We start from the raw sequence: 56,397 nt of genomic DNA on the forward strand, positions 1-56,397 counted from the left end.
CATTTATACCGATAATTTAACGGATAAAACCCGTGAACAATTGGCCTTGATGCACTCAGTAGCGACTTTACGCAAACTGGTTGGGCAAGATACTTTTGGCAGTTATGTTATCTCCATGACCAATAACGCCAGTCAATTATTAGAAGTTTTGCTACTCATGCGCTTTGCAGGCTTATGTAGAGTGGATGACGAAGGGCGACTGTCTGCCGACTTGCCAGTAGCACCGTTATTTGAGACGATAGAAGATCTTAAAAACATCGATAAAATTCTACCTGAAGTTTTAGACAATCCATTATATCGAGGGTTGTTGCAGCATTCAGATAATACCCAAGAAATCATGCTGGGCTATTCGGACTCTTCAAAAGACGGAGGCATCATTACTTCTGCATGGCAGCTTTATAGCGCACAGCAGACCATTAACCGTATCGCAGAAGAATATGGCATCAAAACCCGCTTATTTCATGGTCGCGGTGGCTCTGTGAGTCGTGGTGGCGGCTCAACGCATAAAGCGATTGCTGCTCAGCCCGCTGGTACACTGCATGGGCAAATTAAAGTGACCGAACAAGGCGAAGTCCTTTATGCCAAATATGCCAACACCGATACCGCTGTATTTGAGCTAACCATGGGCATCACTGGCACGCTTAAAGCTTGCTCCTCAAGATTCGTGGTGCAACCGCCTGAATTGCCACATTATGAAGCGCTCTTTGCACGTTTAGCAGACGCCGGTGAGCAACGTTATCGCAAGCTAACGGATCATACCGAAGGGTTTTATCAGTTCTACTCCCAAGCGACGCCAGTGGCAGAAATCTCCTTATTAAATATTGGCTCACGCCCAGCACATCGTAATAAAGGTCTACCAAGCAAAACAACCTTGCGCGCAATTCCTTGGGTATTTGGCTGGTCATTAGCGCGCTTTACACTGCCCGCTTGGTATGGTGTCGGCAGTGCGTTGCATAGCGTCATCGATGATGAAGCACTGATGAAAGAAATGATTGACTGCTGGCCATTTTTTAACGTGTTTATTAGCAATATTGAAATGGCGTTTACCAAGTCTGATATGAGTATTGCTCATGCTTATAGCCAATTATGTGACGATGAGATATTACGTGAACAGATTATGACAGCGGTGACGGATGAGCACGAGCTGACCCATTCAGGTTTAAACTCTTTGCTTAACCAAGAGTCGTTATTGGAGCATCAGCAGAATCTTGCCGCTTCCCTTGAATGGCGTAATGCGTATTTAGATCCAACCAACTATATCCAAATTGAGCTATTAAAGCGTGCCAGACAAAAAGACGCTACAAGCGATACCAATCATGGTGACCTCGACGTTGAAGACCCATTAATCCGTAGTATTAATGCCTTGGCAGCAGGTCTACGCAATACAGGGTAATGGATAACACAGAAAAATATATGCAAAAAAGACAGTACTTTTAGTATTTCCTAAAGGTACTGTTTTTTAATCTGTTTATCTCAAACGGTCACTTAATTATCGATATAGGTTTAATAAACGCCTAAATAATATTAATCTCATAGCTGAACTTCTCTGCCAGCCCATAGGATTCTCTATATTCGATAGGATCGCCTTCTAGATTCTTCGCAATGCGGCATACCTTAACTAAGTTTTCTTGCTTAGTATTGCCCAAATAATCGTCGCTGTGATCGGTTATAAAATACAGCGTCTCTACAGCAGACGACACAAATTGACCACACTTAGTATAGTAAAACGGATAGAGAAGATTCTCGAAACCTTCAGGATTTAAGGTTGCAAAAGCTTGGAAGCGACTCTTAGGTAACCAAATTTTTTCACTTAACAAGACTCTGTCTTCAACCATACGCGTACGCTCTATATAAATGAGCGCTTTGTTTTTACCTATATTTAGTTTTTTATTAATGTCATCAATACCGTCTATAACCATGATTTTTTTAATTATGCCTGTCGGTGTGACATAGCGAGCATCTTTATCACGAAACTTAAAAAACCTCAGTAATGAGCTTGCAAAATCTGGACGTTTTAAGAAGGTGCCTTTGCCTTGCTGCTTTATTAACACCCCATCTTCTACCAATTTTTCGACAGCTTTTCGGACGGTTCCTACAGATACTTCATACTTATCTGCAAACTCCTGTTCCGTAGGTAAGGGTGTGTTTTCATCCCATTTACTCTCTGTCAGTAAGGTCTGTATATGCCATCGCACTTGCTCATAACGTGGCATTTTAAATTCTTTGAAATTATTTAGCATTTTTTTCACCACAGTGGAAAGGTTTTTATTAACTGTTTCAATCTCGTCAAGCACTGCTATTGCTGTAAAACTACGTTATCTCTGATCAACTTCTCTTAAGCTTTCAGCGCATTCGATCGGTATCACATTAATATTAAAGCATTATTATATTTTTATAATTAATCTTTCCTAATTAACGCCAACTTTTTTGCTATCATTCTATTCAAACAAGTGCACTTTGAAGATTTATAAGGTCTTCTAGTCCAGAAAACCCTGTGTCAATATTAGCGTAATACTCTTTACTCTGTAAAAACTGCTATGGTTTTTTATAGAATTCATACAGTTAAGGTCAAGGAGTAGTCGTGACTCTTTATATTCTAGCCGCCATCGTGATATGTATCATTTTGGGCTATACCACTAAAATTAATATTGGCCTATTTGCTATTGCATTTTCATATCTAATCGGTTGCTTCGGTATGGGAATGAAGGCACATGAAATTGTTGAGCTATGGCCTCTCAAAATTTTCTTTGTTATTTTTGCGGTGACTCTTTTCTATAACTTTCCCCTAGCTAACGGTGCTTTAGAAAAGCTATCCAATCATTTAATCTATAAGTGCCGTCACTTTCCCGCATTCCTACCTTTAGTCATTTTCCTTGTGGCCACGATTATTGCAGGCTTAGGGGCTGGTTATTATACGGTCTTAGCGACGATGGCACCGATGATCCTGCTGTTGTCTAAACGCACTAACTTGAATCTTGTCATTGCTACTTTATCAGTGAACTATGGTGCCTTAGCGGGTGCTAACTTTATCACCTCACAAAGCGGTGTTATTTTTAGAGAGCTGATGCGCGGCGCAGGTGTCGCAAATGACAATACCTTTACTTATGTGTTAGGGATATTCGCTGTCACTTTTATAATGCCTATGATTGTATTGGGTGCTTATAGCTTTATCAATGCCAAAAATAGCAAAATAGCGATTCAGACGACCATACCAGAACCCTTTGACAGTAAGCAAAAACAGTCTCTTATACTGATTTTTATCATGATGGCTATTGTACTTATCGTGCCCATTTTAAATCTACTCATGCCACAAGTATCAGCGATTCAGTTTTTGAACGCTCGGATTGACATTGGTTTTATCGCCATATTTTTTGCTTTAGTAAGCTTATTTTTAAAATTAGGCGATGAAAAAGCGGTGATTGCTTTAATACCTTGGAATACCCTCATTATGATTTGTGGTGTTGGTATGTTAATCAGCCTCGGAGTAGAAATAGGCGTTATTTACGAGCTGACAGAATGGCTAAGTACCAATGTACCTATCTGGATGATACCGATTTTAGTCTTCGTTATTAGCGCCATTATGTCGATATTTGCTAGTACCCTTGGGGTAGTCGCCCCTACTTTATTCCCTATGGTCCTGCCCCTAGCCGTTGCCTCTGGACTAAACCCTTTATTACTATTTACCTGTATTGTTGTGGGGGCGCAAAGCTCATCACTCTCGCCTTTCTCATCAGGAGGTAGTCTGATGTTAGGCGCTTCTCAAGTCGTTATAAACAAAGACAAGCTTTTTAATGCGCTACTATTCAAGGCAGTGCCCTTAGATATTGGTATTGGAATACTCGCAATTTTACTTATTCAGATGATATTTTAACTTCTCATAGGAAAAATATACCGTGATTTTTTAAAAATTTTACACCTGCTTGCTATATTTTGATCCCAATACATCTATTTTTCTCACTAAATTCATAACTTCTTAAATCGTTGTTTTAGCCTCGTAATGGTATTGATATCAACGTGATTTTTGATACATCTAAATCATCTCCGCCATCACTAAATTTTCCTATCTATCTGTTTTAGTTAAATTAAATATTTCCTTTCGAAGGTATTCATATCATTTATTCATCCTGCATATTGCTATAACAGGAGATATTATGTCGCCTTCAATTTAATATATTACTATAAAATTCATATATACATACATATGTTTCTTGTTATTTTTAAAATATTCTGTTACTTTTGGCAAGTGATAAATCTCTACTGTTACGAAGTTTAGTCATCTCGTTAATCGAGTCTTCACTTCACCTGTAATAACTTTATATTTTGGCCAAAATTCTATTGAATTTTTATTGTAAAAATACACACAAGGAGTGTCGTGTGAAAAAACTATCCTATCTGGCTCTTGGCCTGTCTATCCTATCTTTGACCGCTTGTAACAATGCAAACGAAACTGCAAGTACAGATGCGACTACCGCAGATGGCTCAACTGAGCTCACTGCCCCTTCACGTCCAGAATGTATTGCGCCTGCCAAACCAGGTGGCGGTTTTGACTTGACTTGTAAGCTTGCTCAAGCTGGCTTAAGAGATACTGGTATCTTAAAAGATCCTATGCGCGTCACCTATATGCCAGGCGGCGTCGGCGCTGTTGCTTATAACAAAATCGTTGCTAATGACCGGGACAATGGCGATGCTATTATTGCCTTCTCTACTGGCTCTATCCTTAATTTGTCGCAAGGTAAATTTGGTAAATTCACTGAAAAAGATGTGAAATGGCTAGCTGGTGTTGGTACTGATTATGGCGCTATTGCAGTCAATGCAGACTCTCCTATCAAAGATCTAGCTGGGTTAGTTGCTGAGCTCAAAAAAGATCCAAAAGCTATCAGCTTTGGTGCTGGCGGTAGTGTTGGTGGTCAAGATTGGATGCAAACCGCTATTTTAGCTAAAGCCGTTGGTGTTAAGCCTAGTGACATGACTTATGTTGCGATGGAAGGCGGCGGTGAAGCGATCACAGCGGTGATGGGCAATCATATTACTGTTGTCAGTGCTGGTATTGCTGAGATTATGCCGCAAGCCAATGCAGGTAAATTACGTGTATTAGCGGTATTTGCAGATGAAAGATTGGGCGGCACGATGACCGATATTCCTACTGCGAAAGAGCAAGGTTATGATGTGACGTGGCCAGTCGTTCGTGGTTACTACATGGGTCCAGACGTAAGCCCTAGTGCTTATAACTGGTGGAAAGAGGCTTTCGATAAGATGCTTGTTGATCCGAAATTCGCTGAAATACGTGAGCAACAAGAATTGCTACCTTTCTCTATGACTGGCGATGAGCTACAAGCCTATGTTTATAAACGTACGGGCGAACTACGCGAGTTATCTGCTGAATATGGTCTTGTTGAAGTAGCACCAACCAAATAGTTACGTTAAGATTTAATAACTTTTAGTAATTGAATATCAAATGTTTTGGTATTTCTCAAAGGGCTGGCAGGATGTCTATCTGTCAGCCTTTTGCTCCCAAAATTCAAGGAATGCTCCTTATGACAATGGAACGTTTGTTTTCCGGGCTGATGGCACTGGTCAGTATATTCTTAATATACTTAGCCATTGGTTATGTTGCCCCTATTGCTTATGACCCAATTGGTCCTCGTCCTTACCCTATTTTAATCTTTTCACTGCTTGCCTTTGGCTGCTTAGTCGTTGCTTTTCGTCCCGCCAGTTTTACTAAAGCGATTGAATTGGGTTTAAACAAAACGATCATCCGTAATCTTATTTTATGTGCGCTTGCCTTATTGGTCTATGGTCTCATTTTTGAAGTATTGGGCTTTATTCTTGCCACTATTCTGATGTCTTTCGCCGTAGGTTTACTGTTTGCAGGTAATCCTCTCAAGAGTTTTATCTTTTCAGTGTTAATCAGTATTGGCTTATATGTCTTATTTGACATATTTTTAGATGTCAAATTACCACTCGGATTGTTGTCAGGGATAATAGGATAGCCAATATGGATACTTTTGATTTTTTGATGCATGGCTTTGCTGTTGCATCTACCCCAAAAAACTTACTTCTTGCACTAATCGGAGCTTTTTTAGGTACGATTGTTGGCATGTTGCCGGGTCTTGGCCCGATTAACGGTGTAGCGATATTACTGCCTTTTGCTTTTGCCCTTGGTTTGCCGCCTGAGAGTGCGCTCATTCTGCTTGCAGCCGTGTATCTTGGTTGTGAATATGGTGGTCGTATTTCTGCCATTCTCATTAACGTACCCGGTGATGCCGGCGCCATTATGACAACTTTGGATGGCTATCCATTGGCAAAACAAGGCAAGGCTGGTATTGCACTGTCTTTATCTGCTGTCAGCTCTTTCGTTGGTGCCACTATCGCGACAATTGGCGTGGTGCTATTTGCGCCGTTATTAGCCAAATGGGCAATCTCATTTGGACCTGCTGAATACTTTGTACTGATGGTATTTGCGATTACCTGCCTCAGTGGTTTGGTAGGTGATCAACCAGTTAAGACGGGTATTGCCGCATTAATTGGTCTGGGTCTAGCAACTGTTGGGGTTGATGCCGTTACCGGTATTTACCGCTTTACCTTTGATTCCGTCAACCTATCTGATGGTATTCAATTTACTACCATTGTTATTGGTTTCTTTAGTGTGAGTGAAATTCTAATCTTGCTCGAAAAAACCACGACGGGACACAAGGTTATTGAACAAGGTAAACGCAGTCTCTTAAACTTTAAAGAGTTTACTTTTGCTTTTGGAGCCATGCTACGTAGTGGTCTAATGGGCTTTGTCGTTGGTATCTTACCAGGTGCAGGCGCAACGATTGCCAGTGCCATGACTTATGCTAGTGAACGCAAAATTGCTGGTGATACTGGTACTTTTGGTGATGGTGATCTTCGCGGTGTTGCTTCGCCAGAAGCGGCAAATAATGCCTCAGCTTGTGGCTCATTTGTGCCAATGTTGACGCTAGGTGTGCCGGGTTCTGGTACGACAGCAGTCATGATGGGCGCATTGACGTTATATAATATTACGCCGGGTCCGCAGTTATTTACTGAGCAGCCTGATATTGTCTGGGGTCTGATTGCCTCATTATTTATCTGTAACGTGATTTTATTGATCATGAACATCCCTTTGGTGGGTTTGTTCGCCAAACTGCTTGATGTGCCGAACTATATTTTGATACCAGCCATCGCTGCGGTCAGTTTCGTTGGCGTGTATTCCATCCATAGCACGACCTTTGACTTGGTATTTATGGTGGCACTTGGTGTATTTGGTTACTTCTTACGTAAACTAAACTTCCCCTTATCAGCGCTTATTTTGGGCTATGTATTGGGTGAGCTCATGGAGTCTAACTTAAGACGTGCCCTGTCTATCTCTCAAGGCGAGCTTAGTATCTTATGGAGCAGCCCTATCACAGTAGTGCTATGGTTGTTGGCTATTTTGATGGTATTCATGCCTGTAATACGTAGTATCTACCGTAGAAAATTTAAGCCAGCTATTTAGATTTTAGTTACTCTGTTCTCGAAATACTTCTCCGGTGGTGGTTATACTCTAGGTATGACCACCATTTTTTTAGGTCGTATCACTGAAATACCTCAACTTTTTCCAAAGTAGGTTTTATACCAATATAAAAGTAAGTAGCAGTAGCTCGCCAAGACTGAGTCATTCCCATTTATAGCTTATAATTATAGGAGATCTGTATGACTCAAATCATTATTATGGTCGGATATTATTCAAAGGTATCTGTAACTTGCCTTATCTCAAAAAGGATGAATGATGCAAAATAAATCTATACCAAGCCTGCCGAGTATGAATCGGCAACCTTTAGGGTTTTTCCCAACGCCGTTGATTGAGCTGACCAGATTAAGCAAAGCACTCAATGGTCCTAAAATTTATATGAAAAGAGACGACAATACGGGACTGGCATTAGGCGGTAATAAAACCAGAAAGCTTGAATTTATCATTGGGGACGCCCTTGCTCAAGGTGCGGATACAATCGTGACAGCAGGTGCCGCGCAGTCAAACCATTGTCGCCAGACCGCAGCTGCCGCAGCCAGTTTGGGACTTGAATGCCATCTGGTTTTGGGCGGACAAGAACCAGAACAGTTGCAAGGCAATCTTTTACTGGATAAGATTTTTGGCTGCCATATCCACTGGGCAGGCAGCAACCGTAAAGGGGAAGACATTCCTGATATCGTAGAACAACTCAAAAAAGAAGGTAAGAAACCCTACATTGTCCCTTATGGCGGCTCAAGCGAGCTCGGTGCTTTTGCCTTTGTTGAAGCGTTTAAAGAGCTTGAATTACAACGTCAAGAGAGGGATATCTCATTCACGCATATCGTTTTTGCCTCCAGCTCCGGCGGGACACAAGCGGGCTTGATGCTGGGTAATAAAATCTTTAACTCGCCCTATCAGATAGTAGGTATCAATATTGATAAAGGTGAAACCGATAAAGTGCCGTTTGATCAATATATTGTCTCCCTCGCCAATAGCACGTCGGCATTGATTGGGGCAGATTACACCTTTTCAGAGTCAGATTTAGTGCTTAATTCTGATTATGTGGGAGACGGTTATGGAGTGATTGGTGCACTAGAAAATGAAGCCATTGCCATGACCGCGCAAATGGAAGGGATATTATTAGATCCTGTTTATACAGGGCGTGCGATGGGCGGACTACTGGATATGATTCGTACCGGTAAAATCAAAAAAACGGACCGTGTGTTGTTTTGGCATACTGGCGGCGCGCCCGCTTTATTTGCTTACGCTAGTAATTTAGCGGTATCTCAAAGCGATAGTTAATCTGTCCAACACCACTAAAAGGGTCGGATACTCTTCATTAGCCGACCTTTTTAACAAGCTCTCAATCATTATAAAATCTAAATTTTAATTTCTAGATAACACTGCATTCTATTCGCTAAAGAATAGCTATCGCCAAGCATAAACCTTGTCAAAAACAACGGACATATTTCACTAATCTTCACTGCAAGCAAGATATTACCTTTCTAACGCCCCAAGCATCCAATTTCCGCTATACATCAGCGACTTAGAGCTGGACATTAAAAAAATATTAAGCTTTATGACTGCCTTCTACATCCTTCGTTTAACCAACTAACCATCACGCATTAAATATGAGTTTTAAGCATTATTTGAGTGTACAGTTGCACACATATTGTGTTACAATGTATATACAAATATCTGCATATAGTTTCATTTTATATAGTAAGTGTATATATATTGTGGTTATCAGGTAATTGCGCTGTGCCGATAGGTTCCAAATTATTAAAAGATGTGATTTTAGATCTTACTACGGTAAATTTTAGTATTCAGTTGAATCCTAAATTTTATATTCTTGAAAACGCTAAAAAAACCTAATCCTTTGGAGATTTACCATGTTATTTAAAAAATCGGTTATGACCGCGGCCGTATTTGCCGTTGGTAGTTTTGCGGTAATGACTGCAAATGCTGCTGAACCCAATCCTGCCACTAGTAGCTTTGGTGTCAGCATGGAAGTTGAGAAAATATGTACAATAAGCGCAGCCCCTTTAGCGGTTACACTTGCTAATACTCAGGCAGGAAAAGCGACCCCAGCGGTAACAAGTACTACTAGTATAACCGTGAACTGCTCGAAAGGTGATTCCGCTACCATTAGTCTGACACCTGCCTCAAGCGGTAATCTTGACGGTACTGGTAACTTAAAAGGCGGAGATCTTAAAGCGGAATTAATTCCATACAAGCTGACGTCTGTATCAGCAAACGGTACAGCTTGGGGCTCTACTGGTAATACTCTTACTACCGAAGTGGCAACTAGTTACAAAACTGACATCACTGAAACTATATATCTTACAGTAACTAATGACGCCGATGTGACGCCTGGTGCATATACCGATACCATCAACGTCTCAGTAGCTTACTAATAACTATGCTAAGTCTTTGTTTACGCCATATGCTAAGATCTGCCCTTATTGCCACCTTGTTATTGTCATCTAGTGTGGCAGTGGCAGCGGGTTTGCAGGTCTCTCCTATCTCGTTAAGCTTACAAGCGCGCGAGTCGGCGAGTGGTCTGACCCTCAGTAACACCGGTAACACTGTGGTGCAGGCACAGGTGCGGGTTCAGCAGTGGACTCAGGATGGTTCAGGTGACAAGCTTAACCCATCGCGCGGATTGCTCGCCAGTCCGCCGATGATTGAGCTACAGCCTGGTGAGCGGCAGCTGGTACGTATCATCCGCGCCAAAGCACCGCCGCAAGGCGCAGGCGCGGTTGAGGATGCGTACCGATTGCTGGTCAATGAGGTGCCAGTTAAGCTGCCTGAAAATACCAGCGGGCTACAGTTTGCGATGAGCTACTCGCTACCGGTTTTTGTTCAGCCGGTTGGCGTGACTAAAACCAGTCCGCAGTTGCAGTGGAGTACTCATCTGCAACCGGATGGCAAGGCGGTCAAGCTGCGCGTGAGTAATCGCGGTAATGGGCATGCGCAATTGGCGGGGCTAAGCTTTACTGATGCGGTCGGTACGAGTACGGATATTCATCCCGGTTTGCTTGGTTATGTGTTACCCGGTGCGACTATGAACTGGACACTGAAAATACCGCCCTCCGCGTTAACTTCAGGAGGTAAATTCAAGGTTATGATGAATGGCACTCAGACGACACCAGACGTCACGCTGGACACAAACACTCGCTAAGGTCGTTTTTTTGCAAGGTGTGGCAGTCTCTATTAGCCACGCCGCGGCACTGAGTAAAGATAGCTCTACGAGCAGCGTTGATACCAACGCTGCTTTTTTGCGTGTTACGAAAGCTATGGAGCCTACAATTCAGGCTCAAACGGATACCATTGCTCAGGCTAATATAGATGCGGATTTGGCTCAGCTTGATTTGGACCGTTATAGTGATGATGACGATGCAGGGCTAGATTTGTATCTGGACGTCACGCTGAATGGTGCCAGTAAGGGTCTAGTACACTTCGACTACCGTGATGAGCGCCTTTGGGCAACAGCAGCTATCTTGCAACAGCTGAGCTTTGTGTTGCCTCCATCGCTACAGGCAAGCCGTGACCCTATCGCCCTTGACAGCCTGTCTGAGCTAAAGATCGACTACGATGCGCGCCAGCAAACATTGACCCTTATCGCACCCCTAAGTATGCTTAAGCTAGATACGACTACCCATAGTACGCGTACCAATAAGCGCCCAAAACCGAGCGCTTCGCCCGGTCTGTTATTAAACTACAACCTGTATGGCAGTCAAAACCAGAATAGCACTAAAAGTCTGAGCGCCTATACGGAGCTGCGCGCCTTTAATGCGCTTGGCGTGGTCAGCTCTACCGCTTTAACGACTGCAAAAACAGCTACTAATGACAGTCGTCACAGTCAATGGGATGGACAAACTGTGCGCCTTGATACCAGCTGGAGTCAGTCCTTCCCTGATAAACTGCTAACGGTTCGGGCAGGCGATATTCTGACCGGTGCATTATCATGGACGCGGTCGACACGATTGGGCGGTCTACAAATCGGCACTAATTTTAATCTGCAGCCTTATCGCTCGACCACACCGTTGCCATCGTTTTTTGGCTCAGCAACCCTACCCTCAAAGGTAGAGCTGTTTGTTGATGGTCTTAAACACTATAGCGGTGAGGTGCCCGCCGGTCCCTTTGAGCTGGACACCGCGCCCAGCATTAGTGGTGCAGGAACGGCGCAGCTGGTAGTCACCGATGCCTTAGGTCAAAGCAAGACGCTAACTTTTTCGTTATATGACACCCATCGTTTGCTCCAACCCGGACTGTCTGATTGGTCAGTTGAGCTTGGCGCAGTGCGTGATAACTATGGTACAGAGTCTTTTGATTATGGGGATGCGCTTGCTGCCAGTGGAACTTGGCGCCATGGGGTGTCCAACCGTTTTACCGCTGAAACCCATGCCGAAGTGACGCACGGTCTCTCCAATGCAGGGGTTGGTGGGACTTGGCTATTGGGGGGCGCTGGTGGTATTTTGTTTGCCTCGCTAGCCGCAAGCCATAGTGAGGGACAAAGCGGCATGCAGTACAGCACCAATTATTCATGGAACAATCGCCGCTTTAACATAGGTTTTAATGCGCTGGGAACTTCTGGTGTATATCGCGATGTAGGCTCCCAATATGGCAATGCCCCTGTACATCGAAGTGAGCAAATATCTACTGGTTATAGCGTACCGACGCTCGGTAATTTTGGGCTAAGTTACCATCAGGTTGCTCAAGCTGAGAAAGAGGACACACGATTTGCCCGTGTCTCTTGGTCCAAATCCTTTGGCAGACGAGTAAGTATGAACCTCAATTATAACCATGACTTTGACCAATCAGCAAAAAGTAGCCTGTCGATAGGCGCATCGCTATCACTAGATCGCAATATGTCAATGCGAAGTAGCTTGCAACACACCGCAGCGCAAGACATCATCACAGCAGATATCTCAAAATCAGCGCCAAGCGCAGGTGGCATTGATTGGCGCGCGCAGGTACGCCACAGCGCGGCTAGCCAATCAGACGACAGCTTAAATAGTAATACTAAAGACAGTACAGGCGCGTTGGCTGAGCTAAGCTATCTTGGACGCTACGGACGGGTTCAGGCTGGTATCAGTAGTAATGATGACAGCTATGCCACTTACGCCAGTGGCACAGGGTCACTTGTGATGATGGGCGGCGGCATGTTTCCTGCGCGCCAAATTAATAGCGGATTTGCAGTGGTATCTACCGGCGGAATCGCTGATGTGCCCGTCCTATTGCAAAACAATCCTATTGGCACGACCAACCACCGCGGGCTGCTGCTAGTGACACCGCTCAATGCCTATCAAGAGAATAAGATTGCTATCGACCCCATGCAGCTGCCTGCTGACTTACGCATTAATAAAGTCAGTCTGGACGCAACCCCAACCGACCGTGCAGGGGTGATGGTTGCTTTTGATATCACTCCCGTGCGCTCAGCAACCATTGTATTAATCGATAGCGATGAGCAACCGATTGCCCTTGGCAGTCAAGTCACCTTGATCTCCAACGAAGATAAACCAACCACTGTAGTGGGTTTTGATGGTGAGGTATATTTGGATACATTGGATGCCCACAATACACTTGAGGTCACTACCCCTGCTGATGGCATTTGTACGGTGCGCTTTGAGTACACCAAGCAAGGCGATGAGATTCCGCTCCTCGGTCCTTTTATCTGTAAAAAGGCACAATAATGTTACGACTTCAAAGCTATCATCTGTTTATTACGCTAATGGTGGGTTTGTTCTTAGCCAACCCTATAACCGTAAATGCTGATATCGGTTCTGGACCCATCGCCTGTACCCAAGTAGGTAGCACTATCAATGATTTAAATTTCGGCACTGTCAATCCCTTCTCAAGTACAACCTCAACCTCAGCGACCATTAACTATGAATGCAGAGGCAGTGAGGGACGCGCGTCAACTGCTAGAATTTGCTATACCTTTGGTCCTTTGAACACCGATGACCACAAGCTACTTGGACCGAACAATACAACATTGGCTTTTGATTTATTTTCAAGTTCAAGCCATGGTGCGCCTATTAGTAAAGCCAATCCGCTACAACTGACACTTAGTAGTGATGGGAGTAGCACACTTATCAAAGGCAATATTACAGTATATGCGCAAACACTCGCTGGGCAGACGCAGCTGGTTTCAGGAGATTACACACTTAATAATCAGATATATATGACTGTGAACTCAGTGGATGGCAGTAGCGCACCTAATGACTGCCTAACCATTACTGAAACGGATGCATTTACATATACCAGTCAAGCATCTGTCGCCGCTCACTGCGCAGTTACTACGGCAGGAGTATTGGATCTTGGACGCGTTTCGGCATCAACTGTGCCCACGAAAGGCTCGGCAACCAACCTTATCAATGTCACCTGTACCAATACGACTTTTTATAATATTGGCTTAGCGCCTTCGAATAAGGATATAAATGGTCAGGGCGTTATGACAGGAACCAATGCCGAGCCTACCTTACCTTATCAACTACAATCTGATGCAAGCGGTACAGAATGGGGCAATAACGGAAATACTTATGCCGCCCTCACCAATGGTGTAACAGGTACAGGAGATGGTGCGGCGAAAGCCCATACAGTGTACGTTACTGTACCGAACACTGATGTCACCCCTGATACCTATTCTGATACAGTAACTGTGACCGTGTATTATTAATAACCTTATAAAAGAAAGCAGCAAGAGTGAAGATAAGTCTTTTCACAAAACTGATCTACCTTTGCTTAGATCTAATACGTTCATCAGTAGATTCTCGACACTCAAATCTTAATAGATATGAAACTCTTGATGATTATTCACACTGAGGCATACATCTATCAATGCACAACAGGCGTACCTTCCGTGCTAAAAGCAAAGCCTTTATTGCTAAAATTACCAATCATGACCGCCTCAATGACAGGTGTAACGGTATCGTCTACCCCCTCTACTTCAATGATAAAGTTGGCACCAGAACCCCCTTTATCCTCTTCTTTTTCGACAATATAATTTAGAGTTGCCATCGCTGGCAGCTCAATAGGAGCTCTTAAGTAGGACTTTACTAAGGCACCATCAGTATCATAATAATCAATTTTATTAATATACAATGATTTTTTTAACGTGGTATTACGCACGCTGAGTGTTGCCGAAAGCAATACTTTGCGATTGTCTCTATCAGTATAAATGTCCGAATATATGGGCACATAAAACGTTTGTTTGTAGCCAAACTGGCTATGATCCGTTTCTTTTGACGTTTTTTCCAGCTCTTGAATTGGGTCCTTATGCTTCTCTGAAAACATCACATTTGGATCTTGTATAGACTGATCACAGCCTGAAAACAAGATCAGGGCAGTCAGACATAGCATAGATACTCGATATTTTCTCATGACCTCTTTCCTTATTTAACGGGCTTTAACCCCAACACTACGTAAAAACTTATTAATATGTTCATTAGCACCATAAATGACCAGTACATCATTATCTTGTAGTACTTGTTCAGGTGCTGCCAAGCCTTGTATATTTGGCTTGGTTTGCATACGACCGAAGCTGTCCTCATAGTGCTCATAACGCATGGTGCTGAGCAATTTGATACTAAATCGGTGTTCAAGCTGTAGCTCGCCGATGGTTCTACCAATCAAATCAGTAGGAATACTAATCTCGACAATACTAAAGTTGTCACTTAACTCGAACGAGTCTACAAAATAACGCAAGGACAGCCGTTTTGCCCAGCGCATTGCCGCCTCTTTCTCAGGATGAAAAATATCATCAACCCCAATCGCTTGTAGGACTTTTTCGTGTAGTGGATTGATACTACGACTGATCAAACGCCGTGCTTTTAGCGTTTTAAATAGCGCTGTCGCCATGACATTGGCACCTTGGTCTTCACCAATAGCTACCACGACAATATCAGTATCTTTAATCGGTAGACCATTGACCGTATATTCATCGGTCGCATCCATACAGATGGTATGAGTAATCACTTCTTTATAGGTTTCAACCTTTTGCATACTGCTATCGATAGCAATGACCTCATGACCTTGACTGGTCAGCGCCATACCAAGCGAAGACCCAAAACTGCCCAAACCTGCGATAATGAATTTCATAATACTCCTTGTCACTCACTTCTATACTATAGTGGTAGTGATGGGACGGGTTAGTTAATAGTAATCTCTTCCGTTGGATAACGGTAGTTACGCTCATGTCTATTTTTGAGTAAGGCAATAAAAATCGTCAGCATACTGACACGCCCAACAAACATAATGAATGACACCACAAGCTTGCTAAAAGTAGACAGCTCCGTCGTCAGATTTAAGCTTAATCCCACCGTGCTATAGGCTGAAAAACACTCAAATATCACTTTAATCAAATCAAGCTCAGGCTGATCATAACTGATCAAAGTCACGCCCAGCCCAATGACCAATAAGGACAACCACATAACAGAAAACGCACGGCGAATTGAGTTATCTGCAATTTCGCGTTTGAACACTTCAACTTTGGTCTGTCCACGCGCCAAACTCAAGGTATTTAGGAAAGCAATGGCAAAGGTGCTGGTTTTAATACCACCACCAGTAGAGTTTGGAGATGCCCCAATCCACATCAAAAAAATGGTCAGCATGATGGTTGGAAAAGCTAAGGCATTCATATCGATATTGTTAAAGCCTGCGGTTCGCGGTGTCGCAGCAGTAAAAAGCCCCGCTACCAGCTTGCCATACCAACTGCTGTGCTCAGCCAACACACCATGATATTCAAACATCATCACCCCAATCAGCCCTACTAACAGCAAAGCGCCAGAGGTGATTAAAGTGATCCGACTATTGATACTCAACAGCCACGGCTGGTAGGCATAGCGCTGTCCATCACGACACAGAGCTCTTTGCATACGGTGACGCAGATAGCGGAGCAAGTTAACGACAATCAAAAAGCCCATACCGCCAAATAAAAAGGTAATACTGATAATCAGCTGTAAAGGATAATTAAAGCGCAGTGATTCATCGTATAACCCTGCACTAAAAGTAGAGAATCCAGCATTACAGAATGCCGAAACGGCATGGAATATAGAGAAGAATAAACGCTCAAATATGCTCATGCCTGCCAAATCATAAACACTTATATAAATCAGTATTGCTGCCAGTGCCTCAATACCAAAGGTGACATATAAAATAGACTTTAAGGTTGTCACCATATCTCCCATACGTGGCGAATATGTCATCTCACTGATACTAAGCTGGGTCTCGTAACTGATACCACCCTTAAAGAAGTAGCTAAAATAAGTCACAAAAGTTAGGATGCCCAGACCACCAATTTGGATAAGACCTAGGATAATCACTTGCCCAAAGGTAGTGAAATGGGTTGCGGTATCGACGACAATCAATCCAGTTACACAGACGGCACTGGTCGCAGTGAATAATGCGTCTATAAAGGAGATGGGTTGATTTGTAGCATTTGGCATCATTAGCAATAATGATCCGACCAGTATCACTGATAAAAAACTTAAGATGAAAAATTGACCGGGGTTTAAAAAGGCTCGGTTAAGACTAAAATTATTATCTGATATTTCACGAATGAAAGTGACTAGTACGGCAATCTTGATGGCAATAAAACCATCAGCGGGCGTAGACAATCCCGATTGAAACAATTCAGTAAAATGTAGGACGAGCAAGATTAAAATGGCAATGCTGGTCAGCAAATCAAAGACAGCTACTTTATTGACCGTCAGGCGTATTTTTGGACGTATATAACGTCTTAACGTAGTGAAAAAACTGAGTAAAATGATACTCATATAAAACAGGTGAAACACTTGTTGTAACCATGCGGACAATGTAAAACCACTGTCAATTAAGGCAACACCGACACCAATAAGGCTTATTACAACGATAAATTTATTTAATAACCGATACGGTATGCCCACATACATAGCTTAGGTCCAGAAAAGGAATAACCAGAATACTTATACTCCTTTTTTCTGTCATATACTAAGCGTGGTTTTAGATAATCGTAACCAGTTATGTGTTCTAACATCAGCCACTACAATATTCGTCATAGTTACTTATCTAGCGGTTACTTTAACAAAATTATCTCCACCGTTTTATCAGCAGAGAACTTATGTTAACAAGCACTATTTATTATAATGTATTAACAATAAAACCACTGATTGCGGTAGCGATTATTGCCAGACTGAATAAACGATCAAGGAAGAGGATTTGTTATGAAAATGACTTCTAAAGATAGCGTACACTCATTGATACCGACCATCCACTATAATACTGGCTGTACCTGCCCAAAGTGCGGCTGTAGCGCGGCATCAACTTGTGATAAATGTGATCGCTGTTCGAAATGCTGTGAGTGTGGTGAAAAATAGTCATTCTTTCCATAGCCTTTTGAGCTACTGACATTAAAAAAGCAGCCTCTAGAGGCTGCTTTTTTATACTTCGAATTGCAAAATACTTAGTAAATATAGGGTCTACATTTCATTATAGTAAGGTTTAAGTATTAAAGTTTAGGTGTTAAATTTAACTTTTATTTGCTGCAATCCAGCTTTGCATCTGCTCAATCTCTGGCTGCTGGGCGTCGATGATTTCTTGCGCCAGCTTACGCATCTCAGGATTTTTACCATATTTAAGCTGCGTTTCTGCCATATCGACTGCCCCAACATGATGAAGTAACATGCCACGAGCAAATGCCATGTCTGGTACTGGGTCAGCAATACCTTTCATCATGTCACCATGCATCGCATCCATACCCTTAGCATAAGCTTGCTGCATGGCTTTAGTATCCGCTGTTGGCGTTTTGGCATCAGGATTGTTGGCGAGCCATGTTTTCATCTGCTCAATCTCAGACTGCTGGGCGTCGATTATTTCTTGCGCCAGTTTACGCATCTCTGTATCGGTGCCGTATTTTAGTTCAATCTCTGCCATATCTACCGCGCCAATATGATGAGCAAGCATGCCTTGAGCAAATGCCGCGTCTGGATCGTTATAATCCATACCAATCATATCTTCATTCATTTTAGTCATTGAGTCAGTGTATTCTTTGAGCATAGCCGTCATTGGTGTTCCGTCTGCTACCATAGCGCCTGCACTCATATCATGAACTGCATGCGGGTCCGCTGCAGCAGTATTTTCTTGTACAGCCTTTTGCGATGCAGCATCCTCTGGGGCAGTCACGTCAACCTTATCATTGGCTGGTTGACAGGCGCTTAGTGCCAATAAGGCACTGGTAGCGAGAGCAAAGGTGCTTAATTTATTATTCATGGTACCGCCTTGTCTGATAATGATTTAATTTAGGTATTACAAAGCAAAAAAGCGCTAGCTTATAGCTGTTGCTCGGTTGAGACAATATCAGCATAGACCTCAGTAGTACCATCTTTATTAAGCTGCATAATCTGATAAGGCGCAAATTTATTTTGATACTCCATACCTGGACTACCAACTGGCATACCAGGCACCGCAAGACCTAGGGCTTGTACTGGTGGGTTTTCTAAAAACTGCGCCACATATTTGGCTGGTACATGACCTTCAAAGACGTAACCGTCGGTTGTGACAGCAGTATGGCAAGAGCGCATCTCAGTTGGTACGCCGTAGCGCTCTTTAAATACTGCCAAATCCGTAACATCGTGCGCAGTGGCGCTCAGACCATTATCTTCTGCATGACTTATCCAGTCTTTACAGCAGCCGCAATTGGCATCTTTGTAGACCGTTGCTGAGACGTTTTTTAATAAATCTGGATTGCTGGCTGGCGTTGTTATTGCCGATTCCGTTTGAGCATTTGATTCAGCAACATTTGCGGTGACTGCTGCGCCATTGTCATTTTGTAAGGAGCTTGCATTGGACGCGCTATTGTCAGGTTGGCTACAGGCGAATAAGGCGGATGCAGCAACTAACCACACTGTACTTTGCAAGAGTTTATAAGAATGACGTTTGAAGGTAGGGCTAGAATCGGATGTAAAGGCGTTCATAATGCAATCTCATGTATTTTTTGCATTATACCAAATAACCCTTAGGCTCAATCAAGACAGTCAGGCGTTTAACACAGTGACTTTAACAAAACATGACATTCAGATAACAATGCTGGCAGGTTGGCATATCATTCACTTACTGACCCTTTCTCTGCTCTCATCATCTTTACACCACCATAAGTGACCAATATTACCCCCAGCGCGATTAATGAAGCGCCTAGGATTAGCCCTTCTGGTGGGCTTTCATTTTGTAAAAAAATAGCAATTGGCACACCGACTACCGCCCCTACTGCCCCTAATAAGCTCAGCAGCACAGGACCGCCCGTTTTTTGCAGTAAAAACAACAGTAAAAACTGCGCAGCGAATACAAATGCTTGTAGCACAATTACACCAAGCGGTAAAAGCGCTGTCATCGGAACCGCTAAAGAGTAATGAGGAATGATACTGACCAGAGCTAGCAATCCTGATGCAGCAATCAGCATACCAGGCGCAAGCGCACTAGCAGAGAGATTGGCTGGCCAATATAGCGTCCGATAAATATTACCAATGGCAAGCAAAACAGGACCACAAAGCGTCAAGACGATCCAAAACACACTGGCATCTGGCGTAGAAAACTTACGTGCTGCCAATACGCCCGCTCCCGCAAGTGCCGCGATCACGCCAAGTGCTCGAAGCTTAGTAAATGGCTCTATACGCAACACGATGGCGGCAAGATAAGTAAGCAGCGGCGGCAAGGAGATAATCAAGGCGACAAAACTTGCGCCAACATGGGGAATTGCTGAGAAAAATATTAAATTGGAACCTGCAACACTGACCAATGCTGCAACAAAATAATAGCTGAGGATAGGTTTGTTTAAAGGCGGTAGCTCACGACGCAGCAGCGCATAAACAAATAAAATAACAGCAGCACTGGTAATAGACCAAAACAGAAATGCTAATGGCGTCAGACCAATCTCACCTGCATATTTTGCCAAATTGGTAGAGATACCGATTAGAGCGCCGCCAGTGAGCAGACAAAGCAGAGGAATGAGCCATGCTTGGTTATTGCCTAAAGTCCCTTGTTGCGCTGACGCCACCATAGCTTATCCTATTCATTCACCTTATTATGCCAACCACGATAGATTAGCATTCGCGCCATTGCAACCACAAACGCGTATCCAGCTCCAACTGATGATAATCAGGCTCCATATGACAGCAAAGCTGATAGAACGCTTTGTTATGCTCCTGCTCCTTAAAGTGCGCCAACTCATGAACAACAATCATCCGCAAAAACTCAGGCGGTGCCTCTTTGAATAAGCTTGCGACCGTAATGCTATTATGCGCTTTAAGCTTACTTCCTTGTACGCGAGACTGATAAGTATGAATGCCTAGCGCATGTTTGAGCACCGTGAGCTTACTGTTATAAGTCACTTGAGACAATGGATTGCTTTTGCGCATATACTGATTTTTTATGTCATTAATATAATGGTATAACGCTTTGTCGTTTTGGATTTGGTGTCTCTCGGGATAGTTTTTGTCCAAATAATCGCCCAGTTTGCCGCTGCTAATTAACATGGCAGCTTGGCTTTGAATCTGCTCCGAATAATGAGCAATATATTTTAAGGTGGTCACTGCTTTTGTCCTTTATCTTGATGCGCGATATTTATCTATATCAATTATACGGTAAGGATATTTTTTTGCTTTAATAGTTTGCTCAAATAGATAGTGGTTGTTCTATTATTGAGTCATCAACATGTTATTAAAGTAGATAAAATAATGGTGTTATGGTCGATATTTAGACAATTATGATTAGATTTATAATTAATCTCATAATAAGGTTGACAGCTCATGACTACTTGGCTAAAATGTGCCCCACATAACGCAAACAAGACAAGCAATTGGGCATATTAAAGCCTTTGTAAAACTTGATGTTATTACCAATTATTCTCCAATAGCTCAGTTGGTAGAGCAACGGACTGTTAATCCGTGTGTCCCTGGTTCGAGCCCAGGTTGGAGAGCCATATACGAAAAAACCTTCATCACTTATTTGATGGAGGTTTTTTTTGGCTAGCATTTACTAACACATCATTAATATGGCTATTAATGCAGCTTCGGTGTTCTTTTGGGGACTTTTGTTGTATGGTAAGAGTACATATGACTAAGTCAGTTTTGCCTGAGTGCTTTATTCCTACTCACTAATAGTAATGGTTTATTATGATACCTGCACGTATAAAAAATAAGTTTTCTGATCATCCGCAAAAAATCATGCGCCCTATCAGTATTCGCCTCTCTGAAGAGATGATTGAGCTTTTAACGGCGACCGCATCAGAGCTTGGATTTAAGCGTATTCAAGGCTTGATTCGCCTATATATCCGTCAAGGTCTTGATCGTGACCATCAAGACTATACGCTTGCCCATGATGAAGTTTTTATTGAGACATTACGCAAAAAAGGCGTGAGCCAGCGTATTATTGATGAAGCGATTGTGGTGACTCACAATAACAATATCACCCATTCATTGTCTGATCTGCAAGAAAATAAATAGCAGTAGCATTTGAGTGTTTAACCGCTTGAGTAGCTAATATTCGAAGCCTTAATAAAGACTAAGTTACCCTAACGGTGCTTGGTCTTTTTTTGCGATTGATAATACTGTACTCACCTTTATTTAGCGATAAATAAACATACACAACGGTAAGATACAATACATTAAGATAACAACTACCACGGCTCATATGGAGGTATCAGATAATGGGTTTATACAAACGTTTAAACAAAGTTGTGTTATTGACTGTGAGCTTGGGGCTGTTTCCTGCCCTGTATGGTTGCTCGCAGCCGCAAGTAGATCCTAGCCAGCAAACCATACCGACCAACTCTGATCAATGGCAAAAGACACTGGGCGATACCTTTGAGCGTCTACCTGAAGCAGATAGAAAGCTGCTAAGTCGTTATATGCTACGTATGAAGCTTAGTAGCGCCTATGAATCAGGCGCGATGCCGCGTATTACTATTAAACAAGCTTTGATCCAACAGCGCGAATATGAGCGCCTACATCCAAACAACCCAACGGGTAAGAAAAGTCCCATTGTAACCAGTCAAAAGCTCGAAACTGCCAATCACCTCAATTATCCTGTTGCCCTATTACCAGTCAAAACCAGCGATAGTGATAGCTTAAACCAAGTCAAGCTACAGTTTATGCTGTCAAATCATGGCAAAGTAGCTATCGAAAGTTTTCAAGGTACTCTCACGATGAAAGAGAAACGTTTGACCAAAAGTAAACGCTTCAACGTGCCATTAACCCAGTTTGAGCCGCCTATCGCTCCAGAACAATCTGGCAAGATAATCATTGAGAGCAGTATCGAAGACATCAATGTTATGCGTGCTATTAAAAATAACACAGGAGTGAGCATTGAGATCACTGAGGGTAAAATGATATTAGCGGATGGGCAGGAAATCGAATTTGACGAGTTACTAGCCAAATAAAACAAAGGTTTTAAACTCTATAGCAATATAAAACAGCAACATAAAAAAATCCCCAATCATTGCTGATTGGGGATTTTCGAATTTGGCGGAGACGGAGAGATTCGAAACCTCTGTATATAGTACTACCTGCAGTTATCAAGATACTAAACCCTTGTATATCAACGGTTGCAGCTATCAAGTCACCTACTACGTCCGTTATATAGCAGCCCATGCCCAGCCCACGACTCTATCCAAAATTTCTCAAGAATGTACGGAAAGAAATGTGTTGATTTAATGCCTAGATATTTCACATAGTCAAATAAAAAGGTAATAAAGGTAATAATTATTATATATTCTCTTGTAACCCTTTATTTATAAGGCTTATGAGGATTTATCAAAAGGTAATAACAAGGTAATATTCGAGTAAAAAGTTACCCTTATTAAAAGTAATATACACCGTTATATAAATACTTGATTTTATTGTTATTTATAATTTATCACCTTTTTCATTACCTCTTATTACCTTTTAGGGGTAATAATATTTTCCATATAAATCAAATACTTATATCACCCTGTCTAACAGTATTACCTTTATTACCTTTTCTTTTGACCGACCTAATATTTTAAGGCTCCAAAATCGCTGCATGATGCGCATCAAACTGCATCATATTGCATCATGCCCTTATACCGATACCATATAGCTGTGGGCATTCTGAGGTTATTTTGATGCATTAAAATGAGCGCATTAAGTATGCGAAACTCGGGCGGGAGGGAGCGATTTTTGGCATGGTCAGATGACAAAAAAAAGGCCACTCATTTTGAGTGGCCTTTTAATTAAAATAAATAAATTTATTGATCAAGTTTTGTCAGCTGATACTCGTTGAATGAGATGATGGTCTCACCGACTTGGTCGTTGATGTCCAGTAGCATGTTTTGTAGTGTCAGTATCTCGTGCCAGTAAAATACTTCAGCGGCTTTTTTCGCGTCACCAAAACCACCAGCATTGTTTGGTACCACTCCCATAAGTTGAGGCGGTACTCGGTGACCTGCTAATGTATCGTCACGCGAGGCAATCTTAATATTAGCAAACTCGTCTTTGGCGGCAACCTCTGCCAGCGGTATAACTTTAACGCCATCAGGTTTCCCGTTAGGCGTATACATAAATAAGTTCTTAAAGTTACCTGCACCTTTTGATTCTCGCACTGCATCTTCTAAATCATCAACGTCTTCTTGTGTCGATAATGGATCTGATACATGCAAAATATAACCCGCATGAGCACCATTTTTATAATACCGACGTCGGAATAATGTCGCGGCTTCGTTAAGTGTAATGGCATTTACACTGCTCAAGTAGTCTGGTACGCCATAAATTTCTTGATTGATATCAGGGTTAAATATGTGAATGACTTGCTCATTGTATTCAATCGCCGCACCTTGTCTATAATCAACGTGGTGATAACCCTCTCCCTTGATTGACTTGCGTGTGTTACGTGCAAGCTTTGGTCGAAGCTGTAATACGCCTCCCAATCTATTACGTATTACTTGCACATAAGCATTATCAAATACTAATAAATTAATCACTAGACCGATAAAAGCTTGGCGGCTTAACTTCGGATGCGGCTTGTATAAGCTAGTGAGTACATTGCGCTTAGTAATCAATGCGCTAGTATGATGACTGGTCGCATGATACAGCTTGGCCACCGCATCAATGTCATAAGGATACTCATAGTGATTTTGATACATTGGGCAATATTCGTATTCGAACATACTGCGCCCATCTAGTACTGGCTCCGGGTCACCAAAGCTGTGCATAATTATTTTCTGACCAGTTCTAGCCTTTTCATCTGTGTCTGTCATCTATGTACCCCTATTCGTGATTTGTGGACGCCATCATTGATTTGATCTGTACTTGCAAGTGGTGCTTTTTCAAGCGCATTCATAATTGCCCATGCAATATCACTGTGACCAATCTCTTTACTTCTGCTACTAACAAATGTCATTTGGCGTTGGCTGCCAGTCAGCGCTTGTTTAATAGCAATGAATGCTTTTGCAATATCAATACTACCCGCATCAAAGTGTAGTTTGCGCCGGGTAAAAAGCTCTTTAACTCTGAGCGCCATGCGCGTCTTACTCTCAACGCTATAGATAATAGCAGTGTAGTTTGGATAGAATTTTTTAACGTGTTCAGCGACTGAGATACCAGCCCCTGTTGTATCGATACCTAAAAACTCAACATCGTAACGCTCGCAAATCTTTTTGATATGCTGTGCTTGGACGTGTGGTGGCATGTGATCAAGGTGCATACGCTCTAAGATGCGATACGGCTGACCCTCTTTTTCAGGCGGCGCGATGACTGCCAATGCCGGCCTATCACCGGTAAAGCTTGGGTCATAACCTACCCAAACTGGTTTGGCAAACTTCTTGCTGCCCAACGGTGTAAAGTCATCCCAAATCTGCCAGCTATCCACCATATTTGGCTGCAGTACTGATAGAGGGAAATAACTATTACTGTCATCAAGAAATACACACATAAACAGATTGGCAAAGCGTTCGGGTGTGTACTCCAGTAGCAGCTGTGCTATATCAAGTTTGTCAAAACCACCACGAATAGCATCTTTGATAGTGACGATTAAACGCCATTTACCATCATCACAGTAGCGACCAGACTTTAAAGCGCTGTGAGACGTATCGATATCTTTTTTATTAACACCATCTTTACCGGTCCAAAACGCATAGGCTTCATGCAAGACACTGCTTGGCGTAGATAAATAGACCTGCTGAAAATGACTTTGTGATGCCATGCCCGATGCGACGGCACGGAACTCTTTGAATTTACGAATCCAGAAAAACTCATCCATAATTACATCGCCATGACGACCCTGTGCCGTCAATGCGTTGGTGCCCATGTAATAAAGACTGACCTGAGTATTGTCCTCTAATGACAGTACGATTGGCTCCCCGCCAATATTCCTGCCCAGTACTTCAAACACAAACGCTTTGATGTACTCAATAAATTGATACGCCTGGGCCTTACTTGCTGATAAAAATATTTTATTCTTCTTGGTGCGCAGCGCATTGATAAGAGCCCATAGTGCAATGACATAAGTAGCACCGATCTGCCGAGATTTGAGCATCATAAATATACGCGCAGCGCGATGCTTTTTGTTGCCGTTTAATATTTCGACCCATCGCTGCTGAAACGTATATGGTTCAAGCATTAAGTTAAACGCTTCTTCTAAAGCGTCAATGTCTTCTTCTGTAAACAAGTTTCTGACTGCAGGCTTACGATCTTCTTTATATCTCTTAGAGAGTTTTGGATTGAGCGTCGCGCCATTACCACCCTCGTTATAACGCTCTATTTTTGCTGTCCGCTCTAATTGCTGGTTAAAGAAATCTATCTCTTTGTATTCGGCATTTCCTTTTTTATCCATGTTAATTAGTGATAACAGTCGAGATTGCATTGCTGATTTTACATTCTCAAAAATACTTGCACGCACCCACGCGTCGCGACTCTTCCAACTAGCTACAGTTGGTCGCTTTTCACTCAATTCTTTGGATATTTCAGTGACGCTCAAGCCTTGCGCGTAGAGCAAGCGCGCTCGTTCGCGGTTGTCCGCAGTGCTGTCGTTGATGATATGGGATTGGTCAGTAGTCATAAGGCAATAGCTTATAGCGCGTAACCCTTGTAACCACGCTGTTTGTAACCGTAAAGCCGCTTTGCGGTTAACAACCAGTTGCCCGTTATGCCTCTTAACCGACAAACTAAAGCATATTGAAAGATACCAAACCTTATTTACTAAACTTTAGCAACTGAGATTGACTATGACTGTTCCTGTACTGCCCGGTAAACGAGTCGTCAAACGCTTTCGCGTCGCCCGCGAAGGGCAAACTGTTGACGGTCGCTCTCTATCTCAAGAACATATTATTGATATGTCAGAGACTTACGATCCTGTCGAATATACCGCACGTATCAACTGCGAGCACATGAGTGGTCGGTGGTCTAGTCTTAATAATAATTATGATTCTGGCGCACTGGGTGACATCATCAAAGTCGATCATGGCATGGAAACATTCAAGCAGAATGGCGTTGATGTTCAGTTAATGTGCTTATATGCCACTTTGTCAGTACTACCCGCATTGGTAGAAGCTAACAAAGAGGGTAAAAAGATTTTTACTTCTATCGAATTCTATCCAAAGTTTGCTGACACTGGTCGCGGCTATTTAGTTGGACTAGCGGTTACAGACTCTCCAGCTTCGCGTGGTACTGAACCTCTAAAATTCAGTACAAATGCTAATGCCCTTCGCACTGATCCCAACGACCAAGAGCTTATCCTTATGACAAAAGATGCCCCAGCCACAGTAGCTAGTACTGATCCCGCGACTCCAGCAGTTAACAATACTACCGAACAGCCAGTTACCGACACCCAGACCCAAGAGCTAAATACAAAGCCTGAAGCTGACGGCTTCTTACAAAAGCTATCAACTATGTTTGCATCCAAGAAATCTGGCATGAGCACTCAAGAGCAAGAATTGGTCTTGCAGTCTTTTAAAACGCTCAATGAAAAAACGAATGATGTTGCTAAAGAAAATGAAGGTCTGCAAACAGAGTTGTCTGAGTTAAAGACTGCATTTGAAGAATTAAAGATCCAGCTCTCTAGTCAACCAGCTAACAATCTAACGAATACACCTCCTGCTACTGGCGGCGGTGCTCAACTAACAGAGTATTAATATAGCCGGCATCGAATGATGTGTTCTTAGATATTTAGATTTCTTTACCTCCAAGGACTTTTATGTTTACTTTAGATCCGCAAACAGCTTTACAACTTGAGCAGTACAAACAACAAGTTGCACGCGTCAATGGCGCACAAAACTTCAATGCAGCTTTCAATGTTGCTCCTTCCGTTGAGCAGAAACTCATAGAAGTTTATCGTCAAGTTACCGATTTTCTCGGCAAGATCAATATTCAAGGTGTTAAGAACGCGCATGGCCAAAAACTAGGTCTTGGTGGCAATAAAACAGCAGCAAGCACTACTGACACACGCTCTCAACCACGCCGTCCTACAGATATCTTTAATCTTGAAGCGGTTGACGATTATCTATGTACTAAGACCAACTCTGATATTGCTTATCTATACGAAGTCATCGACAACTGGGGTTATCTGCCTGATTTCCAGCAAAAGCTTGCCGCTATTGCTGTTGCTATTGTTGCCGAAGATATGCAGCGTATTGGCTTTAACGGTACTCATCGCGCCAAAACATCAAACAAAGACCTGTATCCATTATTGCAAGACGTGAATATTGGTTGGCTTGAAAAGATCCGCGCTTACAATCCTGAGCGTCATATCGACGGTATCACCATCGGTGCTGGCCAAGAGTTCAAAAATATGGACGCTTTGGTTGAAATGGCCAAAAATGAATTAATTGCAGAGCAGCATCGCCAAGCAAGTGGTTTAACTGCTATCACTAGTAGTAACTTGGTTTCTGATAAATATGTCGGACTGCTTAATCAAAACCATTCTCCGACGGAGCAAATCGCTGCTAACGCGTTATATCAGAAAAAGCAGCTTGGCTCCCTACCAGTAGATACTCCAGCCTTTTTTGTGCCTAATGGTCTCCTTATCACTACTCATGACAACCTGTCTATTTACAAGTTACGTGGGTCGCAGCGCCGTCACATTATTGATGAGCCACAGTGGGATCGTACTACTGATTATCAATCAGTTAATGAGTGCTATGTGGTCGAAGACTATAGCAAAACAGTATTGATTGAAAACATTGTGCTGGAGGGTTAATGATGAAAAGTAACTCTTTACGCGAACACTTTATTCGTACTAACGCCGCTAAAAAAGCCAAAGCTGCTAATAATGACCCACGCTTATCAGCGCAGGTCTTAGGTCGTCGCATGGGTACAACGATGGTCAGCCAATCGACACCTATCAGTGATGCGCCGTCTGATGGCGACACCAATCCCGATGCTGGTAGCAATATCGAATTAAAGTTCTGGAACGATGACCAGCATCTGTCAAACATTCAATCCATCAGTCATAAAACAGAACTTAAGAAAGAGTTCTTACCATTTTATGTGCCTTGGATTGAAGGCACCATTGCTGAAGGCATTGGCGGTCAAGATGACATGCTCGTTAAGCTGATGGTTTGGTGTTTAGACACTCATGATTTTAAAACGGCAACCGATATTGCTGAGTATGCGTTACTCAATGATTTTGTGATGCCAGAGCCATTTACCCGTGATGTCGCTACTGTTTTTGTTGAACAGTTAGCAGATGAGCTGCTTATTCTCAAAAAAGATACTGACACCGCTGTTTATGCCGATTTAATTCAACGCGCTATAGACAGTACGACATCACAAGATATGCCAGACCAAGTCCGCGCTAAACTTTATCGCGTCCTTGGTGACAGCCTAAAAGATGCAAAGCCTGAAGATGCCATCCACGCTTATGAAATAGCTATTAAGCTTGATGACAAAGTCGGCTGCAAAAAAGACCTCACACAGCTTGAGAAAGCTGGAGAGTAACGACCCCACCCGGGAAGCGGCTCACTAAGACAATGCTATTTGCTGATCGCATCATAACAACGTCAAAGTGACTACCGCTTTTCTTTTATCTGCAGGTAATGTCATGTTGATCAATCAACAAGTCCAAGCGCAAAACGTCCCTAATCACTATGCTCACCTACCATCTGTTAGTACAGAGGATATGGTGCAGCTGATGCGGATTGATAAAACGCTTGGCGCTGATCGTATCGCAGGCTATATCGATAATGCTTATGACACGGTCAATGGCGACTTACCTGTCACCTTTTTTAGTCTGCTAACTCTACAGCGCCATCTAGCTGATAAACGGATGCTCCCAGACAAATTCGCACGCACTTATAAACGCGCAATCATGAATGAGGCCGCCGCGCTTATTGCTGATAATTATGTTGATTATGATACGACGAGCCAAGGCGCTATTAGCGGTGATGTGCAGCTGACCAAATCCAACAGATTACGTCGTGTGGTTAGCCATTGCATTGCAGACATGACTGGCCGTCGCCGAAATCGTGTGAAGCTGTTATGAATACGGCTCAATATCAGCGCACGATACGCGCATTACCAAACGATACGCTTGATGCTATCGCTTACCGCGTTTATGCCAATCGATCTATAAGTATGCTGCCAAAACTGATTGAGAGTAATACTGACCATTCGCCATTTGCTTTGCTGTCCTCTCAAGCCATCATCATCTTGCCTGATGACAATGCTACAGCTGCAGCGCCATCTATCAAATTATGGGATTAATTCATGAAAAAACCGACTAAAAAAGTCTGGCTAATGCGTATAGGTTGTGCGCTTGGATGGCTTGCTGCCATCGCAGTTTGGATGTTTTTGACAATCTCGCATGCCAAGGCTGATACGGCGATTTCTGCTTCTCTGCCCTTCCTTACGCCCTCTATGTTAGTAGCGACTGTCATTGGCGCTGTAGGTAGTTTTTTGGCATTCGGCGAAGACAAAAAGTTTCCACCTTCTGCGACTAGTATTGGCCATATTCTATTAGGGTTTGGCGCAGGTTTGTTTTTCACTCGTGGCAGTTTAGAGCTGATGGGTTATATCAATAGCAGCGATGACGTTGTTTTACTCGTCAGCTTTCTGTGGGCTGGTATTGGCTATTTTTTCTTACGCCTGGTCGTTGCTGTTGTTAAGTCGGAAAAAATGGTGGAGATACTACCAGATTGGGCTGCTAAATTATTAGGGATCAGCAAATGATGGTCATTATCAATATATCTGCAGTGGTTTTGGCGGCACTCATGCTGTCATGGATGCTAATGCGTACCCGCTGTCACGATAGTGTGGGCTGGTGGGCATTTCGTGTGTTGGCATGCTATGCACTGGTTTGCTTTGTCTATCTTGCTTATGACACTAGCATTCTCGGTGACAAACTCCCTGTGCGTTACATGTTTATACGCTTTGGGTGCTTAGCACTCGTTGCCGCGATGTACTTGTCATGGCATTTACTCCTTAAGCAAAGTAGAGCAACCAAAGCTCAAAACTTTACTGCACGGTTAAATAATGTTTTCAGAAACGAGGATTGATAATGTCTAAGAAATTAAACGACAAAGATATTACTATCGCCGCTAAGGATTTAGGACTCCGCCCGTCTATTTTGAAAGCTATTGTTGATGTTGAAGGTCGTGATAACGGATTTAACGACGATGGTACACCAACTATATTATTTGAACGTCATGTGTTTTATGAGCGTTTAGGTGAGCATTACTATTACACCGTTCGCCGCAGCGCGATGAAAGAGCGTCCTGATTTATGCTGGTCGAAACCTACCCAACCCGGTGGTTATGGCCTATACCGTGAACAAACCAAACGTTTGAATGAAGCTGCCAAGTATCATCGCGATAGTGCATTAGAAGCTTGCAGTTGGGGCGTTGGTCAAGTGATGGGTTATTGGTGGAAAGAGCTTGGTTATGACTCATTACAAGATTTTATCAACAACATGTACGAATCTGAAGCCAAGCAACTAGAAGCGATGTGTCGTTATATTGAACATTTTGGTTTGGTTGATGAGCTGCAGCGTGAAGATTGGCACGGCTTTGCCAAAGGCTACAATGGTCCTGATTATAAGAAACATAACTATCATGGTCGCTTGGAAACTGCTGAGGCCAGATACAGATGAAATACCTGCAGCAGCTAAAAGACGATTTACTTGCCAAGTTTGCAGCGCAACTGACCGCAGACAAAGTACATCTTTTTTTGGTGAATGGTGAGCTGTCATCCAATAGCGGCGATATTAATTATATCGCGCGCTTTCTGTTTATTGATTGCCGTGACAACGATCCTTTTAGCTTAATGACTTTCATCCGCAAATGGTTTGAGTCAAAAGGCTATCCGATACCGGACTTGAATTTTGATAGCGAAATCATAGATGCCGAGACGTATGATCTTACTGTTGATATCGGTCTAGTAGATAAACTGGTTATTAATGAAGCTGGTGATTACCATCTTTGCCTACCCAAGATTTGGTCTGACAGCCTTGAAGACTGGGTAACGAAAGATGTAGCTGACGCGGTCGGACCATGACTGATAACTTTGACGAATTAACGACTTGGCTTAACCACATCAATCAGCAGTTAAGCCCGCAGCAAAAGACCAGGCTTAATAGGCAGATATCTACCAAAATGCGTACTGTATGGAAACGCCGTATCAAAGCGCAGAAAGATCCAGACGGAAAGCGCTTTACCCCGCGCAAACGTGATCAGGTCGGTAGTATCAGTCGAGGCGCTATGTTTCAGCGGTTGCCTAAGATGCTGAAAACTGCATACAGCAGTAAGCGTGCAGAGATTGGTTTTGCCGGTCGCACTGCTGAAGTCATGGCAGTTCACCAGTACGGCAAAACCATCAAGCCTAACCCAAAATCAAAACCCACACGTTATCCAGTCCGTAAAACTATTGGTTGGTCAGATGATGATAAAGAACTAATTATTAATGAGATAAGAGAATTTTTATTAAATGAGTAACTAATCATGCATGATTTTCGTTGTATTGAGTGTGGGCGTTTATTAGCTCGCATCTCAGGTGAGGCAGTGGTCGCCGTCAAATGTCCACGATGTAAAAAATTAAACACTACACAGAACGCCCAGAGCGTCTCATTAGAAGACCGTGAGTCTCAAACTAAAAGAGACTCTCATGAGCGATTCCAATGTAGTAACACCAAGTCTTCAACATAAAGCGCCACTTCCCTTCGTTGGCCAGAAACGATTTTTCTTAAAACACTTCCGTCAAGTGATTGATGAACACATTCCTGATAATGGTGAAGGCTGGACTATCATTGATGTGTTTGGCGGTAGCGGGTTACTCAGTAATAACGCCAAACATTTAAAACCTGCCGCGACGGTTATCTTTAATGATTTTGACAATTATTGTGAGCGCCTAAAGCACGTTGATGACAGTAACAGATTGCGCCGGCAACTGATGGACGTACTAGCTGACTACCCGCGCCAAACGCTTTTAGATAGAAATATTAAGTCTCAAGTTATAGACGTGATCGAAAAATTCAAAGGCCACATTGACCTGCGAGTATTGTCAACGTGGTTATTATTTGCCGGCAAACATGCCACCAGTTTAGATGAGCTGTATGCAAGTCATCTATATAACTCTTTACGCCGTACTGACTTCACAGCTGTAGATGACTATTTGACCGGTTTAGATATTGTTTGCGAGTCATACGACACGCTTATACCTCAATACGCTAATCAACCTAAAACGCTACTTGTTTTTGATCCGCCCTACGTCAATACCCAGCAAGGCGCTTATGCACAGAAAGAGTATTTTGGAATGGTGCAATTTTTAAAGCTGATGCAATGTGTAAGACCACCTTATATTTTCTTCAGCAGTACGCGAAGTGAATTGCCAGCTTATCTTGATTTTCTGCGAGAGCATGATTCTTGCGCTTGGCAACGAGTTGGCAATTACGAAACGATTAGTCTAAAAGCACAGATGAATAAAAACTCATCGTACGAAGATCATATGATTTATCGTTTCCAATAACTTAACCGTAAGTCCTATTTGCGGTTAAGCATTAGATGCACTTGGCTTTGCTGCAATGCAGACTATGCCTATGAACGCAGAAAACCAACGCCGCTTACACAATATCGCCACCATTGGCACTGTCACGCATATCAATGCTGACAGTGCTTTGATGCGCCTAGCTGTTGGCGAAAATGTAACTGACTGGGTAAACATCCCTTCTATCGCTGCTGGATCTATTAGCGTATGGCGCTGCCCTAGTATCGGTGAGCAATACTTACTGGTCTCGCCAAGCGGTGAATTGGCTAATGCTATCCCTGTTATCAGCTTATATAGCGAACACAACCCTAGTCCGAGCACCGACCAAAATGAGATACGCATCCGCTATAACGACACTGACTTTTGCAGTATTGATGTGGTTAAAAGCCAACTCACAATCCATATCAGCGAGACCCTTATCAAGTCAAAAACCAGCATTGTATTGGATACACCAAGCACGCGTATGACCGGCAGTCTGCAAGTCGACAAAGGCATCCACGCAAGTGAAGCGATTAAGTCAGATGACGAAGTTTATGCAAAAGACATCAAACTAGGTAATCACGGTCATAAAAACGTTAGAAGTGGTTCTGATGTGTCTGGTGACCCCGTATGAATAACTACGCAACGGGTATGTCTCGCACCAATGGCGACCTATTAAATCAAGATGAGCATTTGCGTCAGTCAATACACGACATTTTGACCACGCCGCTTGGTACACGATTGATGCGCCGTGAGTATGGCAGCCTACTGCCCTTTTTAATTGACGCCCCAGCTAATGATGCCACACGTCTGAAGCTGATGGCAGCCACAGCGACCGCCCTTATTCGTTGGGAGCCACGTATTAAGGTGAGCAAAGTGAGCTTGTCTTTGATTAATGATGGTATCAATAGCGGCTGGAATACATTGATTGAGATGCGCCGTGCTGATAGCTCAACGCTGACTACATCATTATCTTTAGTGCGAGGGGCCACATGAATAATGTATTTACCGCAATTAACCTACAGGGCTTGCCGCCACCAAATTTAATCAAGCCCATTTCGCCTGAAGCCGAATTGATTGAAATCCGCGCCGAGTTTGCTGCCAAATTCCCAGCCAATCACCCGATACACGCGGCATTAGCATTAGAGTCTGAGCCGGTTAACAAGATATTAGAAGTATTGGCTTATCGCTACAGCCTAAAAGTGAGCGAGATTAATCGTACGGCTCGTAGCCTTATGCTGGCGTATGCCAATGGCGCTGACCTTGACCATATTGGTGTCACCTATTACCGCGTACAGCGCAAAGTTTTACAAGTAGAAGATTTAACAACCAATCCTGTTACGCCTGAGATTCTAGAAGACGATACCGATTATCGTGATCGCTTGGCATTGTCAGTCGAAGCCGAAACCAAGGCCGGTAGCGCTGGGGCTTATTTATTCCACGCATTATCTGCCAGTCCGCAAGTATTTAACGCTACCGTCCACAGCCCCGCGCCCACGGAGGTAGACGTATATTTATCTGGCCAGATTGATGGTGACGTGCTCGAGCAAGCGACCAAGACCGTTGGTGTTGATCAAAGTGCTATTAACGATGTTTTTGCTGCGCTGACCGCTGATGATGTGCGTCCTCTAACCGACCTAGTGCGCGTACATAGTGCTACTGCAAAGTCATATCAAATTAATGCTGTGATTTATATCAAGGCGGGTATCAGTCCAAGTCTGTTACTACAGCAAGGATTAGATAATTTGCGTGCTTATTTGCGCTCCGAATTTAAGCCTGGTCGTCGCATCGCTACCAGTCGCATTATTGGTGCGCTCGATGTAAATGGCGTCAGTCGCATTGAGCTGATTAGCCCGGCTACTGATGTATTGGTCGACGTGTCACAGGTGGCACATTGCACCAGTCATGATATTACGGCGGTAAGCAGCAATGACTGATTTGTCTTTACTGCCAGCTAATAGCAAACCGCTTGAGCGCGGACTTGCAACATTGACAACGAGACTTGAATCGATAGATGTACCGTTTGACCTAATTTGGGATGCAGAAAACTGTCCTATCGAATATTTACCTTTTTTGGCTTACGCCTGGTCCGTTGATGAATGGAATGACGCGTGGAGTATTGAGACGCAGCGCAATGTTGTCAAAAACTCAGTTTGGGTACACCAGCGCAAGGGCACTTTAGGCGCTGTCAAGCGTGCTTTGGCTGTCATGAACTACGACACCAGCGTGATTGAGTGGTTTGAAAAAACCCCAAGAGGTACACCGGGCACGTTTAGCATCGAAGTAAATCCCATGAATGGGGTTATCACTGACTCAGTACGACAAATCCGTGCGGTCGTTGATGCCGTTAAACGCCTATCTGCTCATTACGATATTTATTTTGGTACATCTGTAAATGCAACAATCGCCGCCTACGCTGTCCCAGCCGTCGGTGTCGAAATAACCATCACTAACTGAGGATTTATTATGCCAAATGATCAACAGCCGCAAGGCTTAACCAAAACCGTTACCAATCCATTGTCTGACCGTGGTTCATACCTTGTTGATTTTGACGTAATTGAGGGCGACGGTATTGCTACCGCAAGTCACTTAGCACTGATTATGAATGACGGCATTGCCCGTACTGATGTTGACATCATTTTTAATCCAGCATTATTACGCACTCGTTTTGACTCCGTGCATGTTGAGGTTGTCACCAGTACTGCAACCAACATCAACATTTACACGTTGCTCACTCCAGAGCATCTAGCCAATCACACTACTGCACCTAAGCGCACCTTAGCAGTTGCAGAAAATACTTCAGAACTGTTTACGATCAAAAAACTAGGTGACGTCATTGTGTTTGACGGTGCAGCTATTGACCGTCTTTTGATGCCCGTCGCACCCGAAAACGGTGGTGGATTAGGTTTACCTCCTATTGATAACGGCGAAGGTACTGGTTCTGGTACGACCTAATCGAACAACTTTAATATTGGCAAACTAACTATTAATTAAAGGCTCATCATGACTTACCAGCTCTTACTAACCACGCTTGGACAACAAAAGCTTGCAGCAGCTGCATCTGCTGGCGGTCAGCCGGTACGCATTGCTGAATTTGCTGTTGGGCAAGGCGTCAATGTTGATTTTAGCCAACGTCTTGATCAGCAAGTACTGGTTAGTAAACGCTATCAAGCTGCTGTTAATGGCGTTGCGGCCACGGCGGTTGTTGGACAATACGAGATTACTTGTATCGTTCCGCAAGATCAAGGTGGCTGGGCGATACGTGAGATTGGCTTAATTGATAGCGAAGGTAGCTTAATTTGGGTCGGTCAAGTGCCAGAGTTGCAAAAGCCTGTTGCCAGCTCTACTGCCACTGTTGATTATCGTATTAAGGCTGTTATCAGTATTGACAATCCTGATGTCAATTTAGTGATTGATGCCAACGTCGTGACAGCGACGCAAGCATGGGTGTCTAATAATTTTGTTAGCAATCCCCGCTTTGCTCAATTCTTAGATTTGGCTTATCCGTTTGGCTATCCCTACTGGTCACACAGTAAATCTAATCCCAAGCCTCTATTTGACGCGATGTTTGGTTTTGAAACACACTGGCGGAGGTTAGAAGGTATTGGTTTAGTGGCTGTTAAAGATGGCGATGCTTACATCGGTCAGCCTATGCTCACACTGGGGCAGCGCGGCAATACAGAGCTTGCCACAACTGACCGCCCACACACTTACCCTATTTATACCAGCTACCTGTTTGAGCGCTATGATCCATCGACCGTGGTTGAAACCGTCTGGAAAGTGGCGGCAGACAAAATCTCAATTAATGAAGGGGCTGCAGTACGGTTTACGGTTACAGCCAGTAATTTACCTGATGGGCAAATCCTCGATTGGATAGTAAAAGAAGGTGCGTTAAACGGTGATACCAATGATGTTGTTGTACCTGAAAAAACAGAAAGCGGAACGGTTATTTTGAATAACGGTCAAGCTATTATTAACTTTACAACCACATCTGATGACAATATCGAAGAATCACAAAATCACGTGCGATTGACTGTGGGTGCGCCGGCTAACTTGTCAATTAACGTACCGATTAATGACGCTGGCCACCACGAAACTGTCATGCATATCAGTCAGTCAACAACTGACGGTATCGATCTCGCTGAGTATTACAAAGCTCAATCAGGTAGCTACCCATCATCTACTGAAACTGTGCGATTTATCGTGGACGCAGGCGTGGACATTATCGCACCCGACACCGATACGGCGGCCATAGAAGCGGGCATTAACTGGCCAATAGGATCGCAAGCCACTGTAGAAAATCACGGTCGTATTTTTGGACGCGGTGGTGATGCTGGGCGTAGCGCAAGAACGGTTGAGGACAACTATACGCCACTAGCTATTGACACCTACGCTTCAAGAGTTCACCCACTAATACCCGCTATTGCGGGTGGTGATGGTGGAACGGCAACCAAAGGAAGCATGACTATAGAGAATTACGGCTTTATTGCTGGCGGCGGCGGTGGCGGCGGTGGTAGTAGCGCCTTTTTGGTAGATAAAAGCTATGTATTACCAGCTTATAGTGGCACTGACTACGACTATAGGTTTATGTTTTACAGTGTGGTTGAGGCTGGCGTGGGCGGCGGTGCACCGTTTGGTGAAGCGACTTATAACTACACAGGGGTTAAAGCGTTTAACAAACGCCATAAACTTGACATTAGCGACTACTACCCAGCATTAGGGGTTAATGATGTTGTTTTGACGGCAAAAGTAGACGCTAACTTGTGGCGAGGTGCGCCACAATACCCAAATCCTGATCCTATTGTAAAAGAAAATGGCGTGTATGCCGTTAGATTTGACTGGCGGGATAGTACGGTAAAAACCCCAAGCGGCGGCCATACAACGAGTTACGATCACATTGACCATGTGGTTACTGTTCCGTGGTCGAATGTGTCAAACGAGACAGCTTATCGTAACAACTTCCTCGACGTTATCAATTTGCCGCTACCTAATATGAATGGTGATGATTATTCGTTGTTTAACGGCATTGCAGGGTATGGCAACAGATTAGAGAACGTGAATATCGCTGAAATGCAGCGCCAAGGTGAGTTTATGATGAGTTACGAGGCCAAAGACGGCGCGTTGCTTACTGGTGGTCGCGGCGGTGCTAACGTGTGGGATTCGCCTTTTGACGCTCAAATGTATGGCGATAATTACCAGCTAGCAGATAGTAAAAAATGGCGCTTTACAAGAGCTATCATACAAAAACCCGCTAGTAGAGCGCAGCTTAACGAGTGGTACGGTTCAGGCGCGACAGATAACGGCTCAAATTTTTATAACGACACGTACACTACCGAGCTAGATTTTTATAACGATGTGAAAGGCGGTGACGGCGGTAATGTTGGCGAAGCTGGTCAGGCAGGTTCAACCATTCCTGAATACATGGCAATATCAACGCCCGACAGTACTGGTTATAACGAATTACGAATCGCTAAAGTAGACACGACCGAATTAAACCTATTCCGCACACCAGCCGCGCAAGGCGGACTCGCAGGTTATGTCAAAGAAGGCAACGTCACTATCAATAATCTATCAGGCGGCGTAACCAAAGGTCGCTAATTTTAATTAACTTAAAAGCAAAGGAAAACCTCATGGCAGCATTTCATCACGGCATCTCAGCTCAAGAGAAAACCCAAGGCATCTTGCCGATGCGCAATGCCAACGTCAGCGTAATTGGTTTGGTTGTCACTAGCACTAATGCTGACGACGACATGTATCCGCTTGATACACCAGTACTCTTGACCGGTATCACGCAAGACAATATCGACAAAGCAGGCACAACTGGCACACTCCGCGATTGCCTACAGTCGATACGCGATATCTACAATCCGACAGTCGTCATTTTACGTGTAACCGAACCACTCGATGTCGATACTTTAGACGTGCTATTGACCTGCCAATCTCGCTTTGGTCTGATGCCAAAACGTTTAGGTGCGCCAGAAATTGACACGCCTGATGTCGTGCTCAAACTCGTATCTATCGCTAAGCGCCGCCGTGCCATGGTTTATGCCTCACCACGTAATGTAGACGGCACACTTATCACAGATAAAGCGTTGATTACTGCATTACGTGATACTTATGGCGACCGTGAGCTTTGCATCATTGATGGTGAGTGGGGGTTGCCGGGAAAGCCTGAAGGGGGTGGCAGTTCAGGTTTTGATGACATACCGCCTAACTTTACGGAATTACCTTACAATCCGCTTGTAAAAATTAATAATGAAAAGAATGGTGCAAACAACGCAACGGCTTATTTTGCTGTAGAAATCAATGGCGTTATTTACAATGCTGACAAGTCACAAGACTTGTTGTTGGGATCCATCCTGTTCGACGGTCAAGTGTCTTTTTTCGAGCCTGAGCCTGGCGTCATAGGTATAGGAGCAGTGGTAGCTGAAAACAAAAAAGTGCGTTTGATACCGTCGGAAGCGCAAAAAGAGTTCTCAAATATGTTTTTACAAGGCGATGGTTTAATAAATTCGAACGGTACTATTTCTTTTAACATTTTTTCTAATGACTAGCCTAACTGAGAAATAACTACTTGCTCATTTAAAAGGAATCCAAAATGCTAAAACAAGTCAAAACCCCAATCATCGCCACCGCACTTGCAATGCGCGTCATGATCGATGAAACGACTCCTGCGAGCTTTACCAAATCCATCTCTAATATTCCTGTGCCGGGTGTCAACGGTATCGTACAGCCACGCACTTGGGATTTAGAAGACCCAAATACCGAAGTGGGCTACTTAAATGCCAATGAAGTGACATCGGTTATCCAGCATGAAGGATTCCGATTCTGGGGCAATCGCACCTGCTCAGCAGATCCGCGCTTTGCTTTTGAGACAGGCACTCTAACCGCACAGTGGTTGCTCGATACGATTATCAATGGCTGCTTTCCCTTCATCGACCAGCCTATGACCGTAGCGCTAGCGGGCGATATTATTGACAGTATCAATGCCAAGCTGCGAGCGACAGTATCTAGAGGGTGGCTCATTGGCGCGGCGGTTTGGTACAGCGAGGAGTTAAACAATCCGCAGGATTTGAGCCAAGGCAAACTCTGGGTAGATTACGACTACACCCCTGTCCCGACGCTTGAGAACTTAGGTCTCAATCAACGTATTACTGACCGCTACTTAATCGACTTTGGCAAGCTCATCGCACAAGCCGCCTAGCCTACTCACTATTAGATAAAAAGGACACACGTAATGGCAAAACAGATGCCTGCAGTACTCAAAAATTTTAACGTCCGTGTCGATGGTGACAGCTACGCCGGCACAGCCAAAACCATCAACCTACCTGAAATTGTCAAAAAGACGGAAGACTACCGGGCTGCCGGTATGATTGGCGATATCAAATTGGATATGGGCTTCGAGGCGATGGAGTCGACCATCACCTACACAGGTGTTGATGCCCGTCACATTATGCAGCTGGCTTATTGCGGCGTTGACGCCTTGCCTATTCGTTATATCGGTGCATATGAGCGTCAAGACACGTGCACCCACGTTGTGCGAGATGTGTACATGCGTGGCTCAGTGACTAACTTACCCTTAGGTGAGCTTGAGTTGGGCAGTATCAACGAGCATGAGCTGACCTATAGCGTGACTTACCTCAAGATTGTTGATGATGGCATTACTTTGCTCGAAGTTGACTTTGTGAACGGTGTATTCATCGTCGCAGGCAAAGACATGACAGGCGAAATTAACGCCAAGTTAGGTCTATAACTCTTTTGACCAGCCGTCAGCGTTTGGATAAATGGCGATTAGCTAGTTGGTGAGGTGACGGCTCACCAAGGCGACGATCTTCAGGTAATGACACTAAGGTCACTGTCATCCAAACATGGTCAATCTTTTAATACTACTTTTACTCAAACAATTAAATAGACCAGGACAACCTTATGACTAAGAAGAATGACACCGCAACCGAGTTCTCAAGCGCATCGCTATCACCTGCAGTTGCTGAAGCTTTTAAGAAAAACCCTAGTTTGTCGTATGAAGAACTTGAACAAATGGAAATGAAGGTGGCTCGTGGAGAAGATTTAGAATCAGTAGCTACTCCACCAGCATTGCCCGCCAATCCAGATATCGAAACCGTTGAGTTTGATAGTCCTATCGTTCGTGGCAATTTGACTATCGCAGAAGTCAATATCAATAAACCCAAGACTGGCGCATTACGCGGTCTATCTCTGTCTGACCTACTCAAGCTCGATGTCGATACCGTGATCAAACTCGTACCTCGCGTGAGTACACCACCACTCACAGAGCACGAAGTTGCTGCCCTAGACCCTGCTGACTTTTTAAGAATTTCTACAGCGGTGGTTGGTTTTTTCGCCAGCAAGGACCAGCGAGCGAAAGCGCGTCAGGAAGCCGAAACAACCAAAGCCGCCGAGAAAGCAGAATCCCTCACTGCGTAGATGACGTGATTGCAGATCTGGCGGTCGTGTTCCATTGGCGACCGGCAGACTGTGAGGACATGGATATAGATGAGCTAATGGATTGGCACGAGAAGGCCCGTAAGCGTAGTGAAACTGATAAATAACTTTTGATAGGCGTGTCATATGGTGAACAACTTAGATCTATCAGCAACACTCAAGTTGATCGATGATATTTCCGCGCCACTGCGCGGTATTATTGATAAGTCTGACAAACTATCAAGGTCGTTCGAACGTGCGACACGTACAGTCGATGCGTTTAATAGTAGTTTGGCGCAAGTCAATAACTCAGGGCTTAGTCGAGTCAATCAGCCGCTTGGCCGTACTAATAGCCTATTATCGACTGCTAGGCAACACGCCAAAGGGCTAGCTACAGACTTTGCTCTAGTATTTAAGAGTGTAGTCGCTGTACAGCGCAAGGCTGATGGCTTAGCCAAATCTTTTGCAGCAACAAGAAAGCAGATGCGGCAGGAGGTTTTGAATAGCGCTGTTGCGCTCGGCGGTGCAGCATTAGTAGGTTATCAAGTACTTAAGCCATCTATCGAATTTGACAAGCAGATGAGTGCAAACCAAGCGGTGCTTGAGTTAGAAAAAACCTCAGCTGAGATGACCAAGCTTAGATCGCAAGCGATCAGTGAAGGCGCTCGCTCAGCATTTTCTGCAAGCCAAGCCGCCCAAGCACAGTTTGAACTAGCGGCTGGGGGTTTTTCAGCCAAACAAGTCATGGACTCCTTAGCTGGATCTTTGGATTTAGCTGCAGCAGGACAAGTCGATCTTGCGTTGGCAGCGCAGATAGCAGTAGGTACACTTAACGGCTTTGGTATGGAAGCAAAGGAAATTGGTCGGATGAATGATGTGTTGGTAGCTACTGCCAACAAATCTGCAGTGGGCATTGAAGATTTGGGCGAGGCTATGAAATATGCCGCTCCCATTGCCAGACTTTACGGCACAAGTATTGAAAAAACCAGCGCAATGATGGGTATATTAGGCGATAACAATATTAAAGGTAGCGAAGCAGGTACAGGCATTCGTACAATTTTGACAAGGCTTGCGTCCACCCCTAAACCTGTTAGAGAAGCTTTAGGTGGCCTAAAGATTGAAACTGTCAATAAAGACGGGACGATGCGACAAATCGATGAAGTGCTCGCTGAGATCAATCAAAAGACCAAGAATCTAAACGATGATGTAAAGTTCGACATATTTAAAAGTTTGGCTGGTGAAGAGCACTTATCCAAATTTGCAGTTTTAGTGGCTAATTCACAGGTACTCGATAAGAATACTGGAAAAGTCGTAAATAACATTACTGAATTTACGAAAGAGTTAGAGAATGCTAAGGATTTAGCAGGCAAAGTAGCAGCAACCAGAATGGATAACTTAGCTGGCGATATAGATCAAATGAAAGGCGCATGGGAATCTATGTCTATCACGTTGGGTGGTGAAGGCGGTGCACTCAATAGTGCGTTAAGAGCAGTGGTGACGAATGTAACGGAGATAATCAATAAAATAACAGCTTGGGCTCAAGCCAATCCCGAATTGGTTAAGACTATTGGTGCCTTAGCACTTAAGTTCATCAAGATTAACGCTGCAATCTGGGCTGTCAAATACGGTGCTGCCTTGATGTTTGGTACATTTTTCAGCATGGCGGCGAGCTTTATCAAGTTTGGCGCAAGCATCATGATATTCAACGCTATCTTAGCCAAGCTTGGTATATCATTTTGGGGTAAGTTCAAGCTAATGGGACAAGCACTGCTGTGGTTCAGCAAACTATTTGGCAGGACCTTTTGGTTCTTAGCACGTAACGCCGTGCCGTTTTTGATTACAGCGCTAGGTCAGTTATCAGTGGCACTGGTCACCACGCCGATTGGTTGGGCAATTATGGCCATTGCCGTTGCTGGACTATTACTGATTAAGTACTGGCAACCGGTCAAAGCATTTTTTGCAGGAATGTGGACAGGGTTCATGCAGGGTATAGCACCGCTTCAAGCAACCTTAGGCAACTTAGGTTCTATGCTATCGACCACTTTTGCACCACTACGCCCCGTATTAGATTTAATTATTGCAGGTATCACTTGGCTTGGCTCAGCACTGATGTCACTGATTGCGCCATTCCAAGCGACCGATTCGCAATTAGCCACAGCAACATCTTATGGCAGTCAGTTCGGTTTTGTTTTAGGGACGATTGTTAGCTTAATTGGTCAAGTCGTTGCTGGGTTAGTAGGCGCACTGGCGCTAGGGCTACAGACTATTGGCACAGCTATTGGCACCTTTGCGGCAATGATTGTTGTGCATGGTGGTGCTGCGATTAACTATGTAGCTGGTATTCCAAGCCGCATGATGGCGTTTTTGGCAGGGTTACCGGCTCAGATGTCAGCGATGGGCGGTCAGATTATGGATGGCTTAAAGAATGGCATTGTAGGTAAAGCGACTGCTGTCGTTGATTCAATCCTTAGCGTAGCCAATCGTATCAAATCAGCCTTTACTGGCACTAAAGGCATGGTAATCAAAAGCCCTAGCCGTGTGTTTCGCGGTTATGGTGGTTACATGATGCAAGGGCTTAATCAAGGCATATTGTCTAATGACAGCCCTGTGGCATCAATGCTTACGACCAGTAACAACTTACGCGATGCGATGGACACCAGTGAGATTCGCTTTGACAATCGTAAGCCGATCAGTGCTTCAGCAATGATGGGTGGCGCTAATGGTAGTCAAAATCAAGCGCCAATAATCAACACATTTAATATTTACGCGCAACCCGGTCAGTCTGAGCAGCAGATCGCCGACTTAGTAGCTACGACGCTGGCCAAACAGCAGCGTAGTCAATCAACCAATAACACAGCACTTTATGATCTAGCGGAGCAATGGTAATGCTTCTATCTTTAGGACAGTTTGTCTTCGATGTTGATACCATGACCTTTAGTGAGTTACAGCGTAGCCGGTCTTGGTCTCATGCTAGCAACTCCATTGCCCAAGGTCGTGATCAGCATCAGTTTACAGGTGCAGGTGAGGAGACCGTTACTATCCCATTTTTGATTTATCAGTCACACGGTTTTGGCAATCGTCAATCCATTGATGATTTATCAGAGATGGCAGACAGCGGTAGTGGCTATGTGCTGATAGATGGTAGTGGTTACATCTATGGCGTGTTTGCCATTACCGCGATTGATGAGACGCGCTCACACATTACCAATATCGGCATAGCTCGCAAGATTGACGGTACGATGAAGCTCATGCGTGTGGACGATGACCGTATTCAAGCAGACAAAGTCGTTGAACCAAACACACCAGCGCAGGGAGCATAGCGTGTTACGGACACCAATACTGAAGTTAACAGCTGATGACAGACCGCTCAATGATCAGGTCATGGCACGGCTCATGACTTTATCTGTCACTGATAATAAGAACCTTGATGCTGATGAGCTGGCGATCACATTAGATGATCATGATGGCGCATTGGCACTACCCAAGCGCGGCGTCAAGCTGCAGTGTTGGATGGGGTTTGAGGATGCAGGCGTACACGACATGGGCACCTATATTGTCGATAGCTGCGAGTGGTCAGGGTCACCCGACACCATAAGTATTACTGCTAAATCCGCTGACTTTAAGTCATCATTGAAGTCTGGTCGTAGTCAGTCGTATCACAATAAAACACTGGGAGAAATTGCTGAAGCAGTCGCCAAGCGCCAACAGCTAACGTTATCGATTAAGCCGGAGCTTGTTAGTATTGATGTCGGTCATGTTGACCAGACCGATGAGTCAGACATTCATCTATTGACACGACTTTGTCATCAATACGGCGCAGTGGTCAATATCAAGCACGGCAAGCTACTCGTATTTACCGCAAATAGCAATGTCAGTAGCAGTGGACACGCATTGAATATTACGGTTATCACACGTCAGACGGGTGACAGATATCGTTACAGTGTTGAGGACAGACAATCCGACTACACAGGTGTATCCGCGGGTTACCAGGACAAAGGAAAAGCCACCAAAAAGACAGCAACTGCAGGTAACGTGGAAAAACGCGGCGGTGGCGATGACCCTAATACTAAGACGAAAAGACTAAAAGGCGCGTATAAAAGTAAACAAGCCGCAGCTGCTGCAGCGACGGCGGAGATGAAACGCATTGAGGATGAACAAGCCAAGTTTAGTATTAGCACAGCCTACGCCTACCCTGCCGTGACTACTGAAAGCCCTATTACATTACAAGGATTTAAAGCAGAAATAGACGCGCTAAAATGGACGGTAGACAAGGCGACGCATAACTATAGTAAATCTGGTGGGTTGACAACTCAGCTAGATTTATTGGCTTCGACTAAGTAAACTCATTGATTGTTATCAATCGCATCTATGAATCGAATTGCTTGACGAGTTATTGTGTAGGTAATGCTATCTTTTGAAGTTTTAGACAAAGTGATAAGACCTATATTCACTAAGCTATTTATATCATCTTCGATGAATCTTGGTTCGCTATACTCAATACTATCAGGTACTTCCTCACACTCTAATAGATAATCATCTGTAGAACCTACACCTAACGTCCTTGAAATGAAACGATGCATCTTTGTGCAACCTGACATGACGAACTGTCTTAATACATCGACAGCTTGTTCGGATAACCCACTATTAGGGGTAAGGCGTGAAGCAATGCTACCCAAACCCTCCATGTGACTTGCCAAGGAGACCATGAGATTATTTAGCGTAGATAATTGAGTCATCACCTGCTCATGGTTTTGGTTCATAAAAGAAGTAAGGTCTTGTTGCAAGCTTTCATTACTGTCAATAATAGTGATCATGTTGCTATGATTGTTTTCAATCAACCACTGCTTAAAACTTTCCAAGTCTTTCTTCCCCTCTCTACCATCTCTACCAGACTGAAAAGTAGCAAGTAGTCCTACGATTGTTGCAAATGCAAATGGGTCCATATTTTATCTCCATGAATTAAACATTTTTTTGCTAGATAAGTTATAATAACACTTGCTTGGGAGCGCCGATATAAGGCTTTGCACGAATAAGGCGGACACATATCGTGGTGTGTATTTCAGCCCCAAGCATCTTAATTTAAATGAGATAAATTTTATGACGCATAAGAAATCATGGGTAAAAAAATTTCTTAGCAATCCTTTTAATTACGAAAATCTTGTAGTCAATAGAAACGGATATTTAGCTTACGCTCTGATTAGCCTACCTATACTTTTAACAATAATATGCTCGTACTATATCGTCTTCCTAGAAATCACAAATTCATTAGATTCTTTCAATTTTGTATTACTTCTATCTTCTTCAGTTGCCTTTATAGGTCTACTTCTGACCTCTTTCTCGTTATTAGTGAGTAGCATCGAAACTAAGCGCAAGTCTTCTATGGATATATTATTTTCCCTAGAAAAAGATTTGGATTTCTCACAAAGTAAAAAAGCTATTATGTATGTAAATGATTTAGAAAACATAATCTTTGAGAAACCAATAGAAGGAGTTGACAGCAACTATCAAGAGATAGTAGATTTAAAAAACTCTTTCATTCATTGTTTAAATATATACGAGTTTTTAGCATTGAGTATTAGACAGGGAATTATTGATGAGGAGCTCTTCAAGTCTCTTTACGAATCAAGATTTTTAAGAGTTTGGCAGCAGACAAAGCCAACTATTAATAAGATTAGAAATGCAGAAAACAACCCAAACTTATATGAACATATTGAATGGCTTGCAAATAGATGTAAATAGTATGTTGACAAGACCATAAGAAAAGCCCTGCTATCTAGCAGGGCTTTTTCATCTTAACCAATGAGGTACATACTGTCTCTGATAATCAGCGTACCAAATTTTAATAAAATTTATTAATATTACTACTAAGAATCCCGTGAAAAGTATTCTCTTTGCAGGCTGTAAATCAACCATTCCACTAAACAAACTATACGAGTCAGGTATGACATTTATAAAGAGAACAGTTCCCACCAATAGCGATATCAGTAAGAAGATTAACGCTCTCATACCAAACATCAAATAAATAGCCATGTTTTCTAACATTATTAATCACTCCAAAATTTAAAGAATTAGTCATCACAACAACTTATTAATGATATTAGGCCTTCTTCATTCAATTTACTAGTATTGATACACATATAGATCACTAATATTTCTTCTAAAGAATTAATGAAAACTTTCTATTACAAGCCAAAAAAAGCCCCGCTATTTAGCGGGGCTTTTTTTGGCTTGTAATTTCTAAGACTTACGATAAAGCTCATTGATATCAATCTCGCCGATGGCAATACTCATTAGATCGTCGGTATCTAGCTGACTAAAAATAATAGCAGCGGCGCGTTTATTAAGTTCTTCTTGAGCTGCAGCTCTCCAGTCGAATTCGCAATCGGTAAGCATTTCTAATTCCCAAAAACGCTTGCTTTTAGCATCCTTAACAACGTCAATAATATTGTCATAACCGCCGTCTGCTACTAGTTCTTCGTTTTGGGCTTTTGCTATTGTTAGATTTGTCATCGTGGTGTTCTCCTTGAGTGGCTGCCATTTCAGGGGCTGCCGTTGTTTGATGGGTCTAGTATCACTCGATCAAACAATCGTAGCAAGGGAACGTAGTGTCCGAAGGGACACTGTTATGACTCATTCTAAACTACCAATATGACATGCCATAATTTTTCTAGCATTTTTAAGCTTTTTGACTGAAAAGTAAGAAATAAAAAAACCTATCGTACTTATTACTACACCCATGATAGATGAGAAATCGTTAAGGAGATAATCTTTAGTAAAGAAAATATCGTTGCTTATTGCATAAATTAGATGATATATAAAATACGTATAGCAAAGGACTATAGAAAACGCAGTTAAAAAAACGAGCATCTTATTTGTTATAGATTGTATTACAGTATTCTCATATTCCTCTTTCGCTTTTTCTAGAGACAAAGTAAAAAAATTCTCAGATATAATTTTAAGTGCATAGTATATTTCAACAGCATTAAATTTTTTATTCAACATGTCGTAAATTCTTAATATCTCCTCTACTTCTTTTTTGTTAGCTTTTATACCTAGACTACTATACAAATACATTCTAGAAATACTTTCACTAAAAATTCTTTTGGAATCGCTGTCAACCCAGTTGGACTCAAGGGCTTCATTCATATATTTTATTTTTCGAGATTTGAAGTATGTGGTTGAATCTACAAATTTTGGTAAAGTAAAGATTGCTGTAATTACAAGTAGAGGTGTCATTATCGTATAGAAGCCCAAATCTTCTATCAATGTATTTATAAGAGATATATCAATCAATATATTCAACCTTATTTTTATTAATATTAACTACTCAAATCTATATGAACAAAACAAACACCATCATTACACTGCCCTGTAGCAGGATAGCCACCAATTAGCTTACTACGATACTTACCGCCATTAGATAAGTACATTATCGCCTCAGCTCCTTCACGACCTGCCATAGCTCTAGCGAGCTTATAAGTATCTTTCAAACTCTGCTGGCTGTTTTCAGTCGTTTCAGGCTTGTCTGAAAATTGATACCAATTTAACTCTATACTGTTAGGACTATGAGAAAACAAAGCAGACAAAGGTGTTTCATCATTAATAACATAAAGCTTTTTTGGTTGGCCTTCAGTGTCAGCCAAGTTCTCTACTTCATCAGGCTCTAGTCCAGCACTAGCCAAAATAGCATCAGCATTCGACATACCAACAGTTTCTACTGGTTCGCTTAGATCGTCTTGATACCATGAGACATTCTCCTGCTCAGTACCAACTTTAGAATAAATCTGGATAGTTCCATTTTCATGCACTTTATAATCTTCAGGAGCTAGACCCGCATCAGCAGCTGCTTTATCTAGATCTATTACCTGTGGCTCAGGTTCACTACATCCCGTAATAGCGAACATGCACATCAACACTGCAGCTCGTTTTAACATCGCTCTATCCTCCAATAAAAAACATTAGTCTACCTTGAACTAATATCAATTAACAGAACAAAAGTTAGTCAAACTAACCAGTCTAAGAAGACAATCAGTATGATTAATAATAAAACAGTAAACAGTACCAGCATCAACACCGCAACCATAGCCGACGATCTAGCGAGAGTAGCTGCTTACGCTCACATACTTGGTCAGTTATGTGAGCTTGCGCCTCATGCAGAGCCGCTATCACTGGAGCAGTTAGAAGTTATTTTTAAGGATATTTCACAGGTAACAAGCAACGCATCAGAAATATTAATAACGTTATAAGGCTGATTAAGGATTAAGTGAGGATGATTTGCTAACTTCTTCAAATGCCGAATCATAATCCATATTTCTACTTTTATCTTTCCACATCTCTAGTACAAACGGTTGTGCTAGAGAGTATAGATCCATCACCGTATATTCGCCTTTCTTTGCACCACCAGCTATCAATGATGATTCTACAGCGTAAGCCATACCGTACCACGCATCCTCTAGCGAATCTATTACACCACTCCTCATTTTCCTTATCAATCGATCACTATCTATCATCATCTACTCCATAGACTCGTAAGCCTTTATCAGCCTCACCAGTTCAGCACGCCGCTGGCTATTTCGATATAGCTCTAACCACTGCATTTCTTCCTCAGTCAGATCACTAGCAGACTCATCCAGACGTTTGCCAGTTATCACGTACGAAATATCATATCCTAACCCACTAAGCGTGTGAACCAGACTCAAATCAGGCAGCCTATGCCCATTCTCAAACCTAGACATCGTAGAGTAAGCAACGCCTAAGGCGTCTTGCACTTCCTTCTGTTTTAAGCCTAAACGTTTACGTTCATTTACTAAACGTTCAGCGATATTTTCAGATGAAGAAGATACTTCCGTAGATTTAATATGATTTTCCATACATCCCCTATTTACATACGAATTATCATATGTAATAATGCAATTGTTAGCTCGTAAGACAGTTAGCACTTTATCACAAAACGTAATTATGGAGTATCCACGATGTCACAAGTAATGTTTGCCACGCGCTTGCCTGAATCACAGCGCAAATACATCCAGTACAAGGCGATGGACACAGGTAAGCAGCAGCAGGAGTTGATCGCCGAAATCATCGCTTTCTACCAGCAGCACGATGAGGACTTTATGGCTAAGTTTGCCGCCCTGCTACAGCCGTCAGACAGTATAGGTCAGGAGACTGGCGATGACGCATAAGAACTGGGACAACGTCCGTGATCGTCGTCTATATAGCTATATGAATGACCCAGAGCATGAGCGATTCGAGTTCGCCATGCGCCTAGCAGGGATCAGTCAGGAGGCAACCGCCATCAGACAGTTTTTGTTAGAGCGCTCAGAGCAGATCATTATCCACCACGATCAGCCTAATTTTAAACAAAAGGATGTCACCGTACCAACGGTAAAACTACGCTTTCCGAGCGGTAAATATACCGTGATTGACTCAACCCCAACCTGAAAGGAAACACCAAGATGCCACAACTCAATCCAATCCTAGCCACACTAGACAAGCTCCAAACCCGTACGGCGATGATGGCGCATCTCACCCAAGCGGTACAAGGCGAAACTATTAGTATCAATCGTAAAGACTTACAGCTGGCGTTTTCCGATATAGAGCAGACGATCAGTGCAGTATATGACGACTTGGCGAGCCATGATGAATCACACATCGACTTTGATGAGGCATGTAGCGACTTTGAGCAGACGCTTAGCGAGTCAGCACCAGAGGTGCAAATGATAGAGGCTTGCATTATTAGACGAAGTGTAACCAACAGCAATGATGAAACCACAACACGCTGTATCTACGTGCCTAGCATCTCAGAAGAGCAAAGAAACAAATGCACCTCATCAGCAGTGGGTAGTAGATACGGTGTAGAGCTGCCCGCTTACTATCATGATATCGATGTCAGCCACTTCGCAGAAAAGACCTACTACGATGAGAACGGTGACCAGCAGCGTGTACTAGTACCGCTATTCAAAGACCGTCATAGCGGTGAGCACACTCAGACCTTCTATCAGCGTGTCGGTCTACTACTACCACCGATCGATTAAACAACTCTCTTAGGGGAGACATATCCCCCACATTTTCAGCCACCACGATAAAAGGAACCACTACGATGAGTAATCAACAAAATAAAGAGATGGCTACATTTAACTTTCACGACCAGCCTGTTCGCGTAGTCACTATTAATGATGAGCCTTGGTTCGTCGCTAAAGATATTTGTGATGTTTTAAATATCAAGAATACTACTCAGGCAATTCAGTCATTAGATGATGACGAGCGGTCTATGTTTAACATAGGGCGGTCTAAATTGAACGGTGGCGGGGGCGAAATAAACATAATTAATGAAAGCGGAATGTACGCTATCGCCCTACGCACACGTAAAGCGATGAAGAAAGGCACATGTGAACATAGCTTCCGCAAGTGGGTTACATCAGAAGTACTACCCGCTATCCGTAAGACAGGCAGTTATAGCGCCGCGCCTACCCCGATGTCTGTGTCCAATGCCGACTGGACACGCTACCTACAGGCACTGACCATCCCAGAGATGGTACAGCTAACAGGTCATGACCAAAAAAGTGTTATCAGTAGTTTATATCATGCCACCCATAGCAGTATTGATGGCACACCTGAGCAGCCCACGCTGCCTAATATACTGCCCCAAGTGCAGACCGCGTTAGACCAATTTTGGGACACCGTCAGTCAGCTAGATTTGCAACAGATCAACCACAGTCGTGACCCAGAAGTATTGGCTATTAGCTTGCCAGAGCTGTACACCCGAGCAGGTGAGCAGCTGCCCCAGCGCAGATCCATGTTATCAGCACTCAAGCACAGCCTAATACCGCAGTTCAAAGACAGCAATCACGCTATCAATAGCACCATTACTGGCAATACCAAGAAATGCTGGGTATTCGTCATGCCAACCGATCAGGAGAACCAACTTGAAACATAATCTAAGCATCACTCAGCAAATTAATAACTATGTTCGCAGTCAGCAACAGCTGATAAAAGTAGCAGACATAAAAAAGGCAGATAACCCCCGCAAAGAAGCATCTGCCTTTAACACTGCTGTGACAAACCTAGTAAATGTTTATCAACCTAACCAATTAACTCAGGGAGTTAATCAGTATGAATAAGTATAGCACAACCACTGGTAACAAAAATAGTGACATGGATAAGTTACCGATCAAACGCTACATGATAGCTAATCGTCGTCGCATAGTTATTTATACCAAGGACTTAGCTGTTGTTAGCACATTACCAGAGTCAGCGATTAGTACCTTACATAAAAAGTCACAATTAAGAAAAGGACAGGATTGGGCATTTAATCCGAGCAAAAGTGATTTTGCACTGAGCCTTGCATCTGCACAGGCGATTATGGTTATGGCAGATACGGACAAATCTTGGGACATTCACCACCGAATAAGTGACTTTATACAGCAAGGACTCAAAAAATGACTATCAATAATATTTAGCAACATCGCTATTAAAACCACCTGAATGGAGTCGCCACGATGACTAACCAAACTACTCAATAATCTATCTGGAGCACTTATGGCAAGTTCAACCTCGGCATATATACGCTGCCCTCACTGCGATTCACGCATGCGTACACATGGGCACGTTATATTTAGTGCTTTAACCAAGCAGCTGACTGCCGCTTGCCACAATCCAGAATGTTTATTTTCAGCCAAGGTGAGTATAGAGATATCACAACAACTACAACCCAGTCTGCAGCCCAAACCTGAAATTGCGGCTGCACTGACCAGATAAGGATAATCACGATGCCACATAGTCCGACAACCCAAGCTCCTGTTAGCGATGTAGCTATTCTAAGTACGGCGCATAACCCATTCAGACTTACTGATGACATAAGAGACTCCTTAAGCGAAGTGTTTTGTGCTGCTTTTCATGCTCATAAAAGCGATTATTTAGAGCGTAAGCAGTGGCTAATCGAACACTTAGCCAAGGAGGATCGCGACCAAAAGCACGATGCAAACCTTGTCGCATTATGTCATTTCTCAGAGCGCTATATGCGCAATACAGCCAAAACCTACAAATCGATAATGGGTAGCGACTTTTGGATTGAACAGCTAGAGCTAGTCATCCAAGAGAATAACCACGACGCATAACACACCACTCAAAACTTAGGTAACACCATGACACGAATTAATGACAAAGTCGTAGACCGCTTGATTTCGGACTATGGATTCAAGGTAAGCGGCCAATGGCTCAGAGAGGGTCGCTGCCCAGATTGCAGTAAAAAATCTTTATTCACTCACTCAACTACCCCGCGCGTCGTCAAATGCGGACGCCTCAATAAGTGCGGTATGGAAGTCCACGTAAGAGATCTATTCTCTGACCTGTTCACCGACTGGTCAGCGACTTATAAGCAGACCGATGTCAGTCCCAATGCGGCAGCAGATGCTTATCTAAATGAGGGCCGTGGTCTTAGCATCCAGTCGGTTAAAGGCAGCTATAGTCAAGAGATGTATGTTAATCGTGATTTAAACATCTCATCAGCGACCGTTCGCTTCAGCTTACCGAACAGCGGTTGGTGGGAGCGCATCATTGACCAAGCTGATAGATTCCCACGTAAGGCAAACATCAAGTATGGCTACAGTGTAAAGGGCTACTGGTGGTGGCATCCTGCCAATACCCAGATGCCTACCGAGATTTGGATAACCGAAGGTATATTTGATGCCATGGCGCTACGTCAAAACGGTCTTGATGCAGTCAGCTCTATCAGCTGCTCAAACTTCCCCGAGCACAGTCTCTACGAGCTCAAAAGCCAGTATGACAAAGCCAAGCATATTCTGCCCAAGCTAGTGTGGGCGTTTGACAATGACAAAGCTGGTCAAGACGGCATCCGACGCAATGTAAAAGCAGCTGAAGACATGGGCTTTGAGTGCAGCGCTGCTCAACCACCGTACGAGAAGCATCGTCAGCTTGATTGGAATGACTTGCATGAGATGGATCGTCTATCGTCTGAACATATTGAGAACTATCGCTATTACGGTAACCTACTGACAGCAAGCTCTGCCATGCAATCCGCCGTTATTATGTATATGCACACCAAGCGCACCAGCTTTTACTTTGAGTATAACTACCGCACATGGTGGTTTGAGCTCGATACAAAAGCCCTTTCTACCTGCATCGGAGTAGAGAAGCATCAAGTGGGCGCCTACCTCGAATCAGTCAGCGATTTGACCGACGTTGATGAGCAGATGCCAGAGTTTGTGAAGAGCTGCAGTACTGTCACCGAACTATGTAACGCCAAGCTTGAAGCACTTTATTTTCAGCGTAACGAGATTACCGATGAGTCCTGGTACTTCATGCGTGTAGGCACGGCAAAAGGCAGTGTCACTACCACCATCACAGGTGACCAGTTATCGAGTCCGTCCAAATTCAAACCCCGCTTACTTTCTGTTTATGCCGGTGTGTTCTGGACGGGTGCCGCCGGTCAGCTCGATATCATCATGCGTCACCAGACCGAAGCGCTCAAAGAAGTAAAAACCACTGACTTCATCGGCTATAGCAAAGAGTTTGGCGCATATATCTTTAACGACACCGCTGTGCATAAAGGCAAAGCTGTTGCTATCAATGAGCAAGACTATTTCAAACTCGGTCGACTAGAAGTTAAGTCGTTGGCAAACTCACCCATCATGCAGCTCAACACCAAGGACAAACCCAATTTTGACTGGTGGTCCAAGTTCAACCAAGTTCGCGGTGCTTATGGCACCGTTGTTATGGCGTGGTGGCTTGGCACTTACTTTGCTGAGCAGATCCGCGCGACTGATCGTAGCTATCCGTTTTTTGAGTTAGTCGGTCAAGCCGGTGCAGGTAAATCGCGTCTTTTAGAGTTTTTATGGCGCTTATCAGGCCGCGAAGACTACGAAGGCTTTGATCCATCAAAAGCTACCTCAGTCGCTATCTATCGTGAATTTGCCCAAGTATCTAATATGCCCATCGCGTTAATTGAAGGCGATCGTAACGACCAAGATGGCAAACAATCTTATTCAAAATTTGAGTGGGACCAGTTAAAGGATGCTTTCAATGGTCGGTCAATCCGTAGTCGTGGCGTCAAGAATAACGGCAACGACACTTACTCACCGCCGTTTCGTGCTGCGATCATGATTAGTCAAAACGAACCTATTCAAGCATCTGAAGCCATGCTCACGCGCTTGCTGCATATCCGTTTAACCCGTGAAGGCCAGACACTACAGACCAAATACTTAGTCGATGAGCTAGACCGCATCCCGTTAGAGGTTACCAGTCAGTTCATGGTAAAAGCCATTCGTAATGAAGAAGCTATCCTTGAGACGTATAAGCGAAAGGTCAGAGAGTACGAAGTTTTTTATCACGCAGCCGGCGTTACTCACACTCGTATAGCGCTCAATCATGCACAGATAGCCGCGATGGTCGACTGCTTACAGATGCACGTCTTAGAAGACGTCATGACAGAGACTCAAGCCAAAGACGCCAAGTCCAAGCTAATAGAGATGTCACATCAGCGTGTGGCCAGACTATCAAGCGATC

General features: G+C 43.4%; 66 protein-coding genes and 1 tRNA gene (2 of these 67 only partly in view). 51 read left to right on the plus strand and 16 right to left on the minus strand.

All coding sequences use genetic code 11. From position 1 onward, the window contains the following. Nucleotides 1–1,393, plus strand: partial view of a phosphoenolpyruvate carboxylase gene (gene ppc, locus PSYCG_RS09295; protein WP_020443964.1) — the 3' portion only. 1,388 nt of this gene lie to the left of the window's left edge; 1,393 of the gene's 2,781 nt are visible here — the last part of the coding sequence; its start codon lies beyond the left edge, outside the window; its stop codon occupies nt 1,391–1,393. 121 nt (nt 1,394–1,514) lie between these two features. Here the strand turns inward: ppc and PSYCG_RS09300 are convergent, their stop codons facing one another. Next, entirely contained in the window at nt 1,515–2,240 is a 726-nt protein-coding gene (locus tag PSYCG_RS09300) for a GntR family transcriptional regulator (protein ID WP_041772292.1), read from the minus strand. A 341-nt stretch (nt 2,241–2,581) separates the two neighbouring features. Between PSYCG_RS09300 and PSYCG_RS09305 the strand changes: the two genes are divergently transcribed. The 9 genes from PSYCG_RS09305 to PSYCG_RS09345 all read left to right on the plus strand — a co-directional run bounded on the left by PSYCG_RS09305 (nt 2,582) and on the right by PSYCG_RS09345 (nt 14,177). Beyond that, nucleotides 2,582–3,871: an SLC13 family permease gene (locus PSYCG_RS09305; protein WP_020443966.1), complete on the plus strand. Its 1,290-nt coding sequence runs from the start codon at nt 2,582–2,584 to the stop codon at nt 3,869–3,871. Between the two features lie 503 nt (nt 3,872–4,374). After that, nucleotides 4,375–5,415 (plus strand): Bug family tripartite tricarboxylate transporter substrate binding protein, encoded by a 1,041-nt coding sequence (locus PSYCG_RS09310; RefSeq protein ID WP_020443967.1) that lies wholly within the window; start codon nt 4,375–4,377, stop codon nt 5,413–5,415. Nucleotides 5,416–5,534: 119 nt separating this feature from the next. Then, a complete protein-coding gene (locus PSYCG_RS09315) occupies nt 5,535–5,990 on the plus strand; it encodes a tripartite tricarboxylate transporter TctB family protein (protein ID WP_020443968.1) in 456 nt (151 codons plus the stop codon). 5 nt (nt 5,991–5,995) lie between these two features. After that, nucleotides 5,996–7,498 (plus strand): tripartite tricarboxylate transporter permease, encoded by a 1,503-nt coding sequence (locus tag PSYCG_RS09320; RefSeq protein ID WP_020443969.1) that lies wholly within the window; start codon nt 5,996–5,998, stop codon nt 7,496–7,498. Between the two features lie 273 nt (nt 7,499–7,771). Beyond that, nucleotides 7,772–8,794, plus strand: coding sequence for a D-cysteine desulfhydrase family protein (locus PSYCG_RS09325; RefSeq protein WP_020443970.1), 1,023 nt, complete (start codon nt 7,772–7,774; stop codon nt 8,792–8,794). A 590-nt stretch (nt 8,795–9,384) separates the two neighbouring features. Next, a complete protein-coding gene (locus PSYCG_RS09330; RefSeq protein WP_020443971.1) occupies nt 9,385–9,909 on the plus strand; it encodes a spore coat protein U domain-containing protein in 525 nt (174 codons plus the stop codon). A gap of 29 nt (nt 9,910–9,938) precedes the next feature. Further along, complete coding sequence (locus tag PSYCG_RS09335) at nt 9,939–10,676, plus strand: molecular chaperone (RefSeq protein ID WP_020443972.1); 738 nt, start codon at nt 9,939–9,941, stop codon at nt 10,674–10,676. After that, nucleotides 10,627–13,191, plus strand: coding sequence for a fimbria/pilus outer membrane usher protein (locus PSYCG_RS09340; protein WP_041772295.1), 2,565 nt, complete (start codon nt 10,627–10,629; stop codon nt 13,189–13,191). Before PSYCG_RS09335 ends, PSYCG_RS09340 begins: the two co-directional genes overlap by 50 nt. Continuing rightward, nucleotides 13,191–14,177: a spore coat U domain-containing protein gene (locus PSYCG_RS09345; RefSeq protein WP_020443974.1), complete on the plus strand. Its 987-nt coding sequence runs from the start codon at nt 13,191–13,193 to the stop codon at nt 14,175–14,177. The genes PSYCG_RS09340 and PSYCG_RS09345 overlap by 1 nt, the downstream gene beginning before the upstream one ends. A 158-nt stretch (nt 14,178–14,335) precedes the next feature. On the opposite strand, the gene PSYCG_RS09350 is transcribed toward PSYCG_RS09345, so the two are convergent. The 3 genes from PSYCG_RS09350 to PSYCG_RS09360 are packed head-to-tail and all read right to left on the minus strand — an operon-like array spanning nt 14,336 to nt 17,409. After that, nucleotides 14,336–14,881 (minus strand): DUF3124 domain-containing protein, encoded by a 546-nt coding sequence (locus PSYCG_RS09350; RefSeq protein WP_011514153.1) that lies wholly within the window; start codon nt 14,879–14,881, stop codon nt 14,336–14,338. Nucleotides 14,882–14,896: 15 nt separating this feature from the next. Next, a complete protein-coding gene (locus PSYCG_RS09355; protein WP_011514154.1) occupies nt 14,897–15,598 on the minus strand; it encodes a potassium channel family protein in 702 nt (233 codons plus the stop codon). Nucleotides 15,599–15,648: 50 nt separating this feature from the next. Beyond that, nucleotides 15,649–17,409, minus strand: coding sequence for a TrkH family potassium uptake protein (locus PSYCG_RS09360; protein ID WP_020443976.1), 1,761 nt, complete (start codon nt 17,407–17,409; stop codon nt 15,649–15,651). Nucleotides 17,410–17,700: 291 nt separating this feature from the next. Between PSYCG_RS09360 and PSYCG_RS13450 the strand changes: the two genes are divergently transcribed. Continuing rightward, nucleotides 17,701–17,853, plus strand: coding sequence for a hypothetical protein (locus tag PSYCG_RS13450; RefSeq protein WP_187289115.1), 153 nt, complete (start codon nt 17,701–17,703; stop codon nt 17,851–17,853). Between the two features lie 151 nt (nt 17,854–18,004). On the opposite strand, the gene PSYCG_RS09365 is transcribed toward PSYCG_RS13450, so the two are convergent. The 4 genes from PSYCG_RS09365 to PSYCG_RS09380 form a co-directional block, all read right to left on the minus strand. Then, nucleotides 18,005–18,745, minus strand: coding sequence for a DUF305 domain-containing protein (locus PSYCG_RS09365; protein ID WP_020443977.1), 741 nt, complete (start codon nt 18,743–18,745; stop codon nt 18,005–18,007). Between the two features lie 59 nt (nt 18,746–18,804). Beyond that, nucleotides 18,805–19,449 (minus strand): DUF411 domain-containing protein, encoded by a 645-nt coding sequence (locus PSYCG_RS09370; RefSeq protein WP_020443978.1) that lies wholly within the window; start codon nt 19,447–19,449, stop codon nt 18,805–18,807. A 128-nt stretch (nt 19,450–19,577) separates the two neighbouring features. Further along, nucleotides 19,578–20,528, minus strand: coding sequence for a DMT family transporter (locus tag PSYCG_RS09375; protein WP_020443979.1), 951 nt, complete (start codon nt 20,526–20,528; stop codon nt 19,578–19,580). Nucleotides 20,529–20,571: 43 nt separating this feature from the next. Further along, nucleotides 20,572–21,060 (minus strand): M48 family metallopeptidase, encoded by a 489-nt coding sequence (locus PSYCG_RS09380; protein WP_020443980.1) that lies wholly within the window; start codon nt 21,058–21,060, stop codon nt 20,572–20,574. A gap of 313 nt (nt 21,061–21,373) precedes the next feature. Here PSYCG_RS09380 and PSYCG_RS09385 point away from each other — a divergent pair. The 3 genes from PSYCG_RS09385 to PSYCG_RS09395 all read left to right on the plus strand — a co-directional run bounded on the left by PSYCG_RS09385 (nt 21,374) and on the right by PSYCG_RS09395 (nt 22,907). Beyond that, nucleotides 21,374–21,449: transfer RNA gene (locus PSYCG_RS09385), tRNA-Asn, on the plus strand. A 193-nt stretch (nt 21,450–21,642) separates the two neighbouring features. Further along, nucleotides 21,643–21,972, plus strand: coding sequence for a hypothetical protein (locus PSYCG_RS09390; RefSeq protein WP_011514160.1), 330 nt, complete (start codon nt 21,643–21,645; stop codon nt 21,970–21,972). A gap of 203 nt (nt 21,973–22,175) precedes the next feature. Further along, nucleotides 22,176–22,907, plus strand: a complete 732-nt coding sequence (locus PSYCG_RS09395) for a hypothetical protein (protein WP_020443981.1) — start codon at nt 22,176–22,178, stop codon at nt 22,905–22,907. An 828-nt stretch (nt 22,908–23,735) separates the two neighbouring features. Here the strand turns inward: PSYCG_RS09395 and PSYCG_RS09400 are convergent. Together PSYCG_RS09400 and PSYCG_RS09405 are read right to left on the minus strand one after the other, a co-directional pair. Then, nucleotides 23,736–24,743, minus strand: coding sequence for a phage portal protein (locus tag PSYCG_RS09400; RefSeq protein WP_020443982.1), 1,008 nt, complete (start codon nt 24,741–24,743; stop codon nt 23,736–23,738). Next, nucleotides 24,740–26,542, minus strand: a complete 1,803-nt coding sequence (locus PSYCG_RS09405) for a terminase large subunit domain-containing protein (RefSeq protein WP_020443983.1) — start codon at nt 26,540–26,542, stop codon at nt 24,740–24,742. Before PSYCG_RS09405 ends, PSYCG_RS09400 begins: the two co-directional genes overlap by 4 nt. A 166-nt stretch (nt 26,543–26,708) precedes the next feature. On the opposite strand from PSYCG_RS09405, the gene PSYCG_RS13135 reads away from it, so the two are divergent. From PSYCG_RS13135 to PSYCG_RS09525, 26 genes are all read left to right on the plus strand, one after another. Continuing rightward, a complete protein-coding gene (locus PSYCG_RS13135) occupies nt 26,709–27,614 on the plus strand; it encodes a GPO family capsid scaffolding protein (protein WP_020443984.1) in 906 nt (301 codons plus the stop codon). Nucleotides 27,615–27,676: 62 nt separating this feature from the next. Further along, nucleotides 27,677–28,678, plus strand: coding sequence for a P2 family phage major capsid protein (locus PSYCG_RS09415; protein ID WP_020443985.1), 1,002 nt, complete (start codon nt 27,677–27,679; stop codon nt 28,676–28,678). 2 nt (nt 28,679–28,680) lie between these two features. Continuing rightward, nucleotides 28,681–29,418, plus strand: a complete 738-nt coding sequence (gene gpM, locus PSYCG_RS09420) for a phage terminase small subunit (protein ID WP_187289116.1) — start codon at nt 28,681–28,683, stop codon at nt 29,416–29,418. 103 nt (nt 29,419–29,521) lie between these two features. Then, nucleotides 29,522–29,962, plus strand: coding sequence for a head completion/stabilization protein (locus PSYCG_RS09425; protein ID WP_020443987.1), 441 nt, complete (start codon nt 29,522–29,524; stop codon nt 29,960–29,962). Beyond that, entirely contained in the window at nt 29,959–30,183 is a 225-nt protein-coding gene (locus PSYCG_RS09430; protein WP_020443988.1) for a tail protein X, read from the plus strand. The genes PSYCG_RS09425 and PSYCG_RS09430 overlap by 4 nt, the downstream gene beginning before the upstream one ends. 3 nt (nt 30,184–30,186) lie before the next feature. Beyond that, the gene (locus PSYCG_RS09435; protein WP_020443989.1) at nt 30,187–30,648 is read left to right on the plus strand and encodes a hypothetical protein; all 462 of its coding nucleotides are present in this window, start codon (nt 30,187–30,189) and stop codon (nt 30,646–30,648) included. Continuing rightward, nucleotides 30,645–30,974: a hypothetical protein gene (locus PSYCG_RS09440; protein WP_020443990.1), complete on the plus strand. Its 330-nt coding sequence runs from the start codon at nt 30,645–30,647 to the stop codon at nt 30,972–30,974. Before PSYCG_RS09435 ends, PSYCG_RS09440 begins: the two co-directional genes overlap by 4 nt. 2 nt (nt 30,975–30,976) lie before the next feature. Then, nucleotides 30,977–31,567 carry an N-acetylmuramidase family protein gene (locus PSYCG_RS09445; RefSeq protein WP_020443991.1) on the plus strand — a complete coding sequence of 197 codons (591 nt, stop codon included), beginning with the start codon at nt 30,977–30,979 and terminating at the stop codon, nt 31,565–31,567. Further along, on the plus strand, nt 31,564–31,971 hold the full coding sequence (locus PSYCG_RS09450; RefSeq protein ID WP_020443992.1) for a phage tail protein: 408 nt from the start codon (nt 31,564–31,566) through the stop codon (nt 31,969–31,971). Before PSYCG_RS09445 ends, PSYCG_RS09450 begins: the two co-directional genes overlap by 4 nt. Continuing rightward, nucleotides 31,968–32,408: a phage virion morphogenesis protein gene (locus PSYCG_RS09455; RefSeq protein WP_020443993.1), complete on the plus strand. Its 441-nt coding sequence runs from the start codon at nt 31,968–31,970 to the stop codon at nt 32,406–32,408. The genes PSYCG_RS09450 and PSYCG_RS09455 overlap by 4 nt, the downstream gene beginning before the upstream one ends. 6 nt (nt 32,409–32,414) lie before the next feature. Then, nucleotides 32,415–32,618 (plus strand): Com family DNA-binding transcriptional regulator, encoded by a 204-nt coding sequence (locus PSYCG_RS13770; protein WP_084674199.1) that lies wholly within the window; start codon nt 32,415–32,417, stop codon nt 32,616–32,618. After that, the gene (locus tag PSYCG_RS09460) at nt 32,578–33,438 is read left to right on the plus strand and encodes a DNA adenine methylase (protein WP_020443994.1); all 861 of its coding nucleotides are present in this window, start codon (nt 32,578–32,580) and stop codon (nt 33,436–33,438) included. The genes PSYCG_RS13770 and PSYCG_RS09460 overlap by 41 nt, the downstream gene beginning before the upstream one ends. A gap of 70 nt (nt 33,439–33,508) precedes the next feature. After that, nucleotides 33,509–34,069: a phage baseplate assembly protein V gene (locus PSYCG_RS09465; protein ID WP_187289117.1), complete on the plus strand. Its 561-nt coding sequence runs from the start codon at nt 33,509–33,511 to the stop codon at nt 34,067–34,069. Beyond that, nucleotides 34,066–34,431: a GPW/gp25 family protein gene (locus PSYCG_RS09470; protein ID WP_020443996.1), complete on the plus strand. Its 366-nt coding sequence runs from the start codon at nt 34,066–34,068 to the stop codon at nt 34,429–34,431. Before PSYCG_RS09465 ends, PSYCG_RS09470 begins: the two co-directional genes overlap by 4 nt. Next, nucleotides 34,428–35,372, plus strand: coding sequence for a baseplate J/gp47 family protein (locus PSYCG_RS09475; RefSeq protein WP_020443997.1), 945 nt, complete (start codon nt 34,428–34,430; stop codon nt 35,370–35,372). Before PSYCG_RS09470 ends, PSYCG_RS09475 begins: the two co-directional genes overlap by 4 nt. Further along, nucleotides 35,365–35,892 (plus strand): phage tail protein I, encoded by a 528-nt coding sequence (locus PSYCG_RS09480; RefSeq protein WP_020443998.1) that lies wholly within the window; start codon nt 35,365–35,367, stop codon nt 35,890–35,892. The genes PSYCG_RS09475 and PSYCG_RS09480 overlap by 8 nt, the downstream gene beginning before the upstream one ends. A gap of 9 nt (nt 35,893–35,901) precedes the next feature. Continuing rightward, entirely contained in the window at nt 35,902–36,390 is a 489-nt protein-coding gene (locus tag PSYCG_RS09485; RefSeq protein ID WP_020443999.1) for a hypothetical protein, read from the plus strand. Nucleotides 36,391–36,438: 48 nt separating this feature from the next. Then, nucleotides 36,439–39,033, plus strand: a complete 2,595-nt coding sequence (locus PSYCG_RS09490; protein WP_020444000.1) for a phage tail protein — start codon at nt 36,439–36,441, stop codon at nt 39,031–39,033. Between the two features lie 32 nt (nt 39,034–39,065). Continuing rightward, the gene (locus PSYCG_RS09495; protein WP_020444001.1) at nt 39,066–39,989 is read left to right on the plus strand and encodes a hypothetical protein; all 924 of its coding nucleotides are present in this window, start codon (nt 39,066–39,068) and stop codon (nt 39,987–39,989) included. A 44-nt stretch (nt 39,990–40,033) separates the two neighbouring features. Further along, complete coding sequence (locus PSYCG_RS09500; protein WP_020444002.1) at nt 40,034–40,639, plus strand: phage tail sheath C-terminal domain-containing protein; 606 nt, start codon at nt 40,034–40,036, stop codon at nt 40,637–40,639. 33 nt (nt 40,640–40,672) lie between these two features. Beyond that, on the plus strand, nt 40,673–41,188 hold the full coding sequence (locus tag PSYCG_RS09505; protein WP_020444003.1) for a phage major tail tube protein: 516 nt from the start codon (nt 40,673–40,675) through the stop codon (nt 41,186–41,188). 260 nt (nt 41,189–41,448) lie between these two features. Further along, nucleotides 41,449–41,877 carry a phage tail assembly protein gene (locus tag PSYCG_RS09510; RefSeq protein WP_227500740.1) on the plus strand — a complete coding sequence of 143 codons (429 nt, stop codon included), beginning with the start codon at nt 41,449–41,451 and terminating at the stop codon, nt 41,875–41,877. A 5-nt stretch (nt 41,878–41,882) separates the two neighbouring features. Then, the gene (locus tag PSYCG_RS13260) at nt 41,883–42,002 is read left to right on the plus strand and encodes a GpE family phage tail protein (protein ID WP_020444005.1); all 120 of its coding nucleotides are present in this window, start codon (nt 41,883–41,885) and stop codon (nt 42,000–42,002) included. A 19-nt stretch (nt 42,003–42,021) separates the two neighbouring features. After that, complete coding sequence (locus PSYCG_RS09515; RefSeq protein WP_020444006.1) at nt 42,022–44,760, plus strand: phage tail tape measure protein; 2,739 nt, start codon at nt 42,022–42,024, stop codon at nt 44,758–44,760. After that, a complete protein-coding gene (locus tag PSYCG_RS09520; protein ID WP_041772297.1) occupies nt 44,760–45,194 on the plus strand; it encodes a phage tail protein in 435 nt (144 codons plus the stop codon). Before PSYCG_RS09515 ends, PSYCG_RS09520 begins: the two co-directional genes overlap by 1 nt. 1 nt (nt 45,195) lies before the next feature. Continuing rightward, on the plus strand, nt 45,196–46,215 hold the full coding sequence (locus tag PSYCG_RS09525) for a contractile injection system protein, VgrG/Pvc8 family (protein ID WP_041772298.1): 1,020 nt from the start codon (nt 45,196–45,198) through the stop codon (nt 46,213–46,215). 2 nt (nt 46,216–46,217) lie between these two features. On the opposite strand, the gene PSYCG_RS09530 is transcribed toward PSYCG_RS09525, so the two are convergent. Beyond that, a complete protein-coding gene (locus PSYCG_RS09530; RefSeq protein ID WP_020444009.1) occupies nt 46,218–46,817 on the minus strand; it encodes a hypothetical protein in 600 nt (199 codons plus the stop codon). Between the two features lie 154 nt (nt 46,818–46,971). Here PSYCG_RS09530 and PSYCG_RS09535 point away from each other — a divergent pair, with 154 nt between their 5' ends. Next, nucleotides 46,972–47,613, plus strand: a complete 642-nt coding sequence (locus tag PSYCG_RS09535; RefSeq protein WP_020444010.1) for a DUF4760 domain-containing protein — start codon at nt 46,972–46,974, stop codon at nt 47,611–47,613. Nucleotides 47,614–48,111: 498 nt separating this feature from the next. On the opposite strand, the gene PSYCG_RS09545 is transcribed toward PSYCG_RS09535, so the two are convergent. The 3 genes from PSYCG_RS09545 to PSYCG_RS09555 all read right to left on the minus strand — a co-directional run bounded on the left by PSYCG_RS09545 (nt 48,112) and on the right by PSYCG_RS09555 (nt 49,808). Continuing rightward, on the minus strand, nt 48,112–48,384 hold the full coding sequence (locus PSYCG_RS09545; protein ID WP_020444012.1) for a hypothetical protein: 273 nt from the start codon (nt 48,382–48,384) through the stop codon (nt 48,112–48,114). Nucleotides 48,385–48,504: 120 nt separating this feature from the next. Continuing rightward, a complete protein-coding gene (locus tag PSYCG_RS09550; protein WP_020444013.1) occupies nt 48,505–49,167 on the minus strand; it encodes a hypothetical protein in 663 nt (220 codons plus the stop codon). Between the two features lie 26 nt (nt 49,168–49,193). Beyond that, nucleotides 49,194–49,808 carry a hypothetical protein gene (locus PSYCG_RS09555; RefSeq protein ID WP_020444014.1) on the minus strand — a complete coding sequence of 205 codons (615 nt, stop codon included), beginning with the start codon at nt 49,806–49,808 and terminating at the stop codon, nt 49,194–49,196. Nucleotides 49,809–49,907: 99 nt separating this feature from the next. Between PSYCG_RS09555 and PSYCG_RS09560 the strand changes: the two genes are divergently transcribed. Next, on the plus strand, nt 49,908–50,120 hold the full coding sequence (locus PSYCG_RS09560; protein ID WP_020444015.1) for a hypothetical protein: 213 nt from the start codon (nt 49,908–49,910) through the stop codon (nt 50,118–50,120). Nucleotides 50,121–50,126: 6 nt separating this feature from the next. On the opposite strand, the gene PSYCG_RS09565 is transcribed toward PSYCG_RS09560, so the two are convergent. Both PSYCG_RS09565 and PSYCG_RS09570 read right to left on the minus strand, forming a co-directional pair. Next, nucleotides 50,127–50,354: a hypothetical protein gene (locus PSYCG_RS09565; RefSeq protein WP_144061775.1), complete on the minus strand. Its 228-nt coding sequence runs from the start codon at nt 50,352–50,354 to the stop codon at nt 50,127–50,129. Nucleotides 50,355–50,387: 33 nt separating this feature from the next. Further along, nucleotides 50,388–50,744, minus strand: coding sequence for a helix-turn-helix domain-containing protein (locus PSYCG_RS09570; protein ID WP_020444017.1), 357 nt, complete (start codon nt 50,742–50,744; stop codon nt 50,388–50,390). 102 nt (nt 50,745–50,846) lie between these two features. On the opposite strand from PSYCG_RS09570, the gene PSYCG_RS09575 reads away from it, so the two are divergent. The 9 genes from PSYCG_RS09575 to PSYCG_RS09615 all read left to right on the plus strand — a co-directional run. Then, on the plus strand, nt 50,847–51,056 hold the full coding sequence (locus tag PSYCG_RS09575; protein ID WP_020444018.1) for a hypothetical protein: 210 nt from the start codon (nt 50,847–50,849) through the stop codon (nt 51,054–51,056). Continuing rightward, nucleotides 51,046–51,315, plus strand: a complete 270-nt coding sequence (locus PSYCG_RS09580) for a hypothetical protein (protein ID WP_020444019.1) — start codon at nt 51,046–51,048, stop codon at nt 51,313–51,315. The genes PSYCG_RS09575 and PSYCG_RS09580 overlap by 11 nt, the downstream gene beginning before the upstream one ends. A gap of 14 nt (nt 51,316–51,329) precedes the next feature. Continuing rightward, nucleotides 51,330–51,908 (plus strand): hypothetical protein, encoded by a 579-nt coding sequence (locus PSYCG_RS09585; RefSeq protein ID WP_020444020.1) that lies wholly within the window; start codon nt 51,330–51,332, stop codon nt 51,906–51,908. 65 nt (nt 51,909–51,973) lie between these two features. Then, entirely contained in the window at nt 51,974–52,810 is an 837-nt protein-coding gene (locus PSYCG_RS13140) for a Bro-N domain-containing protein (RefSeq protein ID WP_051130947.1), read from the plus strand. Then, nucleotides 52,800–52,994: a hypothetical protein gene (locus PSYCG_RS09595; protein ID WP_020444021.1), complete on the plus strand. Its 195-nt coding sequence runs from the start codon at nt 52,800–52,802 to the stop codon at nt 52,992–52,994. The genes PSYCG_RS13140 and PSYCG_RS09595 overlap by 11 nt, the downstream gene beginning before the upstream one ends. After that, nucleotides 52,987–53,316, plus strand: a complete 330-nt coding sequence (locus PSYCG_RS09600; RefSeq protein ID WP_020444022.1) for a hypothetical protein — start codon at nt 52,987–52,989, stop codon at nt 53,314–53,316. The genes PSYCG_RS09595 and PSYCG_RS09600 overlap by 8 nt, the downstream gene beginning before the upstream one ends. Nucleotides 53,317–53,412: 96 nt before the next feature. Then, complete coding sequence (locus PSYCG_RS13265) at nt 53,413–53,631, plus strand: ogr/Delta-like zinc finger family protein (RefSeq protein ID WP_084674200.1); 219 nt, start codon at nt 53,413–53,415, stop codon at nt 53,629–53,631. Between the two features lie 11 nt (nt 53,632–53,642). Further along, the gene (locus PSYCG_RS09610; protein ID WP_020444024.1) at nt 53,643–53,990 is read left to right on the plus strand and encodes a hypothetical protein; all 348 of its coding nucleotides are present in this window, start codon (nt 53,643–53,645) and stop codon (nt 53,988–53,990) included. Nucleotides 53,991–54,017: 27 nt separating this feature from the next. Further along, nucleotides 54,018–56,397, plus strand: the 5' portion of a protein-coding gene (locus tag PSYCG_RS09615) for a toprim domain-containing protein (RefSeq protein WP_020444025.1). 287 nt of this gene lie beyond the right edge of the window; only the first 2,380 of its 2,667 coding nucleotides appear in the window; the start codon lies at nt 54,018–54,020; its stop codon lies off the right edge, out of view.

It is taken from the genome of Psychrobacter sp. G (assembly GCF_000418305.1).
Lineage (GTDB): Bacteria > Pseudomonadota > Gammaproteobacteria > Pseudomonadales > Moraxellaceae > Psychrobacter > Psychrobacter cryohalolentis.

Excerpts from the sequence above, each read along its gene's own strand:
- PSYCG_RS09300 (WP_041772292.1), bottom strand. The coding sequence starts at position 2,240 with ATGCTAAATAATTTCAAAGAATTTAAAATGCCACGTTATGAGCAAGTG.
- PSYCG_RS09315 (WP_020443968.1), top strand. The coding sequence starts at position 5,535 with ATGACAATGGAACGTTTGTTTTCCGGGCTGATGGCACTGGTCAGTATA.
- PSYCG_RS09320 (WP_020443969.1), top strand. The coding sequence starts at position 5,996 with ATGGATACTTTTGATTTTTTGATGCATGGCTTTGCTGTTGCATCTACC.
- PSYCG_RS09325 (WP_020443970.1), top strand. The coding sequence starts at position 7,772 with ATGCAAAATAAATCTATACCAAGCCTGCCGAGTATGAATCGGCAACCT.
- PSYCG_RS09330 (WP_020443971.1), top strand. The coding sequence starts at position 9,385 with ATGTTATTTAAAAAATCGGTTATGACCGCGGCCGTATTTGCCGTTGGT.
- PSYCG_RS09335 (WP_020443972.1), top strand. The coding sequence starts at position 9,939 with ATGCTAAGATCTGCCCTTATTGCCACCTTGTTATTGTCATCTAGTGTG.
- PSYCG_RS09340 (WP_041772295.1), top strand. The coding sequence starts at position 10,627 with ATGGCACTCAGACGACACCAGACGTCACGCTGGACACAAACACTCGCT.
- PSYCG_RS09345 (WP_020443974.1), top strand. The coding sequence starts at position 13,191 with ATGTTACGACTTCAAAGCTATCATCTGTTTATTACGCTAATGGTGGGT.
- PSYCG_RS09350 (WP_011514153.1), bottom strand. The coding sequence starts at position 14,881 with ATGAGAAAATATCGAGTATCTATGCTATGTCTGACTGCCCTGATCTTG.
- PSYCG_RS09355 (WP_011514154.1), bottom strand. The coding sequence starts at position 15,598 with ATGAAATTCATTATCGCAGGTTTGGGCAGTTTTGGGTCTTCGCTTGGT.
- PSYCG_RS09360 (WP_020443976.1), bottom strand. The coding sequence starts at position 17,409 with ATGTATGTGGGCATACCGTATCGGTTATTAAATAAATTTATCGTTGTA.
- PSYCG_RS13450 (WP_187289115.1), top strand. The coding sequence starts at position 17,701 with ATGAAAATGACTTCTAAAGATAGCGTACACTCATTGATACCGACCATC.
- PSYCG_RS09365 (WP_020443977.1), bottom strand. The coding sequence starts at position 18,745 with ATGAATAATAAATTAAGCACCTTTGCTCTCGCTACCAGTGCCTTATTG.
- PSYCG_RS09370 (WP_020443978.1), bottom strand. The coding sequence starts at position 19,449 with ATGAACGCCTTTACATCCGATTCTAGCCCTACCTTCAAACGTCATTCT.
- PSYCG_RS09375 (WP_020443979.1), bottom strand. The coding sequence starts at position 20,528 with ATGGTGGCGTCAGCGCAACAAGGGACTTTAGGCAATAACCAAGCATGG.
- PSYCG_RS09390 (WP_011514160.1), top strand. The coding sequence starts at position 21,643 with ATGATACCTGCACGTATAAAAAATAAGTTTTCTGATCATCCGCAAAAA.
- PSYCG_RS09395 (WP_020443981.1), top strand. The coding sequence starts at position 22,176 with ATGGGTTTATACAAACGTTTAAACAAAGTTGTGTTATTGACTGTGAGC.
- PSYCG_RS09400 (WP_020443982.1), bottom strand. The coding sequence starts at position 24,743 with ATGACAGACACAGATGAAAAGGCTAGAACTGGTCAGAAAATAATTATG.
- PSYCG_RS09405 (WP_020443983.1), bottom strand. The coding sequence starts at position 26,542 with ATGACTACTGACCAATCCCATATCATCAACGACAGCACTGCGGACAAC.
- PSYCG_RS13135 (WP_020443984.1), top strand. The coding sequence starts at position 26,709 with ATGACTGTTCCTGTACTGCCCGGTAAACGAGTCGTCAAACGCTTTCGC.
- PSYCG_RS09415 (WP_020443985.1), top strand. The coding sequence starts at position 27,677 with ATGTTTACTTTAGATCCGCAAACAGCTTTACAACTTGAGCAGTACAAA.
- gpM (WP_187289116.1), top strand. The coding sequence starts at position 28,681 with ATGAAAAGTAACTCTTTACGCGAACACTTTATTCGTACTAACGCCGCT.
- PSYCG_RS09425 (WP_020443987.1), top strand. The coding sequence starts at position 29,522 with ATGTTGATCAATCAACAAGTCCAAGCGCAAAACGTCCCTAATCACTAT.
- PSYCG_RS09430 (WP_020443988.1), top strand. The coding sequence starts at position 29,959 with ATGAATACGGCTCAATATCAGCGCACGATACGCGCATTACCAAACGAT.
- PSYCG_RS09435 (WP_020443989.1), top strand. The coding sequence starts at position 30,187 with ATGAAAAAACCGACTAAAAAAGTCTGGCTAATGCGTATAGGTTGTGCG.
- PSYCG_RS09440 (WP_020443990.1), top strand. The coding sequence starts at position 30,645 with ATGATGGTCATTATCAATATATCTGCAGTGGTTTTGGCGGCACTCATG.
- PSYCG_RS09445 (WP_020443991.1), top strand. The coding sequence starts at position 30,977 with ATGTCTAAGAAATTAAACGACAAAGATATTACTATCGCCGCTAAGGAT.
- PSYCG_RS09450 (WP_020443992.1), top strand. The coding sequence starts at position 31,564 with ATGAAATACCTGCAGCAGCTAAAAGACGATTTACTTGCCAAGTTTGCA.
- PSYCG_RS09455 (WP_020443993.1), top strand. The coding sequence starts at position 31,968 with ATGACTGATAACTTTGACGAATTAACGACTTGGCTTAACCACATCAAT.
- PSYCG_RS13770 (WP_084674199.1), top strand. The coding sequence starts at position 32,415 with ATGCATGATTTTCGTTGTATTGAGTGTGGGCGTTTATTAGCTCGCATC.
- PSYCG_RS09460 (WP_020443994.1), top strand. The coding sequence starts at position 32,578 with ATGAGCGATTCCAATGTAGTAACACCAAGTCTTCAACATAAAGCGCCA.
- PSYCG_RS09465 (WP_187289117.1), top strand. The coding sequence starts at position 33,509 with ATGAACGCAGAAAACCAACGCCGCTTACACAATATCGCCACCATTGGC.
- PSYCG_RS09470 (WP_020443996.1), top strand. The coding sequence starts at position 34,066 with ATGAATAACTACGCAACGGGTATGTCTCGCACCAATGGCGACCTATTA.
- PSYCG_RS09475 (WP_020443997.1), top strand. The coding sequence starts at position 34,428 with ATGAATAATGTATTTACCGCAATTAACCTACAGGGCTTGCCGCCACCA.
- PSYCG_RS09480 (WP_020443998.1), top strand. The coding sequence starts at position 35,365 with ATGACTGATTTGTCTTTACTGCCAGCTAATAGCAAACCGCTTGAGCGC.
- PSYCG_RS09485 (WP_020443999.1), top strand. The coding sequence starts at position 35,902 with ATGCCAAATGATCAACAGCCGCAAGGCTTAACCAAAACCGTTACCAAT.
- PSYCG_RS09490 (WP_020444000.1), top strand. The coding sequence starts at position 36,439 with ATGACTTACCAGCTCTTACTAACCACGCTTGGACAACAAAAGCTTGCA.
- PSYCG_RS09495 (WP_020444001.1), top strand. The coding sequence starts at position 39,066 with ATGGCAGCATTTCATCACGGCATCTCAGCTCAAGAGAAAACCCAAGGC.
- PSYCG_RS09500 (WP_020444002.1), top strand. The coding sequence starts at position 40,034 with ATGCTAAAACAAGTCAAAACCCCAATCATCGCCACCGCACTTGCAATG.
- PSYCG_RS09505 (WP_020444003.1), top strand. The coding sequence starts at position 40,673 with ATGGCAAAACAGATGCCTGCAGTACTCAAAAATTTTAACGTCCGTGTC.
- PSYCG_RS09515 (WP_020444006.1), top strand. The coding sequence starts at position 42,022 with ATGGTGAACAACTTAGATCTATCAGCAACACTCAAGTTGATCGATGAT.
- PSYCG_RS09520 (WP_041772297.1), top strand. The coding sequence starts at position 44,760 with ATGCTTCTATCTTTAGGACAGTTTGTCTTCGATGTTGATACCATGACC.
- PSYCG_RS09530 (WP_020444009.1), bottom strand. The coding sequence starts at position 46,817 with ATGGACCCATTTGCATTTGCAACAATCGTAGGACTACTTGCTACTTTT.
- PSYCG_RS09535 (WP_020444010.1), top strand. The coding sequence starts at position 46,972 with ATGACGCATAAGAAATCATGGGTAAAAAAATTTCTTAGCAATCCTTTT.
- PSYCG_RS09545 (WP_020444012.1), bottom strand. The coding sequence starts at position 48,384 with ATGACAAATCTAACAATAGCAAAAGCCCAAAACGAAGAACTAGTAGCA.
- PSYCG_RS09555 (WP_020444014.1), bottom strand. The coding sequence starts at position 49,808 with ATGTTAAAACGAGCTGCAGTGTTGATGTGCATGTTCGCTATTACGGGA.
- PSYCG_RS09560 (WP_020444015.1), top strand. The coding sequence starts at position 49,908 with ATGATTAATAATAAAACAGTAAACAGTACCAGCATCAACACCGCAACC.
- PSYCG_RS09565 (WP_144061775.1), bottom strand. The coding sequence starts at position 50,354 with ATGAGGAGTGGTGTAATAGATTCGCTAGAGGATGCGTGGTACGGTATG.
- PSYCG_RS09570 (WP_020444017.1), bottom strand. The coding sequence starts at position 50,744 with ATGGAAAATCATATTAAATCTACGGAAGTATCTTCTTCATCTGAAAAT.
- PSYCG_RS09575 (WP_020444018.1), top strand. The coding sequence starts at position 50,847 with ATGTCACAAGTAATGTTTGCCACGCGCTTGCCTGAATCACAGCGCAAA.
- PSYCG_RS09580 (WP_020444019.1), top strand. The coding sequence starts at position 51,046 with ATGACGCATAAGAACTGGGACAACGTCCGTGATCGTCGTCTATATAGC.
- PSYCG_RS09585 (WP_020444020.1), top strand. The coding sequence starts at position 51,330 with ATGCCACAACTCAATCCAATCCTAGCCACACTAGACAAGCTCCAAACC.
- PSYCG_RS13140 (WP_051130947.1), top strand. The coding sequence starts at position 51,974 with ATGAGTAATCAACAAAATAAAGAGATGGCTACATTTAACTTTCACGAC.
- PSYCG_RS09600 (WP_020444022.1), top strand. The coding sequence starts at position 52,987 with ATGAATAAGTATAGCACAACCACTGGTAACAAAAATAGTGACATGGAT.
- PSYCG_RS13265 (WP_084674200.1), top strand. The coding sequence starts at position 53,413 with ATGGCAAGTTCAACCTCGGCATATATACGCTGCCCTCACTGCGATTCA.
- PSYCG_RS09610 (WP_020444024.1), top strand. The coding sequence starts at position 53,643 with ATGCCACATAGTCCGACAACCCAAGCTCCTGTTAGCGATGTAGCTATT.